We start from the raw sequence: 57,671 nt of genomic DNA on the forward strand, positions 1-57,671 counted from the left end.
AATAAACCGGAGATTATCGCAAATGACATATTTTAAATTCAAATCGTGGACACCCCTAAAACCGCCAAAACCAGCGCCTGCATTAGCTTTGCTGGCTTTACTTACCAATTTAACCGGACACTAGTGATATTCATTATCAAGCTAATGATGTTGTATTCGATAAACTTTGGTATGACCTCAAATTCATGATCAATCGCAAAACATTGCCAGGCAAGACCCGAGGTTTCTCCCTGATAGAGCTGTTAATCGCCATGGTGATCCTGTCGATCCTGACTGCTATTGCCTATCCCAGCTTTCAGCGCATTATCATCCGCACAAAACTGAACGCAGACAGTACCTTGTTTTCGCAAGATCTGGCGTTTATGAAAGGCAAGGCCAAAACCAGGACGGGCAGCACGATTACGATGTGCCCCAGCTCCGATGGAGCAAGCTGTACCGGGGGCGCCTGGGCGGCGGGACGGATTATCTTTTTTGACGAAAATGCGGATGGTATTGTGACTGTGGGCAAGGATGAACTATTGGAGGTCCGTGCTGCTTCGGGCGGAACCTCAGTCATTACCGTGACTGGTTTTAATACCGGGGCGAATATTCAATACAAATCTACAGGTGAAGCCCGTTATTCGGGAGTGGTTAAGCTGTGTGACAGCAAGCTTCCCGGGAATTTTGGTATTTCCCAATCAGTACTTGTCACGGGCATGGTGCATAAAACTACCAGTGTCACCTGTCCTTAGGATAATGATATGAGATCGCAAAAGAAAATTGTCTTGAAGCGCATGGTCGGCGCCTCTTTGCTGGAGGTATTGGTCGCCATATTGATATTGTCTTTGGCGGCGCTGGCAAATGCAGGTTTACAGATTTCTGGTATACGTGCCAATTCCAGTGCCAAGTACCGCTCCATTGCAGCAGCGCATATCAATGATATGGCCGATCGTATGCGTGCCAATCGTTCTGGGTTGAGTTATTTTAATTTGGTCAAGGGGATACCCTCATCGGATCCTCAATCTGGTTGTTCTGCTGTATCTACCCCATGCAATGCTGCTGAAATGGCGCAGCATGATTTTTATGAATGGACTACAGCGCTGTCAAACGCCATACCCGATGGCAAAGCAGCTATTTGTCTTGATACTCAGACAGGTCCAACGAATCCTGCTACTGATACCTACACTTCTCCTACGTGTAGTGGCACAGGGACAACATACAGCATCAAAGTCTGGTGGGATGATTCACACGGTGAAAAAATTCCGCAAATTTTTACGACAAATTTTCAGCCATGAAAATCTATTCATCAATCCTGTATCGTCAAAAAGGTTTGTCTATTGTCGAGCTGATGATCGCTCTGACCTTGGGCATGATTATCACCGTTGTAGCTGGTTCCATTTTCGCATCCGGTTCCAAGGGTTACTTTGTTCAACAGGAACAATCACAAATTCAGGAGTCTGGCAGAACCGCTGTGGATGTGTTGAGCAGAACCGTGCGTACCACCAGTGATTTTGGATGTCGTTCTGACTGGACGGTCACCAAGATTGCCGGATTTGTGAACCGTATTAATACCAGTCCGCCGTATGCTTACAATTACGGCACCAATCCGCTTGATGCCCAGGTGGTTGGCTACGATGGAACCGGGTCTGGATGGTCTCCCAGCATTCCAAGTGATCTGCCTATACCAAGCAATGCTGACAAGAATAGCGATATTGTTACCTTGCGCGGTGTGACCGGCAGTCCCGCAGTCGTCATTGCGCCGTTCATGACTGCGGCGACGGACGCTGTTACCGTCAATACTGGCAACGGTTTTGCTGCCAATGATGCGCTGGTTATTTCTGATTGCATGATCTCCACAATTTTCCAGGTATCGGGTACACCTGATACGACTGGTACGCTGGTTCATGCTGCAGCCGGTAGTCCCGGTAACGTCAACAACACATTGGCAAAAGTCTATGCCAGCGGAGCGGAAGTCTATAAATTGGCTTCGACGACTTTTTATGTCGCACCCAGCCAGTTTAGTAGCAACCCTTCGCTGTGGCGCATAGTTGGTACCAACGCTGCGGAAGAGTTGGTCGAGAATGTGGAAAGACTCAAAGTTTATTATGGCATGGACCCGACCGTCGGTACGGATAATACCAAACGTGATTATTCACCGAACACCTATGTTCCTGCGAATGCTACCGGTATCGATATGAGTAAAGTGATCAGCATCAGGTTTAGCATGTTAATCCGCTCGCCCAATGACAATGTAACGAAAGCCTATCAAACCTATACTTTTGATGGCACCGCCACCACTGCGACAGACTATCGTTTGCGCACTGTGTTCTCTTCAACGATTAGCCTGCGAAACAGAGTTTTGTAATGAACAAAAATAATAACTCCCAAGCTGTGACCAGCATGAAGCGCCCCCGTTCACCGATACTGGCACATCAAAAAGGAGTCTCTCTGGCCGTGGTACTGGTGATGGTGGGCTTGTTGGCCATTATCGGTATCAGTGCCATGCAGATGAATGTGTTGCAAGAAAAAGGAGCAGGTAATTTCCGCGACCAGGACCTGGCGTTTCAAACAGCCGAATCGGCCTTGCGTGATGCTGAACTGTATGTGGATACCAATCTGACGCCGACTTCTGGTTTCTCGACCGCTTGTACCGGTGGCCTGTGCTTGCCCTCTGCAACTTCCACCCCGGTTTGGCTGGACACGACGCTGGATGTCTGGAATCACACCAATCTGACACTGCCTTACTCACAGACAGTGCAAAACGTTGCCAAGCAACCTCGCTATATCATCGAAATGATGGCTGAAAACATCCCGAATATTGCAGGTGGTCCGCTGGATGTGGGGGGGCCACCGCCACCAACGCAAGCAACTTATCGAATTACTGTGAAAGCCTGGGGCGGTTCTGATTCTGCACAGGTGACCTTGCAAACCGTTTATCTGAAGTGATGGAGTGATCATGAGAGTTCTTCGTAAGACCCAATTCGTGAAATTGCCTGCCACAGCAATCTTCGCCAGCGTATTGACACTGCTGAGTTCTGGTACTGCAAGTGCAGCAGCACTGGTACTGTCACAGACGCCTTTGTTTGTGACTAACTCCGTCTTGCCAAACGTGTTGGTGGTTTTGGATAATTCAGAATCCATGGACGGTACCATGGCAGGCAAGCTGATTGCAGGTGATGATGCAACGACGCGTTCAAATATTGCTCGCACAGTTATGCGCGATACCATTACCAATTACCGTAATGCGTTTAACTGGGGTTTGATGTCTTTTGACATCACCAGCACTAATTTTTATGTGACGTATGCCTACTATCTGGGTAGTACGACAGGCATGACATTTACTGATGGCTGCTCTGGTAGTCCTTTGAAAACAAGCGGTGGTCAGCCTTGTGTGGTTAATCCGACTCCGTTCACCGGTGGTGCCTATGTGACCTATGACACATCAGGTGATGACGCTACGATTAATGACGTGCTGTACACCGGCTCTCCGAGTACTTCTCAGTGCGCAACCACGACGATCACTGGTTTGACTTACTGTAAGGCGATGTGGGCATTGACTGGTGGGGCGGGTACAACTTACACATTCTATGGTAACCATACGGCCACCAATTCCTGGGCCGCGAGTAGCTTCTCCGGTTGCCCGCTTGGTACCTGCAGCCCAATCAGCCTCAGTGAAACGGATGCTGGCTACATACCATCCAATCCTCCCATTACCCGTCAATTGTATTTGCCTCGTGCCTGGGGCTATGGTGGTACCAATTCAGGCAAAGGCAAATTGAACGAAGCAGTAATGGCTGATACCACAGCCCATTACAATAACCTGATATCTTATCTGGCAACCGAAACTGCTACTACCAGCACCACAGAAATTAAAAACGCATCGACTTTTACGCCCCTGCCAGGTGCGATGGGGTCAGTGAAAACATATTTTGCTGGTGCTTCAACACCAGTTAAATACAATTGCCAGAAAAATTTTACGATGCTGGTAACCGATGGTATGGCGACGGCTGACACGTCCGGCAATCAATATTCTGCCGCTGACAGGGCATCGGGCAAGCCTTTGAGTGATACGGTTGCGGCGATTACTGCCCTGCGTACAACGGCCGTACCATCATTTGGTACGCAAGATATCCAGACCTATGTTGTTGGCCTGGGTGATACGGTACAAAACCCTACCGCAGTTGCTGCGTTGAATTCTATGGCCTCTGCTGGTGGCACTGGGACAGCTTATCTGGCTTCGGATGCTACCGCTTTTAATAATGCAATACAGTCGATCGCTGGCAATATAACGAACCAGGTTGGTTCAGCTTCCGCAGTGTCCTTGAATTCTACCCAGATCAATAGCGGCTCTGCGCTGTTCCAGGGTAAGTTCAGTAGTATTGACTGGACTGGCCAATTATTGTCTTACCCTATTACCTCAACAGGCACCTTGGGGTCATTGTCCTGGGATGCAGCGCAAAAATTGAATGCGCAGAACTGGAATACTGGCCGTGTCATCCTGACCAATAATCTGTTGACTACGAATGCAACCGGACGCGGTGTCGCGTTCCGCTGGCCAAGCAACCCGGCCAGCCCCAGCGCAACGACTGAAATCAATGTCAATCAGATTTTGGCATTGAATAAAAATTCAGCCGGTACTGCTGATGCTCAGGGACAGTTGCGCCTGCAATACCTGCGCGGTGACAAGTCGAACGAGGGCGCTGCACCCATGTTCAGAAAACGTACGGTAAGTGTATTGGGTGATATCGTCGATTCCAACTCCGTGTATGTAGCCAAACCACCTTATACCTATCCAGACAGTCTGGAGTCGGCCAAATATGTGACTTTTGCGCTCAACAATGCTGCTCGGACCCCTATGGTGTATGTTGGTGCCAATGACGGTATGTTGCATGGTTTCAGTGCTGTAGATGGAACTGAGAAAATCGCCTACATCCCTACCCAGGTCTATTCCAACTTGTCCAAGTTGACTGACCCGGCTTATGCGCACCGCTTCTTTGTGGATGGCTCACCGACAGTCGGCGACGTATTTTACGCTGGTGCATGGCATTCAGTGCTGGTCGGCAGTTTGCGTGGTGGTGGCCAGGGTATTTTTGCCCTGGACGTAACCAATCCATCCACTTTTACTGAAGCCAATGCCGCCACTACCGTCTTGTGGGAATTCAATGACGCAGATGACGGTACTGAATATGACCTGGGTTATACCTATACCCAACCGATGATCGTCAAGATGGCGAATGGTAAATGGGCTGCGGTATTTGGTAATGGCTACAACAATACGACCGCTGACGGTAAAGCCAGTGCCACGGGCGCTGCTGCCATCTACATTGTGGATATCCAGACTGGTGCCCTGATCAAGAAGCTGTACACGGTGACAGGTAGTGCAAGTACGCCAAACGGTATAGCCAGCGTTACACCAGTGGACGTCAACGGTGACAACATTGTTGATTACATCTACGGTGGTGATTTGCTGGGTAATGTGTGGAAATTTGATGTAACCAGTACCAGTGCTGCTTCCTGGGGACCATCCCTGGGTACCACTGCAGCACCATTGCCATTGTTCACCGCCAAAGATGCTACCGGTAAGATTCAACCTATCACCGGCAAAGTCACGGTCGGTCGTAACCCTGTTTCTGGTTACATGGTGTATTTTGGAACAGGGCAATACCTGGCTGCCACTGATTTGACAGATACCTCGCCACAAAGTTTTTATGCCATATGGGACAATAATGCAGCAGTAAGCGGGCGCAGCGTGTTGTTAGCACAAACTATCAATACCACCACGACATCGGGGGCGGGCAGTACTTTCCGTACCAGTTCCCAAAATGGTGTTGCTTCTACCATGTTTGTTACGCCATTGAATAAAAAAGGCTGGTATGTCGATCTGCCTACTTCCGGTGAACGTCAGGTGACAGATCCTTTGTTGAATGACAGTAATATCGTGTTCTCTACATTGATTCCAAGTACCGACCCCTGTGCTTCGGGCGGTAGTGGCTGGATCATGGAATTGGATGCGGTAACGGGCAACATGATCACCGATCCGATTTTCCCAACCGTATCTGCGACGACGTTCTCGTCGACAGATGTGTCTACTGCGGGCGTCAAGACTGCGGCCATTCCATCGACACCCCGTGTGATCAATAAACAGGGTGTGTCTTATGGGAATAATACTGGTTCAGGTACAGGTAGTTCTTTCGCCACTGAGAAAAAATTGACCAGTCAATCTGACGGTAGTATCAATAATCTGACTGAGAAATCGTCTATTACGCAAAAACGTATCATGTGGCGTCAAGTCCAGTAATGACAGGAGTAATGAATATGAAACAGCACTATTTGATAGTTGGTTTTGTGGCGTCTGTGCTGGGTAGCCAGGCCTATGCCAGCATTACACCGCAGGACATGGCGGCGCAAAAACAAAGTACAGGCACGGCCCCATCGTATGTGCAGAACGTCGATACATCAAAACGTACTGTGACAATAGACCAGACTACCTATACGGTGTCACCGTCGGTGGTGGTGCATGAAGGCAAGAAGACCACGACCATGACCAGTATAAAAAAAGGAACGCGTATTAAAGTTGCGTCTGAGAAAAAAGTTGGGCAGGCTAACAACGTGATTACTGAAATTTGGGTAATGCAACAGCCTAGCGGAAAATAATGGAGCCACTGATGAAAAGAAATGCCGGTTTTACCCTGGTTGAGGTAATGATTGCCGTTGTCGTCATCGCTATTATTACGGGTGTCGCTGTGACCAACTATCGATCCAGCATGCAGAATAGCCGGCGCTCAACGGCGCAAGCCGATCTGATGTCCTTGGCCCAGTTTATGGAAAGGACGCATACAGAAGCGATGTCTTATATGCCGGGGGCAACTCCCGCGGCACCGACCTTGCCTTTCACCGTGTCGCCGCAATCGGGTACCACTTACTATACGATCACCTTGCAAGCGATCACCAGCAAATCGTACACTTTACGCGCCACACCTACGGGTACGCAAGCCAGTAACGGGATTTTAGAGGTTGATTCAACCGGTGCCAAGCGTTGGGACAAGAATAATGATGGCAGTTTTACGGCAGATGAGAGTACCTGGAAGTAATACCTGACAACATTTCCGGTTTTATCGGAATATCAGCAAAAACGCCGCCTGCAAGCGGCGTTTTTGCTTTTTCCTTGACTTTAATCTTGGTCAGCATTAGCACAATTTATTTGTTAATAGACAAGAGCGAAGAAAGTGATTACATTTAAGACTCGGATCCAGATGCAGATTCAGATGCAGGTTCGTTATAATCCATCTCGTCCAACAGCGAATTACCACCTATTAATGAGGGAGTATTCATGTCCGCCACACCCAAAAAATTCCGATTGATCACCCGCAGCGATTTTGATGGACTGGTTTGTGCGGTCTTGCTCAAGCATCTGGATTTGATCGACGACATCTTGTTTGTTCATCCCAAAGACATGCAGGATGGCAAGATTGCTGTCACGGATAACGATATCAGTACCAATTTACCATATGTCGAAGGCGTTCATCTGGCATTTGATCATCATTTATCCGAAACCCTGCGCAATGCCAGCACGACAAGAAACAATCACGTGATTGAACCGGACACCCCTTCTGCGGCACGCGTAGTCTATAACTATTATGGTGGTCTGAAGTCTTTTCCCGCGTCCTGGGACGACATGATGGCTGCAGTAGACAAGGGTGATTCCGCGCGTTTCAACAAGGATGAAGTATTGCATCCCAAGCGTTGGGATTTGTTGAATTTTTTGATGGATGCGCGTACCGGCCTCGGGCGTTTTCGTGATTTCAGAATCTCTAACTACAATCTGATGATGGAATTGATTGTGCTGTGCAAGACCCAGAGCATAGACGAAATCATGCTGAACCCTGATGTGAAAGAACGGGTGGATTTGTATTTTGAGCATGAAGAGAAATGCAAGGAGCAGATACAGCGCTGTGCCACGGTACACAAAAATCTGGTAGTGCTGGACTTGCGCAATGAAACCACCATCTACGCAGGCAACCGTTTTTTGATTTATGCCCTGTTCCCGGAAACCAATATTTCGATTCACATATTGTGGGGGTTGAAAAATCAGAATACCGTGTTTGCAACCGGTAAGTCGATTTTGAACCGCACATCCAAAACCAATATCGGTCCTTTAATGCTGGAATTTGGTGGCGGTGGTCATGAAAATGCCGGTACCTGCCAGGTGGAAAACGACAAGGCTGCACCAACACTGGCAAGCCTGATCAGCAGAATTAATCAGGATGGCTAGCCAGGAAAATGAAGCCGTTTATTTTCTACTGTGACCACACGCAGGGAAGGCAGCCTAACCAAGCCGCCTTCCGCTTTGCGCAAATTCTCAGGTACCCAAAGGTGTCGCCTGTATGCTGATGCTCTTATAGTAAATATGGCTGGTGGATTCAAAGCCGGAATCAAAACCGAACAATAGCCACAGGCTGCCGCTGGCATCGGCCCTGACATTCAACGCGGTCTGATTGGCTAGCTTTTTCTCCATATACGGAGCGCGTCCACAGTCGGTGCTGGCATTACCTATGGTCCCCAGGACCAGGGCTGATTTACCCGAGCCGCTTTGGCCACCACGGTCGATGTTCATCACATATTCATCCCCTTTCTGTATGGTCAGCGGTTCAATGGACGCGGCACCGGCAAATAGCCAGACACTGTCGCCCGGTGAGCCACCAACGCCAAAACAGCCGCTGGCGACATTGCTCACGATGGTGGTTTGAAAACGCAATGCATACTCGGTATTTGGCGCAAAGCCGCTATACTTTTTCTTGATATAGGTAAACAGGTCATCACTGCGGTTGGTAGCAAATGCATACAGACCCTTGCCGGACAAGGGGGCGGGCAGGGGGCGATATTCAGTGACCATATCCGTAGGCTTGGTTGCCACCGAAAAATCTGAAGTACCGGATGTCCAGCCCGTTGGTTCACTATTGAAATCGATATTGATCTGCACCGGTGTGGGCGCAGGTACATAATTGCTGCTACCCCCACAGGCACTGAGCAAGGCAGTGGCAAGCAGAAAAGAGATCAGCCCTGGGCGAAGTTTCATACTTTATCCTTTTAAATTGACTGCGTGATTCGGTACTTACTTGGGTAAATACATAAGTACGTGATTTGCCCGAGAGCATAGCGAGCTGTCCGTCGTAAATCAGCCCCGAAATGTCGGTTATTTGTCGTAAATTTGTAAGCAGCCCGGTAGACTGAATTGTCTGAAAATTGTAAGTTGGCCGCATTTTGCCTGGCATTTCTCGCAATTTTGAGGCGAGCTCTACTACAATGCCGGCAAAGGAGAGATGCTATGTTTCGTGTAATGCTGGTGGAAGACGATGCCAAGCTTGCCAATCTGATCGCCGAATATCTGGGCGAATATGAATTTACCGTTGACCTTGTCAGCCGGGGTGATATGGCGCTATCCCATTTTCAACAGACTTTGCCCGACCTGGTGGTTCTCGACCTGATGCTGCCAGGGTTGGATGGCATGGTCGTCTGCCGACAACTGCGTGCTGTCAGTGCTGTGCCCATCCTGATACTGACGGCTCGCGAAGATGCCTTTGATGAAGTATCCGGGCTGGAGCAGGGGGCAGATGACTACGTCAACAAGCCGGTACAGCCGCGCATCTTGCTGGCCCGCCTGCGTGCTTTGTTGCGACGGATCAAGGAAATGCCGCTTGATGACAGTGAGGATCTGGTATTTGGCGCCTTCCGGATGTGCCGGCGTGATCGTAGCGTGTTCTGGCGCGCGCAGAATGTGATACTCAACAGTGCAGAATACAAGTTGTTGCTGGTCCTGGCCGAAGCCGCTGGCAAAGTCTTGTCGCGCAACGATATACTGATACAGATGCGGGGTATAGAATTCGATGGACTGGATCGCAGCATCGACAATAAAATCTCTCGCCTGCGTCGCAAATTTGATGATACCCATGCCGATAAAATCAAGACCGTCTGGGGAGAGGGTTATCTGTTCAGCCCATCAGCCTGGGAATAGGCCATGAATCGCCTGTTCCTGCGCTTTTCCATCCTGGTAATGCTGTCCATCAGTGTCGCCACCATTGCTGTCTACGTCGTGATCCGTAGCTTCTTTGGTGATCCGTTGGAAGAAGTTGCACAGCAACAGGCCGCAGGACAAGTCTTTTTACTCACGCAGTATGTCGATCAGGCTGGCCCTGACGAATGGCTGGTGCGTTTGAATAAAATCCGCGAAATTACCCACAGCAAGCTGGAATTGATTTCCCTGCAAAGCGCGCTGCTACAGGTCGCTGCAGAAAAAAAAGCACAATTCATGCGCGGTGAAGTGGTGATCGATATTGCGGGTAAATCCTTTTACCGTCGCGTTGACTTGCACGGGCAGCGTTACATAGGCAGCGATGAAGAAGTCTTGCATGCGCAAGAATTGCCCATCGATGTGATACCCGTGATACGGACTGAAGTCCTGCGTTACATTATTGTCGCATTCTGTCTGCTGATACCGATTGCTATCTGGTCCAGTGCCCACTGGCGCGGCTTGCAGGCACTGGAAAAAGTGGCTGACGAATTTGGTGAAGGACATCTGAAAATCCGTGCACAGACCCGTGAAAGCGACAGCATCCACCCCCTTGCCCAACGCATGAACCAGATGGCAGCACGTATAGAAGGGCTGCTGGATGCGCAGAAAAATTTGCTACATTCGGTCTCGCATGAATTGCGTACACCCATCGCCCGCCTGGAATTTGGGTTGGAACTGCTGCGCAATGCAGCCAGCGATCCCAAACTGGAAACCCGTGCCGCCGCCATGGAAGCCGACCTGCTTGAATTGAATGCGCTGGTAACCGAGTTATTGAGTCTCAGCAAACTCGACCAGCAACCCGCATTGAAACTGGGCGAATTCGTCGTCGCAGATTGTCTGCGGGCTTGCCTGGACGGCTTGCAACATGAATTGTCAGGTTTTAAGCTTGATACCTTGTTTCCGGATGAGGTGGGCTGCATGACAGGTGACCAGCGCTTATTGGCCAGGGCCGTCAGTAATTTGCTTAGAAATGCCGGCAAATACGCCAGTGGGCATATCGCCCTGACACTCACAAAAAATGACGATGGGGATATTGTCATCATGCTCGATGATGATGGCCCTGGCATACCTGCACAAGAGCGTGAGCAAATTTTCAACGCTTTCTACCGGCTGGACCGCAGTCGTGATAGGGCAACCGGTGGCTTTGGTCTTGGCCTGGCGATCACCCACAAAGCCATACAGGCGCATGGTGGCCGCATTACCGTAGAGGACAGCCCCCTGGGTGGCGCCAGATTCGTGGTGTGCCTTCCCGCCGCCCCGGAAGCCGCCGCAGGGACTACCTGAACTTCATTGCAAGAACTGGACATGCGCCCCAGCTTCCCAGGCATGCTGGTCCTGCAATCTTCGTCACTGCGCTTTGCTTGGGCCATCTTACCCAAGCCCCATTACAAATTCATGACATTTGCGCGACAACTCGCGGACGACTTGTTTTCTCACTGTCACTATCATTCTCGCATGGTGTTTTTTTATCGGTAGCTTCAGGAACAAGCGAGAAGGGCGAATGAGTAGCAGAGCATTAATTACAGGTATTACAGGACAGGACGGTGCCTATCTGGCAGAACTGCTATTGCGTAAGGGATATACGGTATTTGGCAGTTATCGCCGCACCAGTTCGGTCAATTTTTGGCGTATGGAAGAACTGGGTATCCGCCACCACCCCAATTTGCACCTGGTGGAATATGACCTGACCGACCTGAGTAGCAGCATACGTCTGCTGCAAAATACCAATGTGACGGAAGTTTATAATCTGGCGGCACAAAGCTTTGTCGGCGTGTCATTTGAACAGCCAGTCACTACCATGGCCATCACGGGCATGGGAGTCTTGAATTTGCTGGAAGCCATACGCATCGTCAATAAAAAGATCCGTTTTTATCAGGCATCGACTTCTGAAATGTTTGGTAAGGTGCAAGCTATTCCCCAGGTGGAAACCACGGCGTTTTATCCGCGCAGCCCCTACGGTGTAGCCAAGTTATATGCTCACTGGATGACCATCAATTATCGTGAATCCTACGATATTTTCGCCAGCAGTGGCATTTTGTTCAACCATGAATCGCCTTTGCGTGGGCGTGAGTTTGTTACCCGCAAGATTACTGATGGCGTTGCAAAAATTCGCCTGGGTTTGCTGGATTGCCTGGAACTGGGAAATATGGATGCCAAGCGCGACTGGGGTTACGCCAAAGAATATGTCGAAGGCATGTGGCGCATGTTGCAGGCCGATATACCGGACACCTTTGTGCTGGCAAGTAATCGCACCGAGAGCGTACGTGATTTTGTTGAGCTGGCTTTCTGGGCGGCAGACCGCCAAGTGCACTGGCGTGGAACAGGTGAAGATGAAGTTGGCATTTGTCGTAAAACCGGCAAGACCCTGGTGAAAGTCAATCCCGCATTGTATCGCCCGGCCGAAGTCGAGTTGCTGATAGGTGATCCGCACAAAGCCAGAACGGTCCTGGGCTGGGAGACCACAACCACGTTGGAAGAGTTGTGCCAGATGATGGTAGAGGCTGATTTGCGCAGGAATACGACACGCAGCTCGTACTGAAGAGAAGCCTGTCAAGTGGTCTGGAGTTGGTGGGAATAGAGTACATGCAGTAACAGGCGAGCCGGGATTTGTAGAACGCATCTCAACCCTATTTATGAAATGAGTTCTCATGAAAGTCTTACATTTTTATCGCACTTATCATCCCGATACCTTTGGTGGGATAGAACAAGTCATACGGCAACTGGCCGTCGGTACCACGCGTCTCGGTGTCAGTAATGAAGTGCTTACCCTGACGCGCAGCAAAGGCCAGCTTGAGCTTGAATTGGAAGGGCATCAGGTGCACAGGGTCAGGCAGAATTTTGAAATTGCGTCGACTGGATTTTCATGGCAGGCACTCTCGCGTTTCATTGAACTGGCGAATAGTGCAGACATCATTCACTATCATTTTCCCTGGCCTTTTATGGATTTGATGCATCTCATCGGCAGAATCAGGAAACCCAGTATCGTGACCTATCATTCCGACATCGTCAGGCAGAAATTTTTACTGAAGGTCTACGGACCTTTGAAACACTGGTTCTTGAACGATGTGGACAGGATAGTGGCTACTTCGCCCAATTATTTGTCCACAAGCCCGATTCTGCATCGTTACCGCGACAAGACCGAGGTCATAACCTATGGCCTGGACAAGAGCATTTATCCTGAACCATCGCCTGCGGTGGTTGCCCATTGGCGCCAGCGTTTCGGTGAACGGTTTTTCCTGTTTGTAGGCATGCTGCGTTATTACAAGGGGCTGCATATTTTGCTGGAGGCCGTGGCGGATTCGGATATACCTGTGGTCATCGTTGGCAATGGCCCTGAAGAACAGGTGCTGAAGCAGCAGGCGCAGGAATTGAAACTGACGAATGTCCACTTCCTGGGGGCGTTGCCGGAAGAAGATAAAATCGCCTTGCTGAGTTTGTGTTATGGCCTGGTGTTTCCTTCTCATTTGCGTTCGGAAGCATTCGGCATTTCATTGCTGGAAGGCGCGATGTTCGCCAAGCCGATGATATCCAGCGAAATAGGTACCGGGACAAGCTATATTAACATCGCGGATGAAACAGGTCTGGTCGTACCACCGGATGATCCTCTGGCTTTGCGTGCCGCCATGACACAATTGTGGAACAACCCGCGTCAGGCCATGCAGATGGGGCAACTGGCACAACAAAGATATGAATCCGTGTTTACTGCAGACCTGATGGCAAAGAATTATGTGCGTCTGTATGTCGACGTGATCTCCGGTAATGCCACCATACCTTAGAACCTGATCACGCTCGTGCAGTAAGATCGTAAACAGGTTTTTAGTGGCATGGGATACTTTCCGCCAAGTTTTCCATGGCGTCATCCATCTTGGTCGCGATAAAAAGACAGACTGGGATTTCTACTGTGTTTACAATAGGCTGGCTATCCTAACTAAAAAATCATTCAGCATGAAATCTATTTCTTTCTTACTTTTATCCGGTGTCGCGCAGCTTGTTTTCGCCCAGACTCCAGCGGCTACCATGCTGCCTGACGGTAGTTCCGACAACTATGTGGGGCTGGGGGTGATTTCTGAGCCCAGTTGTGAGCTGGGCGGCGAACAAACCACGCGTGTCATGCCTAACGTGCAAATGCAATGGAGTAATGGCCTGTTCTTGCGCAACGCTAATCTGGGCCTGCACATGAGCCCATTTGACCGTGTTGAATTTGGCCCTTTGCTGGCTTATCAGCGCGGTTGCAGCGCATCTGCCGCGCGCAAACTGGCAGGCTATGGTGATGTGGACGGCAGTTTTCAGGCGGGTGGTTTTTTAAATTATTACCCGCTGGCCAGATTGCGTTTGAGTTCCAAGTTCCTGCTGGGGAAAGTGGCAGACAAACAAAGCAATTACATCAATCTGGAAGCACGCAGTTACCACCAGTTGGCGTTGCATCATGGGATTGCCCTGTCTGCCGGTCTGGCCTGGAGCAGACGCTCTTATGATCAGTCTGGTGTCCGCTTTGACCCAGACCTGACGACATCTAGCGGTAATAGTTTGGCGACGCCTATGCTCAGTATGCAGAACCAGACAGATGCCAATGTCAGGAATGCTTATCTGGGCCTGAACTGGAACTGGGAATTCAGTCCGGCATGGATGTTGACCTCATATGTGACAACAACGCATCAGTTTGACAGTGGTAAAGACAGTCTGTGGCTGGGTAAGAGAAATTATGTGACCGTGTATTCTGGTCTGGCTTATCGATATTAATCAGTTTTAAAACGTATGATCATTGCTTATTCCTCACTCTTTGCAACGCTGTTCCTGGTATCAGGGATAGCGTCTGCGCAGCTGCCAGGCGCGGAAGCAAGCCATAAGCCAGCGGCACAGGAACAGGTGAAAAAGCCGGATGCTGAATGGGTCAGCTATCGCAATATCTACAAGCTGATGATACGTTTTGAAAAATACGGCAAGCCAAAAAATCTCATACAAAATCATTTTCAGATACTGACCAGGCAGGGTAATTATGCGCCGGACGATCTGGAACTGACACTGGTCAGCAAGAGCATGCGCCTTGGCTTGCCACTTGATGCAGCAGGCCGTGCCAATTTTCCCTTGTTGAAGTCGGCTTATGACGAAAATGCAGAATTGGTCGTCAATCATGCGCCCGAACAGTTGATGTTCCAGTCCAGGATTTCCATCATTCCCAGAGCAGACGGTGTCTATGAAATCGCAGAATTGCGTGCGGCTTGCGAGCAGGCATGGTCCTACCTGAAAAACGAGGACGATGCCACGGTAGCTGGCAAAAAATGTACAGGGATTAAATTTGCTTATGGGCGCAATATTACCCAGGCGCAGATACGGTTCAGGAATGGAACACAGCAGACGATTGCGCTGCCGGTACAAGATGGCAATCCATTTTTAAATGAATTGCCCAAGATAAATAAAATTGCCCACATCCGTTTTACTGATGTGGCTGACAAGGGGCAAGTACTGACTCAGCATGCCCCCGTCATCATCACGCCTATGTTTGAATAAAACTGTCTGATAGAGCCACAGCCAGCCTCTGGCTAAGCTTTGCAGCGCGACAGTTTCATCCAGCTTACCAGCGGTGCCAGTGTCTGCCACCACCACCCCAGTAAGGGCCACTGTCAATGACGATGGGCGGCGCTCTGACGACCACGGACGGACCTTCCACATAGCCATGTGCTGGTAATACAACACAACCGGACAAATTCAATGTGGCTGCCAGCAATGCCAGCATGGCCAGACGATGAATGCGCATGATGTTCTCCTTTGTGATCTCTTATGCATACAATGCGCGACCGCGCCTGGCGTTGACCGCCAGAATGTAAGTCTATGTTTCCTTTGTTTCGAAATCACTTTAGACGGACGTGGTCTGGCGACAGATCAGGCTTTGCCAAAGACGCAACAGATGCATCAGATGCATCAGATGCATCAGGCAATCGCTCAAGAAGTTGACGCAAGGCCTTGTTGCGATGCGGAACTTTGCCTGGTGTGGTATGGTCCAAGGCTCACCATTTACCACTATTGCAACAATAATATCTATATGCAAAGCAAGAATATTTCTTTACGTCCAACTATCCTGTCCCTCGCAATCATGGCTGCATTCAGCCAGCCAGCAATGGCGCAGCAAGCCAGTCCAGTAAAAGCAGGATCGGCAGAAGCGGTAGAAAAAACAGAAAAAACCGATCCAAAAATACAAAAGGTCGAAGTGCAGGGGGCCCGCAATTATGACGAGCGTCGTCAGGATACCGCCACCAAAATAGTCGTGACACAGGAAGATATCGTGCGTTACGGTGATACCACCGTCAGTGAAGTCATGAAGCGTCTGCCAGGCGTGACCATGGGCGGCGTACAGGGACGTGGTGGGGACATCCGCATGCGTGGGCTGGGTGCAGGGTATACCCAGATCATGTTGAATGGTGAACCCAGCCCGCCCGGCTTTTCCCTGGATTCCCTGTCGCCCGACATGATAGAAAGGATAGAAATCATTCGTGCTGCGACAGCCGAACTGAGCACCCAGTCTATCGCGGGCTCCATCAATATCGTCCTGAAGAAAAGTGTGCAGACGGCACAAAAGGAATTGAAAGCAGGTTTGTTTGAAGACGGTGGCAAATTTGGTGAAAATCTGAGTTATCAGGTTTCAGATAAATCCGGACGCATGTCTTATGCCTTGTCCGGTAACTTGAATCGTGGCCAGTATGAACGCCCCAGCTATTCAGATGAAGTCGGTACTGATGCCAATGGTAAGCCCAATTTGCTGCGTCATACCGACAGCCTCGGTTGGGGAACTTTCACCAATGTGGGATTTTCACCAAGGGTGAACTGGAATTTGGAAAACGGCGATACCGTGACGACGCAGAGTTTTATCAATGCGACTCGTTTTGTTGGCCATAATCGTGATTCATCGACTGGTACCCCGGCGACGTATGCAAGCGATAACCAGGAAATTCAGTCAGACGCTACCATGTTTCGTACCAACCTGAACTGGATACACAAGCTGGCAGACAGTGCCAAACTGGATTTCAAGCTGGGGGGCAACTACAACAAGCGTACGTCTGATGTGGGGCTGTTGGGTTATAACATTGGCAACGTGCAGATACTGGAACGCAAATCGACTTCTGGCGGTACAGACAAGGGCATCACCATGAGTGGCAAGTACAGTGCACCCTTTGTCGAAAATCATTCCTTTGTATTTGGCTGGGACGGTGCTTACAGTAAGCGCGGCGAGACCCGTGAGCAAACTGATATAGTTACTGACCCTGACAAAAAACTGGTTGCAATTCCTCCCCTTAATGAAAATTTTACTGCCGATGTGACACGCCTGGCTCTGTTCGCCCAGGATGAGTGGAATGTGACCAAGCAATGGTCGGTCTATGGCGGTTTGCGCTGGGAAGGACTGGACACCCGCAGTCAGGGTAATACTTATAGCGAAGTACATAATAAATCCAGCGTCTGGAGCCCGATATTGCAGACGCTGTATAAGCTGCCGGACAGCAAAAACGACCAGGTCAGGCTGGGGATTACCCGTACCTACAAGGCACCTGATACCGGTCGCCTGATTCCGCGCCGCTCCTACTCTAATAATAACAGTGCCACCAGTCCTGATTACATGGGCAACCCTAACCTGAAGCCGGAACTGGCCTGGGGTCTGGATATGGCGTATGAACATTACCTGCCAGGCGGCGGCATGCTCAGTGCCAGTGTGTTCATGCGCAGGATCGACGATATTACTCGTACAGATGTGTCTAAAGATGTCGATGGAAAATATGTTGCCAAGCCGGTCAATAGTGGACAGGCCACCACAAAAGGCATAGAACTGGAAGCCAAATTCCCATTGAAGTCCGTGATGGCGGATGCACCAGCAATTGATTTCAGGGCCAACCTGTCGTTTAACTGGTCTGACCTTAGTACAGTGCCAGGCCCGAATAATCGCCTCGATTCACAGACACCTGTCAGCGCCAACTTGGGTATCGATTACAAGTTCGACAAGCTACCTTTGACTATAGGCGGTAATGCCAGCTTCCAGGACGGCGGACCGGTGCGTATTTCGGTTGCGCAAAGCAGTTATTCCGTGCCCAAGCGTGTACTGGATATGTATGCCTTGTGGAAGTTTGATGCAAAAACCAATTTGCGTGTGTCATTAGGTAATGCCCTGCACCAGGACAATATCAATGCCAGCATTTATAGTGACAGCAATGGTACCGTGCGCCAGACAAATACGACACCAACCACGGTGACCGCACGTCTGATGTTTGAGCACAAATTCTGAATGCAGTAGAGATGCGCTGCTCTGCTTGAGCAAAAAAACATGGGCACTGATAGTGCCCATGTTTTTTACCGCTGCTGGATAAGGAATAGTTCAGGCGGTAGCAAGTTGTAGCCAGTTGTAGCAAATAAGCTGAGTTTATTTGCCAAGCTTGGCGCGGCAATTCAATGGCAGGTTGACTGCCGGAATCGTGGTTCTGTCTACTCCCTTGACCGTCATCTTGTCCGGCACCGGTGCTGCCGCACAGACCCAGGCGACCGGCACCACAGGGGCATCTTCAACTACCGCAGGGCGCAGGCTGAGGATTTTCCCTCTGAGTGCGGAATGCGCATTATTGCCGAAGGTGATATGGATCGCGCCATCCTTGATGGCAACAGAGCTCACCAGGTTGCTGACGATCTTGTCATCCATGGGCAAGCCTGCGGCGGCATTGTTGGCCGGGAATTTCTGTTCTGCCAGCCAGGCGGCGGCAACGGGTTTTTTAGCAATATCAGCCAGAGGAATAGCAGCTTCTATCTGTTCCCTCACGATCTTGTATAAATACGATGGAATGGCCAGGGCTGCCAGTGTGGCGATCACCACAATCACCAGCATCATTTCCAAAAGAGTAAAGCCGCGTTGTTTTTTCATGGAATTTGCTTCAATAATGTGTTTAGAACGTGTTTACGATCTGTAGCGAGCGGGCGTCAGCGGGGTGAAGAGCAGCGCAAAAAGCGGAATGTACTTAAGTACATGAGCATTTTGAGCAGCGCATGAGCCCCGATCACGCTCGCGCAGTAAGATCGTAAACAGGTTCTTAGAGGCTGTTGCTAAATGAAGATGACAGACAAATCGCCCGGTTCAAGTTAATTTTGCAACAGTCGCTTAGAAATATAGCGGATAAGCGCGCTATCTCACAATCTAAATATTGCTATCCGGGTCAATTACTGCCTGAATTTTGCCTGATCTGGCCTGTTGCAGGCTGGATTGAGTGATATTCTCCTGTGAATTCTGGTCGCTTTCGCCGATAATGCGGGCAAGTCTGCACTTAATACTCGCACTTCATATTCCCCGCATTGATACATGTTGAATGATCCGATTTCCCTGTTCGGGCTCCAAACCAATTTGTTGGAGCTGTCATCCTTTGTCCTGTCCATCATCACCGTTGTCTTGAATATACGGCAGTTGCACTGGGCCTGGCTGTTTTCCATTCTCTCTTCCGCTTTATATGCGGTGGTATTTTTTGACGCCAAATTGTATGGCGATATGGGTTTGCAGTTTGTGTTTATTGGTGTATCCATCTGGGGATGGCTGTTATGGCTGCGCGGTGATGGGCAGTCTGCTGCATTGCCCGTGACCAGGCTCAACAACCATGACCGATGGCAGGCGCTTGCGGCCTGCCTGCTGGCATTTGTGGCATTGGCTGGCTTTCTCAAATACTGCACTGATACCGATGTGCCGTATGCCGATGGTTTGCTGACTGCCGGCAGTTTGCTCGGACAAGTCTTGCTGAGCCGGAAAAAAATCGAAAACTGGCATGTCTGGATCATCGTCGATGTCCTGTATGTAGCCTTGTATATCTATAAAGGCCTGACGCTGACTGCCGTTCTGTATGGCATTTTCGTGCTGATGGCGATCATGGGCCTGCGCGCCTGGAGTAAAACATGTCCACAGTGACCCGTGTTGTGATTCTGGGGGCAGAATCGTCCGGCAAATCCATTCTGGCAGAGGCGCTGGCGGCGCATTACCAGACCGTATGGGTGCCTGAATACTTACGTGAATTTGTCGAGCAAGAGCAGCGTGTGCCAAGACAAGAGGAACAGATACTGATCGCCCGCACACAACTGCAGCGCGAAGCCGAACTGACAGCGAAAGCGCAAGACTGGCTGTTTTGCGATACCGGCCCCTGCATGACCGCCATTTATAGCCGCCATTATTTTGGCGATGCTGGTGCCGAACTGGATGCGCTGGATCTGGGCCATCAGTATGACTTTACCATCGTGACCGCCCCGGATTTTCCGTGGATGCCGGATGGCCTGCAACGCGAATCGGCTGCCGTGCGCCAGTTGATTCATGAAGAAGTGTTGAACGTGCTGGATGACCGGGATATTCCATTCCTGTTGGTGGAGGGCAGCACCGCACAAAGACTGGAGCAGGTGCAGTTTGCTCTGTCGTTTTTAATGATGTAGCTCGTCAGACGGCTTTAACAGTCACCAATAAAAAAGCACTGTCTTTTAAAGAGCAGTGCTTTTTTAACGCGCTGAAAAGCCGGTGAGGCTTAACTACTTTCCATCAGGCTCTTCAAATGATCGGCACGTGCAGGGTGGCGTAGTTTTTTCATAGCCTTGGATTCAATTTGGCGTATGCGCTCGCGCGTGACTTCAAATTGCTTGCCCACTTCTTCCAGCGTAAATTCAGTACTGGTTTCCAGGCCAAAGCGCATGCGCAAGACCTTGGCTTCGCGCGGGCTGAGTGAATCCAGGGCTTCCTTCAGTTTTTCCTGTACCGATGCCTGCATGGCTGCGGCCATCGGCGACAGAGTCATGCTGTCTTCAATGAAATCACCCAGTTGCGAATCCCCATCGTCACCGATAGGGACATCGAGCGACACCGGTTCTTTGGCAATCTTCAGGATTTCACGTACCTTGTTTTCTGGCAGGCCCATTTTTTCGGCGATCGCTGCCGGTTCAGGTTCCAGCCCGCTGGTTTGCAGCAACTGGCGTTTGACGCGGTTCATTTTGTTGATGGTCTCTATCATATGCACCGGCACACGTATGGTACGTGCCTGATCGGCAATAGCGCGTGCAATTGCCTGCCTGATCCACCAGGTCGCATAGGTAGAGAACTTATAGCCACGACGGTATTCAAATTTATCAACGGCTTTTAACAGACCGATATTGCCTTCCTGGATCAAGTCCAGGAATTGCAGGCCACGGTTGACGTATTTTTTGGCGATGGAAATGACCAGGCGCAAGTTGGCCTCGGTCATGGCAGCCTTGGCTTCGCTGGAACGTTTTTCACCCGCCACCATCTGCTTGTTGATCTCGCGCAGGTCACTCAAAGGCAGGCGAACATTCTGTTCCAGATCGATCAGTCGTTGTTGCAACTCGCGCGCAGCGTGGATATTCCTGCCGAGGATGGCGGCATAACTGGATGTGCCATTGATTTCATGGTTCAACCATTCAGGATTGCAGGCGTTCTGACGGAAATGCTCAACAAAATAGACGCGGGGCATACCGCATTTGTTGACCATTAATTCCAGCATCTGCTTTTCTGTCTGGCGCAGGGTCTTCATTTGCTTGCGCAAGGTGTCGCACAGTTTTTCTGCGGTTTTGACGCTGAAGCGCATGCCTTGCAATTCACGCGTGATAGCTTGCTGCGCCTGCCGATAGGCAGGTGACTGATAGCCATCTGCCGCACGGGCTGCCTGCATTTGCTCAAAGCGCATGCCGACGACCGCAAATTTTTGCAACACGGTGGTTTTGAGCTGCTGCAATTGTTCATCGCTGATGCCGTTGGCGTTGTCGGCTACTGCATCTTCGTCGTCATCCAGCTCGTCCAGCTCATCGGCATCGCTGAGTTCTATCGCCAGTGCATCTGTGGCATCGGGGTCCAGCATGCCGTCTATGATGTCATCGACACGGATTTCGTCTTTGGATATCTTGTCAGCGATATCCAGGATTTCCTGTATCGTGCCGGGGCAGGCAGAGATCGCCTGCACCATGTCTTTCAAGCCATCTTCTATGCGCTTGGCAATCTCGATTTCACCTGAACGTGTCAACAACTCTACGCCACCCATTTCGCGCATATACATGCGTACCGGGTCAGTAGTGCGACCAAAATCGGAATCCACAGTGGCCAATGCTGCTGCCGCGGCTGCTTCAGCTTCGTCTTCGCTGACATTGGTGGCGACATTATCGCTCAGCAGCAGCATCGCCGCATCGGGGGCAGTGTCGTATACCGCGATACCCATGTCATTCAGGGTGCTGATGACGCCCTGTATCATTTCAGCGTCAGCAACATCGTCTGGCAAGTGATCATTGATTTCAGCATGGGTCAGGTAGCTGCGGTCTTTACCCAGGTTGATCAGTTTGGTCAGTTGCTTGCGATATTGGTCTAGCTGTTCTTCGCTGTTGGCGGTACTGGCAATACCGGTAGAACCGCCTGCGCCAGATTTCTTGGCCTTGGCACGTGCCGCACGTTTCATTTCTGCGGATTCTGCTGCATTCAACGCCAGGATTTCATCGTTTTCGAAATTGAATTCGGATGACTTGCGGCCACGTTTTGCCGGTTCCCGCATCGCAGGCAAGATATAAGCCGAGGTATCAATATCCGCCATACTGCTGACGGCGGGCGCGGCGACGCTTACAGAAGCAGCTAGAGGCACAATGACAGGTGCGGCAGCAGATATAGCTGCTGCCTGGAATGATGGCTCTGGTGACACTGGCGACACTGGTTTCAGTGTCACTACCGGTGCTGGTGGTGCCAGCTTGCCCGAACCTATGCGTGCCTCACGTTTAATGACTGCCGGTGCAGTTGTCTGCTGGTCTGCCAGTAGCAATTTCTTGGCCAGTTTAGGTGCGGTCTTGCGAATAACCACCACACGTGGTTTTGCGGCATCTGTATCGGCAGTTTCTGGTTTGCTGTCTGTGACGATGCTTTCTTCACGCGCCTGCGTTACCTGGGCATTGTTTGGCATGCCTTCATCTGCCTGATCGTTGCTGTCGCCAGCAAGCAAAGCAGGGCTGTCATTGTCAGCAGGTGTGACTGTTTCTGCCGTGTCGGCCGCGCCCGTATCGGTGCCTGTCATTTGCAGGCGCGAGCGGCGCTTGGTGATGACCGTTACCGGTGCAGAAACCAATGTCGGTATCTCTTCAGTGATATCGGTGACTGGCACAACCATCTGTACTGTCGTTGTGCGCGAAATAGTCGGCGCATTGCGGTTCAGTTGCAGTGATGGTTTTTTACCTAATGTGAGCGTGGATCCTGTTTTTGTTGCTGGAGAAATGGTTGAGTCAGTTGAGCTGTTTTTCATGTAACAAATTCGAATACGACAACAAATGCTTGTCAAAAGTGTTTGGCAATAGCAAGGCGAAAAAGCTGCAGGCGATCGTCAATAACAGTCAGTAACAGATCAACGGCAGGCGCGGCGCGGATGAAAAAGCCCGCTGATTAAATGAAGCTTAAGTGAAGATTAAGTGAATTAAAGCGGGCCAATCTCATCTTGCTGAATCTGAGTCTCAAATCGAGACGAAAGGGCAGAATTATCCTCGGCTTGAGCCTTCTTGACAAGCAAGACTTTGCTTTTCTACGCAGAAAGTTTCGGGTGGCAGGCTAAGTGATCGCTTATCTATCAATGTCGGGTGCCAGAAACAGATATTGTGCCGCTGTCTTTATTATTTATCCTGATTTTTTCCATGACATGGCAAATTCTGCTTGACTTGGTCAGTAAAACTGAAGGCAGTTTGATCTGCATCACGGTCCGGGCGGGTCTTGAGAAATAATCCGGGCAAGCTGATAAGCTATGCTCTTTGCCTCTTTTTTGTCTGCGTTGATGATAGTGACTACTCGCAATTTTTCTTCCTACTGCAGAAACATCCTTTTTTCAGCCATATTGCTTGTGCCGGTTTTTGCTGTGGCACAAAATATTCCGGATACCCTGGCCCAGCGCCTGAAGGCATGTACTGCCTGTCACGGTGCTGAAGGGAGGGCTGGCACGGATGGTTTTTACCCCAGGATAGCGGGTAAGCCAGCAGGGTATCTTTATAATCAATTGCTTAATTTTCGTGATGGCAAGCGCGGGTATCCTGCCATGCGTTACATGGTCGCCCATATGTCGGACGCCTACCTGAAAGAAATTGCGGAATATTTTTCAAATCAGCATCCCCCCTATTCTGCGCCGCAGGCAACTGATGCACCGGCATCCGCGCTGGAGCAAGGCCGGCAATTGGTGTTGAATGGCGATAAATCACGTGATTTGCCTGCCTGTATTGCCTGCCATGGCGACAAACTAACCGGTCTGGCACCATATGTTCCGGGTTTGCTGGGTTTACCCCGGGATTACCTGATTGCGCAACTGGGTGCCTGGCAAACCGTCAGTCGCAAGGCGCATGCGCCAGACTGCATGCAGCAAGTGGCAGCCAAACTGCAGCCCCAGGATATTTCCGCGATTGCTGCCTGGCTGGCGGCGCAACATGTGCCAACAGACGCAATAGCATTGACATCTACTGATGCCGGTGGACGTCAGTTCCCGCTGTCTTGCGGCAGTATTCCTCGCTAAATCCAGATACGACAGAACCACATGAAAAGATTTTTATTGATTTTGCTGGCGCTGGTGTCGGTGAGTTTGCTGGGTGCTGCCAGTGTGGCGGCATATGGTTATTATGTGGTGGATGATCGTCAGGCAGCGCTTGCGCAGGCGCATGTTCCCAATGCCGCGAACGCTGCTGAGTTGGTCGTTCGCGGAGCATACCTGGTACGTGCCGGTAACTGCATGTCTTGCCACACTGCACGTGGTGGTGCCGCCTTTGCCGGTGGCAGGGTACTGCAGACCGAATTTGGTGATTTCATCGCGCCGAATATCACCCCCGATGTGAAAACCGGTATTGGTAACTGGAGCGCAGAAGATTTCTGGCAGGCTTTGCACAATGGCAAAGGACGCGACGGGCGCATGCTGTATCCGGCTTTTCCCTATACCAACTACAGTAAGGTGACGCGTGCGGATGCTGATGCCATGTACGCCTATTTCCAATCCATCCCCAAGGTAGAGCGCCCCAACCAGCCGCATGAGTTGCGCTTTCCTTACGATCAACGGGCTTTGCTTGCATTCTGGCGTGCCGCCTATTTCCGTCCCACTGTCTACCGGCAGGATGCACAGCAAAGCCCTGAATGGAACCGTGGCGCCTATCTGGTGAATGGCCTTGGCCATTGCAGTGCCTGCCATAGCAGCCGCAATATGCTGGGGGCGAATGCCGGTACGGCTGATTTGTCTGGTGGCGAACTGGCACTCACCAGTTGGTATGCGCCTTCTCTGGCAAACGGTAAGGAAATCAATCTGGCGCAATGGCAGGCGCCGCAATTGCTGGCTTTGCTGAAAAACGGCATCAACGCAGATACTGCAGTATCCGGCCCCATGGCGGAAGTGGTGTCGGCCAGCCTGCAACATTTGTCGGACCAGGATATGAGCGCAATGGTGACATACCTGCGTGCCACACCAGCGGTGAAGGCCGAAGAAAAAGATATATTTGATCGTGCACTGTCTGCGCAAAACATCAGCCAGGAAACCATGGATGGCGTCATGAAATCTGGCGCTGCACTGTACAAGACCCATTGCATGGATTGCCATGGTCCCAGCGGTGCAGGGGTGCCATCCATTTACCCGGCACTGAAAGGCAACCCCGCGATACAGACACAACTGGTGGCTAATCCTGTGCGCTTGATTTTGGCGGGCGGTTTTCCACCCGTGACCAGGGGTAACCCCCGTCCTTATGGCATGCCGCCATTTGGCCAGGTCTTATCTGACAATGAAGTGGCACTGGTATTGAGTTATGTGCGCAATGCCTGGGGTAATCAGGCATCAGTGGTGACGGCGTCCGAAGTCAATCGTTATCGTACCGCAACGCTGGATTGAGGCTTGCTTATTAGTCTTGTTGAGCGCGGTGGCTCGTGCCCTTGTTTTATGTGACGAACACCAATTGCTAACAATGCATGCCTCTCAACTGGAGAAAAGCACTGTCTGAAGCACCGGCAGTGCCCCGGAAAGTCGAAGCCAAAGCCAGGCACAAATAGACCCGAGTTTTCACAATGAGAGTGATTTTTCTGTGACAGCCGCATTTGGTAATGCGGCTGTCATTTCTGCTGGCTATGCTTCCTCCTTGCATATCAACAATAAATTGTTTATATTGTTTACATGTTTTTAAATATGGAGGTTGAAATGGTAACTGCAACGAGCAAAAAAACGAATCCCGTAGTGGCAGCAAGTACGCCCAAAAAGGCGGCTGTGAAGAAGAGTCCAGTCGCTGCAGTAAAAAAAGCAGTGGTAGCCAAGCCTGTAGGCGTGGCAAAACCCGTGCCCAAGGCCAAGCCTGCAGCGGTAGCCAAACCAGTACCAGCTCCCAAGGTCGTGAAAGCCGCAGAAGCCAAAGTGCTTGCTCAGGTTACCAAGCTGCTGACCGTTCCTGTAGAGAAAGTGAAAAAACCTAAACTGGTACGTGACAGCTTCACGATGCCGGAAAGTGAATACGCTGCACTGGGTGCAGTCAAAAAAGCCTGCCTGAAGGCCGGTGTGGAAGTGAAGAAAAGTCAGCTGTTGCGCATAGGCGTGGCATTGCTGAGCAAAACCGATGTGCCAGCGCTGAAGAAACTGATTGCCGGACTGGCCCCCCTGAAGGCCGGACGCCCAAAGAAAGAAAAGTAAGCACAGATCTATTACTGTCTTGCCTTTAAGAAATCCCCGGGAAACCTTGGTTTGCCCGGGGATTGTTGTTTTTTTACCTGTCATCAAACCGACATCTGGCTGTCATCTTGCTGAAGTAATCCTTGATTATCCTTCGTTCGTCGAATCAACGAACAACATGACAAGGACGATGAATGCGATTACTTACGATACCCGCGGATGCTAATCCAAGTTTTTCCAAACTCAATCTGAGCCTTGCTACAACGCCAGAAGAAGTCACCGAAGTGCAACGCCTGCGTTACAAGGTATTTATCGAAAGCATGGGCTTGTCGGCCCTGTCCAACCCGGACGGGCTGGATAAAGATGAATTTGATGACTACTGTGATCATTTGATAGTACGTGACTCCAAGAGCCTGAAAGTAGTTGGCACCTATCGCGTCATGGGACCAAATGCGGCCCGTCAGATGGGGCGCTATTATTCGGAAACAGAATTTGATCTGTCACGCCTGCACAACATCCGCGGCAGCGTGGCAGAAGCTGGTCGTGCCTGCATCCACCCGGATTACCGCAGTGGTGCTGTCATCATGCTGTTGTGGGCTGGCCTGGCTGCTTACATGCGCCGTGAGCGTTGCTCGCACCTCATAGGTTGCGCCAGCATCAGCCTGACCGATGGTGGCCAGAATGCCGCAGCGATTTATCGTGGTTTGACTGCCGGTGATTTTGCTCCGCTTGATTACCGCGTCACGCCGCACGTGCCTTTCCCGCTGGATGAAATCGACAGCAGCGCAACTGAAGCCCGCATCCCACCTTTGCTGAAAGGATATTTGCGTGCCGGTGCCTGGGTTTGCGGTGATCCGGCCTGGGACCCTGATTTTCACAGTGCCGACCTGTTCGTCATGCTGCCATTGGCGAATCTGGACAACCGGTATGCACGTCACTACGGAACAGGGGAGTAGCCATCATGAAAGCAGCCGATCAGTTCCTGAACAGTAAATTGTACAAGTCCGGTAAAAAAGAAACCCAGCGTTTCCGCACCATCTGGATTTCTGATTTGCATTTGGGAACCAGCGGCTGTCAGGCGGCCAAGCTGCTCGAATTCCTGCGCGCTACCGATTCCGAAACCCTGTATCTGGTGGGTGACATCATTGATGGCTGGCAGTTGAAGCGCCGCTGGTACTGGGATCAAACCCACAATAATGTGGTGCAGACCGTATTGAAAAAAGCCAAGAAAGGCACGAATGTTATCTTCGTGCCTGGCAACCATGATGAATCCATACGCCAGTTCATCGACCTCGATTTTGGCGGCATTAAAATCCGTGACGAACTTGTGCATACCACCGCTGCAGGCAAGCGCATGCTGGTGCTGCACGGTGATCGCTTTGATGGTGTGATTGCCTGCGCCAAATGGCTGGCCTATGTGGGTGACAGCATGTACACAGTCATCCTGAAATTCAATCAGGTTTTCAATAACTGGCGCGCACGTGCAGGCATGCCTTACTGGTCGTTGTCACAATACCTGAAACAAAAGGTCAAGAACGCCGTCAGCTATATCACGCAATTTGAAGATGCACTGGCGGATGAAGCGCGTCGCAAAGGCCTGGATGGCATTATCTGTGGCCACATCCACAAGCCAGAAATCCGCGATATCGGCGGCATCCTGTATTGCAATGATGGTGACTGGGTAGAAAGCCTGTCGGCCCTGGTAGAAGATGCGCAGGGCGTGTTAAAACTGGTGACCTGGCATGACATCATCCATCCGGAACCTGCTGCGCTTGAAACCATGGCTGAGGCAGAACATGAAGCGGAACTGGAAGCTGTTGGCACTTAAATCAACAGCCTCTTAATTCGGTGTGGCGGGCTTAAGCCACAACCACAGGCGTAATCCAAACTGGTTGCACACCAGGCCGCCAAGCACCAGCAAGCCAGCGCAGATTTTCCACCACAGCAGCGGTTCATCCAGTATCACGGATGCACTCAGCATGCCAACCACCGGTACCAGCAGGGTGAAAGGCGCTACGGTGGCGGCAGGATATTTGCGCATCAGCCAGGACCAGATGCCAAATCCCAGCAAGGTATTGGGATAGGATTGATAAATAATCGCTGCGACCGATGTCCAGTTCAAGTGTGCATAGGCGGTTTGCCAGGCATCGCTGCCTTCCAGCAGCAAGGATGCAATCATCAACGGCGGACTGGCAATCGCCGAACCCCACACCACCATCGCCAGCGGATTGACGACGCCAATTTTCTTGGTGACGATATTGGCGATGCTCCAGCAAATGCTGCCAGCCACAACCAACAGGAAACCCAGCATGGTAGCCTGGGCTTCGATATGCATGGCAACCAGTGCCATGCCCGACAGGGCAACCAGTGCACCCAGTACCTGCATCAGTTGCGGTTTTTTTTCACCCAGCATCAATACGGCCAGACCCATGGTGAAAAAAGCCTGCAACTGCATCACCAGTGATGCCAGGCCAGCCGGGAACCCAAGCTTCATGCCACAAAACAGCAGGGTGAACTGGAAGGCGAACTGGAACATGCCGTAAGCAATAATCCATTTCCAGGAAGTCTGCGGACGCGGAATGAAAAAAATCAGCGGGAAGGCGGCAAAGACAAACCGGGATGCTGTAAACAACACGGGCGGCAAACCTTGCAGGCCGATCTTGATGACCACAAAATTCACGCCCCAGGTAATGACAGCAATCATGGCGGCGAGAATGTGTACGGGTTTCATCGAGGGGAAATAGTGATGGCAGACCGGTATACTAACAGCTAGCCTGTATTGTTGCTGGCTACCCGGGAAGCTGCGTGAGCTGGCATGCAGCAGCTGTCAGGTTTCAGTTATTTGACGACCAGGTCGGGTGACATGATCGCTTTCAGGTAAGTTTGCGTGACGCTGTTTTCACGCTGTCTTTGTGTGAGCCACCAGACGTTGCCTTTGCGCACGCTGTATTCTTGCAAAGGATGGCCGAGCAGTTCTGCCGCTACCTGACCCAGGTAGGGCTGGTGGCCGACGATCAGTACAGGCTCGCGGCCATTCGGCCAGTTTGCCGCACTTAATACGTCGGCAACGCTGGCGCTTGGTCCCAGCTCTGGCATGATTTTGGATTTTCTACCGCAGGCAATCAACGCTTCTGCTGTGTCTCTGGTACGGATGGTAGGGCTGACCAGGATTTTGCAGGTCTCTGGCAACGTGCTGTCAAGCCAGTAGGCAATCTTGCCTGCCTGTTTTAAACCCTTGCCAGTCAGCTTCCTGAATTCATCAGTGATGTCTGCTGTTTCAGGTTCGGCTTCCGCATGCCGCCAGAGAATTAAATCCATCGTTAGCTATCCGTATCCGATACCGAACCCAGACTGTGCATCAAATGTTGCTGGGCGCAGAAACGCAATTGTTTGGCGCGTACTTTCTTGCGTTCATAACGACCTTCAGAATCCAGCGTCCAGGCGTTCATATTGTCTTTCAGGTAGGGTTCCAGGCCTTCTGATATCACGCGTTTTTTCAGGGATTTTTCGAGCACCGGGAAAGCCACTTCAATGCGACGGAACAGATTGCGGTTCATCCAGTCGGCACTGGCCAGGTGCACATTATGCGCGAGGTCATTGCGGAAGTAATAAATCCGGCTATGTTCAAGGAAGCGGCCAATAATCGAACGTACGCGTATATTTTCTGACAGCCCCGGCACGCCAGGGCGCAAGGCGCAGGCACCACGTATGATCAAATCAATTTTCACGCCATCAGACGAAGCCGCATACAGGGCGCGAATCACCGATTCATCCAGCAGGGCATTCATTTTTGCAATGATGCGCGCCGGGCGGCCTTCGCGCGCTATCCGCGCTTCATTGCGGATGGCCTTGATGATCTGTGGCTGCAATGCAAAAGGGGCCAGCCACAGGTAATCGAGTTTCTTGGGCTTGGTCAGGCCGGTCAAGTGAATGAAGACTTCATTCACTTCTGCTGCCATTTCAGGATGGGCCGTCAACAAACCAAAGTCAGTATAAAAACGGGTAGTGGAAGGGTGGTAGTTGCCCGTACCCAGATGGGCATAGTGACGCAACAGGCCACCTTCTTCACGTCGTATCACCAGCGCCAGTTTGGCATGGGTCTTCAGGCCGACCACACCATACACGACCTGGGCACCGGCGCGTTGCAACTTGTCTGCCCAGTTGATATTGGCTTCTTCATCAAAGCGTGCCATCAGCTCGACAATGACTGTGACTTCCTTGCCCAGCCTGGCTGCCGTGATCAGGGATTCCATCAAATCAGAATTCATGCCGGTACGATAAATTGTCTGCTTGATGGCAACCACACTGGGGTCCAGCGACGCAGAGCGGATGAAATCAATCACGGTCTGGAAAGGCTGGAAGGGGTGATGCAATAAAATATCTTGCTTGCGCAACAGGGTGAATATGTCTGCATGCGCATATTTCACGATGGCTTTGGCTGAGAACGGTGGGAAGCGCAGATTTGCCTGCTTCACATGGTCAACCAGTTCGCCCAGCCTGACCATATTCACCGGGCCATCGACCGGATACAGACGGTCGGTGTCGAGAGAGAACTGCTCCAGCAGGAAGCGCGACAGGTTTTCAGGACAGTTTTTGGCGACTTCCAGGCGCACGGCGGCACCAAACTGGCGGGTTTGCAATTCGCCTTGCAGTGCCTGACGCAGATTCTTGACTTCTTCTTCATCCACCCACAGATCGCTGTCACGGGTCACGCGAAATTGTGAGTAATATAAGACTTCACGTCCATTGAACAAGTCTTCAATGTGCGAGTGAATAACGGATGACAGCAGGCAAAATGCCATGCCATTGTTCGACAGTTCATCAGGCAGACGTATGATGCGCGGCAAGACGCGGGGTGCCTTGACGATGGCAATGGCAGTACCACGACCAAAAGCATCCTTGCCGGCCAGTGAGACGATGAAATTCAAACTCTTGTTGACCACCTGCGGGAAAGGGTGGGCCGGATCCAGACCTATCGGCGTCAACAACGGGCGCACTTCACGTTCAAAATAGGCTTTGACCCAGGCACGCTGCGCTTCATTGCGTTCTGAGTGACGCAGCAGGTGTATGCCTTTCTTGGATAACTGCGGCAGGATTTCCTGGTTCAGTAGCTCATATTGCCTTTGTGCTAATTGATGACATTCCTTGCTGATTCTTTCCAGCATGGCTTGAAAGCCCGGATGTTGTACCAGTTCACCATCTATGGTGTTCTGGGCCAGCAGGCTGGCTACCCTGACTTCAAAGAATTCATCCAGGTTGCTGCCGACGATGCACAAGTATTTCAGGCGTTCAAGCAATGGGATGCTGCGGTCTTCAGCCTGTGCCAGCACGCGCCAGTTAAAAGCGATTTGTGACATTTCGCGGTCAAGGAAGATGACTGAACGTGACAGTTCCGCAGGCACTTCCTTGGCAGGCTTGGCTGTTTTGACAAGTTTTGGTGCTTTGGCCAGCTTCTCGGCAGGCTTGTTTTCTGCAATGGCTTCCTGTTTCATTTCTTCTGACGCTGTCGTTGAAGAGGGGACTACCTGGTTGGGCATAGTGTTTCGCATGTCATAAAAGCCATCATATATATACACACTGATATTTTAGTTGGCTTGCATGACAAGTTTATGACATATAAATGGTGAAAAACATAATTATTTCATGTGCTTTGTAATACGTCATAATCTTGTCATATTTGGCTTGTACAGTGCGCCTCGTAGTACTAAATACCTGTTATTTAACTCTGAGGTGAACATGCAAATCAAACGTGTTGTCAAAACTCTCATCGCTGCAATCGGCGTTGCTGTCACATTCGGCGCTGCCCAAGCTGCCGATATTACCGGCGCTGGCGCGACTTTCCCTTATCCAATCTATGCCAAATGGGCTGAAGCCTATAAAAAATCCAGCGGCAACGGTTTGAATTACCAGTCTATCGGTTCTGGTGGTGGTATCAAGCAGATCAAAGCAAAAACTGTGGATTTTGGCGCATCTGACATGCCATTGAAAGCAGAAGAGCTGGATGCTGAAGGCCTGACACAGTTCCCTGCCATTATCGGTGGTGTGGTTCCTGTTGTGAATCTGGACGGTATCGCTCCAGGCAAAATGAAAATGACAGGTGACGTATTGGCCGCCATTTACATGGGTAAAATCACCAAATGGAATGCACCTGAAATCGCAGCCATCAACCCAGGTTTGAAATTGCCTGCAGAAGATATCACTGTCGTGCACCGTTCTGACGGTTCCGGCACGACCTTCCTGTGGACTGACTACCTGAGCAAAGTCAATGCTGAATTCAAAACAGCTGTCGGTTCTTCCACTGCCGTTAAATGGCCAGTTGGTGTCGGCGGCAAAGGCAATGAAGGCGTTGCTTCCAGTGTCAAGCAAATCAGAAATTCCATCGGCTATGTTGAATATGCCTACGTCAAGAAAAACAAGATGGCTTACACCTTGTTGAAAAATGCAGATGGTCAGTTTGCAGAACCTGATGATGAAAACTTCAAAGCTGCTGCTGCCGGTGCTGACTGGAGCAAAGCGCCAGGCATGTACCTGGTACTGACTAACCAGCCTGGCAAAATCACCTGGCCTATCACTGGTGCTTCTTTCATCCTGATGCACAAAGCACAGGCTGATGCTGAAAAAGGCAAAGAAGTATTGAAATTCTTTGACTGGGCATTAAAAAATGGTGGAGCCATGGCTGCTGAGCTGGATTACGTGTCCCTGCCCGCACCGGTTGTGAAATTGATCGAAGACGGCTGGAAAGCAAAAATCAAAGATGCTTCCGGCAAGGCGCTGTGGTAATAAAAAGCTTTAACCTGTTCAGAACTTGAACTAAACAGAATAAGGTAATCCGGGACTGCCCGGATTACCTTCCGGTGGAAAAGACACCCATGACTACCCAAATGTCCTCCGTCAACATGACTGCACCAACTGCAATCCCACCCACAGCCAATATGGCACAGCAGCAGTCGAATCAGGTTGATTCGGTAAAAATGGCTGCAGTGATGCGCCGTCAGCGCTGGCAAGATTTCTTTTTTCATAAACTGACCTTCACTTTCGCCGCTCTCGTGCTGGTCGTGCTGGTCGGTATCATAGTTTCCCTGTTTTTGCGCTCCATTCCGGCGATGAAGGAATTCGGTCTGCCCTTCATCTGGACGATAGAGTGGGACCCTGTCAATGACAAGTTTGGCGGCATGATCGCCATCGTCGGCACACTGGTGACATCAATCATTGCATTGGTGATTGCTTTCCCTGTCAGTTTTGGTATCGCCTTGTTTCTGACAGAAATTTGCCCGAACTGGCTCAAGCGCCCTTTAGGTACGGCGATTGAATTGCTGGCTGGCGTGCCCAGTATTATTTATGGCATGTGGGGTTTGTTTGTATTTGCTCCATTGTTTTCTCAATATGTGCAGCCGGTGTTGGCTGCAACGCTGGGCAAATTGCCGCTCATCGGTATTTTGTTCTCTGGCCCCATGATAGGTATGGGCATGCTCTCCGCCGGGATAGTTCTGGCGATCATGATCATCCCGTTCATCTCTTCAGTCATGCGTGACGTGTTTGAAGTGGTGCCGCCGGTATTGAAAGAATCTGCTTACGGCCTTGGTTGCACCAAGTGGGAAGTGGTACGCAAGATCGTGCTGCCATACACAAAGATAGGTGTAGTCGGCGGCGTCATGCTGGGCTTGGGGCGTGCACTGGGTGAAACCATGGCGATTACTTTCATGATCGGTAATTCACATCACTTGTCCTGGTCACTGTTTGCAGCCGGGAATAGTATCGCTTCGACTCTGGCGAATGAATTTGCGGAAGCAGAAACAGTCTTGCACACATCTTCATTATTCTTGCTTGGCCTGATTTTGTTTGTCATCACTTTCATTGTATTGTCTGCTGCCAAACTGATGTTGCTGGGCCTGTCCAGAAAAGAAGGAGCCAAATAATGGAAAACTCAACAATGCAATCTGCCAGCAACCCGGTGTATCGCCGTCGTTTGCTCATGCACAAACTGGGGATAGGCTTGTCGTCATTTGCCATGGCGCTGGGTATATTCTTCCTGATGTGGATATTGTATACCTTGATGACAAAAGGATTGAGTGCCGTCAGCATCGCCATGTTTACAGAGTCGACACCTGCGCCCGGTAGTGATGGCGGCGGTTTGATGAATGCGATCTTTGGTAGTTTTGTGATGGTTGTCAGTGCTGCCCTGATCTCTACACCTATCGGTATCCTGGCCGGTATTTACCTGGCAGAGTACGGTGATAAAAGCTGGTTTGGTTTCGTTACGCGCTTTGTGACCGACATCATGTTGTCTGCCCCGTCTATCGTGATTGGTTTGTTTGTGTATGCGATCTATGTTGCTAACGTCAAGCATTTCTCTGGCTGGGCTGGCAGTATCGCCATCTCATTGATTGCCATTCCAGTGGTTGTCCGTACTACCGATAATATGCTGGGCCTGGTACCGGCCAGTTTGCGCGAAGCTGCATTTGCACTCGGCGCACCACGCTGGAAAGTGGCTTTGCTGATACGTTTGCGCGCTGTCAAAGCGGGCGTAGTGACTGGTATCTTGCTGGCGGTTGCACGTATTTCCGGGGAAACCGCGCCTTTGCTGTACACCGCCCTGAGCAATCAGTTCTTCAATGCCGACATGAACAAGCCCATGGCTAACCTGCCGATGGTGATTTATCAGTTTGCCATGAGCCCCTACGACAACTGGCGTGAGCTGGCCTGGGGTGGTGCCTTGCTGATTACTTTCAGCGTTCTCGGTTTGAATATTTTGTCGCGCACTTTGTTTAACCAAAAAACACAGCATTAATACTGGCCTCGATATGACTACTACTCAAGACTCTACTCAGAAAAAAGCGATCGAAATCGGCGGGCTGAATTTCTACTACGGCGCAACCCGTAGCCTGCGCGATATCAATCTGAATATCTATGACAAGAAAGTAACTGCCTTTATCGGCCCGTCCGGCTGTGGTAAATCCACTTTGTTACGTACGCTGAACCGTATGTACGATCTGTATCCTGGCCAGCGTGCAGAAGGCAATATCATTTATAACGGCAAGAATATCCTGGATGCTGATCAGGATATCAATTTGCTGCGCGCCCGCGTTGGCATGGTGTTCCAGAAGCCTACACCTTTCCCTATGTCGGTCTACGACAATATCGCCTTTGGTGTGCGTCTGTATGAAAACCTGTCCAAAGGTGAGATGGATGAGCGCGTTGAATGGGCACTGAAAAAGGCCGCTATCTGGACTGAAGTCAAAGACAAACTCAACAAGAGCGGCTTGAGCCTGTCTGGTGGTCAGCAGCAGCGGCTGTGTATCGCCCGTGGTGTATCCGTCAGGCCGGAAGTGTTGCTGCTGGATGAACCAACATCCGCACTGGATCCGATTTCTACGGTGAAAATCGAAGAACTGATCAATGAGCTGAAAGAAGAGTACACCATCGCCATCGTTACCCATAATATGCAACAGGCGGCGCGTTGTTCTGACTATACCGCCTACATGTATCTGGGCGAACTGGTCGAATTCGGTGAGACAGATCATATCTTCATGAACCCGGTGAAGAAAGAGACACAAGACTATATAACTGGCCGTTTCGGCTAAGAAAACGACAGCCTGCCTTGTTTGTCGGCCCGTATTGCATGCGGGTCAGACACAAGGCGGCAGAGTGGTGTTTTAATTATTGCAATTGCGAATTCAGGAGAAACCTGTGACAGGCGAACATTCTTCAAAACAATATGATATGGATCTGGAGACAATACGCTCCAAGGTCTTGTTGATGGGCGGCCTGGTGGAAAGCCATTTCCATGATGCGATGTCCTGCTTCCGTACAGGTAATGCTGAACAGGCAGAAGCAGTGATACAGTCTGACCTTGAAGTCAACCGGCTGGAAGTCAGCCTGGACGATATGTGCAGCCACCTTATCGTCAAACGCCAGCCCGCCGCGAATGACCTGCGTACCGTCATGGCGACTGGTAAAGTGATTACCGATCTTGAACGCATCGGCGATGAGTCGACTAAAATTGCACGTATTTCCAGGGATGCTGCAACCAGCAAACGTGGTGCACCAATGTTCAGCGGCTATGAAACCGTGCGCGTACTGGCCAGCAGTGTGGCAGACATGCTGCATCAGGCGCTGGATGCCTTTGCCCGTCAGGACGGTGCCAAGGCGGTGCAGTTGATTGCGCAGGATGCGATTATTGACAATGATTTCCGCTCCATCATGCGTAATCTGATTACTTTCATGATGGAAGACCCATCTACGATATCATCTTCCCTGAATGCCCTGTGGGTAGCGAAGGCGATAGAACGTATCGGCGATCACGCCAAGAATATTGCCGAACATACGATTTATATCGTTGAAGGCAAGGACATTCGTCATTCCGACTATGTGGCTAGCAAGCAGGAACAACAGAATTAATTATTGATAATGGCTACAGACACAACAATACTCATTGTGGAAGATGAGCCGGCAATCGTGGAACTGGTGAGTTTTTCACTGCGGGCCGCTGGCTGGAACACTTTTGCGGTCAACTCTACAGCAGAAGCCTGGGATTATTTGCAGCGCCGTACTCCGCAACTGATTTTACTGGACTGGATGTTGCCAGATCAGAGCGGCTTGCGACTTTTGTCCAAGATACGTTCTGACCGTCAGTTCAATGAAATCCCGGTTATCATGCTGACGGCGAAAAGCATGGAAGAAGACAAGATTGCCGGCCTCGATCATGGTGCCGACGATTACGTAACCAAGCCTTTTTCACCACGTGAACTGACTGCCAGGATCAAGGCGCTGTTGCGTCGCAAGAGCCCTGAGCATGCACAAACTGCCCTGACTGCCGGGCCGGTCGTGCTTGATCCGGTCAGTTGCACAGTCAAGATTGAAGACAGCAAGGTGGATATTGGCCATGCAGAATACAAACTGCTGAAATTCTTCATGGCTCATCCTGAACGGGTTTTCTCGCGCAGCCAGTTGCTCGACAAGGTCTGGGGTGATCATGTCGTCATTGAAGAAAGGACCGTTGACGTGCATGTTCTGCGTCTGCGCAAGGTCTTGAAAAATGCCGAATCCCTGATCAAGACAGTGCGTAGCGTAGGCTATATGCTGTCTGAAAAATAAGAGCGGCCTACCTGGCATAGGCTGTCAGTCTGAGCACCATTTATGCGAATCACATCAGTTCATCGTGTAGGGTTAGCAGCAAGCCATGTTGCTGCCACCCCGCATCTGACTGCATCATCGCTTGCCTCAGTGACTTTGCTTGCTGCCGTTCATGGCAAGGATGTTGAGAAAACACACCATTCTTTTTCAGATAGAGTAAGCTTGATAATGTATCAAGTTCGGTATCAAGCTCAGTATCAAGCTCAGTATCAAGCTCAGTATCAAGTTAAACAAGCTTGGGCATGCCGGACAGGTGCCGGAAACAAGCCGACAATAAGCCGACTATCGGTATAACTTGGTGCAAGTAGCCATCTATCATTCCAAGCAATATTCAGGATCATTCATGTCACCACGCCTCATTTTCTGGATTTCTGCGTTTGTGCGTATTTTAGTCGTATTGATAGGAACTGCCTTCGCTGCCTATCTGTGGGGAGCGATTACCGGCCTGTTGATAGGCATGGCAGGGCTGATTGGCCTGTTTTGTATCCAGCTGTTTTATCTGCAGCGACTGGCAGACTGGCTGGATCATCCCAGCAGTTCGCGCTTGCCGGATGGCTGGGGTGCCTGGACTGATATTTTTTCACGCTTGTACAAACTGCGTCGTGGCGATGAAAAAAACCAGGCTGAGCTGGCAGAATGGCTGGCGCGTTTTCGCCAGGCCATGACCCTGTTGCCAGACGGTGTGGTGATCATGGATGATGTGCTGTTCCTCGAATGGTGTAACCCTGCAGCGGAAAGTCATCTGGGCCTGAGCCTGGCGCAAGACAAGGGCATGCGCGTCACCAATCTGGTACGCAGCCCGGAATTTATGGATTACATCATCCTGGGACGCTACGAGACGCCCTTGACGCTGTCCTTTCGTGACCGCAAGCTGATTGCACATATCATCCCGTTTGAAAACCGCCGTCAGATCCTGGTGACCCACGATGTCACCGAGTCTGAACGCATAGACATGATGCGGCGTGACTTTATCGCCAATGCCTCGCATGAATTGCGCACACCTTTGACCGTCATCAACGGCTTTCTGGAAATTGCATCAATGCAGGCTGATCTGGATAACCAGACCCGCAATATGCATTTGAAACTGATGACAGAGCAGGGCGAACGCATGCAGCGCCTGGTCGAAGACATGCTGACCCTGACCAGGCTGGAATCGGTCGATTACCCACCGCGCCCCGAACGTATCAACATGCTGGGTTTGCTGGAGCAGATATTGCAGGAAGCGCATGCCCTGTCCGCTGGCAAGCACACGATTACCCTGGAATGCACCGGGCCGGACATACGTGGCAGCAATGACGAAATCCGCAGTGCGCTAACCAATCTGGTGACGAATGCAATCCGGTATACGCCAGAAAACGGTCATATCAAAATCAGCTGGATAGATACCGCGCAGGGGCCGAAATTTGCGGTACAGGATGACGGCATAGGTATCAGCGCCGAACATATCTCACGCCTGACAGAGCGCTTTTACCGCGTCGATAAAAGTCGTTCACGCGAAACCCAGGGCACCGGCCTGGGCCTGGCGATCGTCAAGCACGTGCTGCTGCGGCACAAAGCAAACCTGCTGATCGAATCCACACCGGATGTCGGCAGCAAGTTCTGCGTGCAATTTCCTGGTACGGCGGTCAGCACATGAATCTCTTTATTGCTTTTGGATGTGCCGGACAATGACGTGGGATGGGATTTTGTTAATGCCCGATCCTTATCTGTTGTTGTCCATAGCTTGTAGCACGGGCATATATACAGTGCCAGAATACAATCTGGCATTGATAGAATTACCGGCTTGCAGGATTATTTTTTCTTGCTTTCTTCGTAGGCCTGGAGCATGTCGGACACCAGCACGCCATCTATCCGCATGCCAGTGAAATCACAGGCTTCCATCGTTACATTGACGAAAGAGATATCCCTGAAGCGGCAGGCTTCCATATCCACGCTATGGAATGAACTGGCACGCAACTGAACCTGATCAAAATTTGAATTGGCCAAATCCACATTATGGAAATTCCGGCCCTGCAATAATTTATTGTCTTCCATGGCGTGCCTTGTCATGTGGATGGAGATCATTCTGGGGATCAGATTACCCATCGCAAGCTGCAATGGGTAATCCTGGTCGTTTAGTGCAGCAATGCCCTGGTTCTTTCCTTCAGCCATTCCAGCGCCGCACCGCTGACGCGGGCCGACAGGCGTTGCAGGACTGTAGCATGGTAGTCATTGAGCCACTTGATTTCATCTGCACGCAGCAAGCTGATGGTGATGCAGCGTGTGTCTATGGGGCAGAGCGTCAGGGTTTCAAATTCCAGGTATTCACCAAATTCGGTTTGCATGGCTGGCACGTTCAAGAGCAGGTTTTCTATCCTGACACCCCATTTGCCGGGGCGGTAAATACCTGGCTCATTGGATGTGATCATGCCGGGTTCCATCGCCATATGGGCTTCTGCTATGGTTCCGGAAATATTTTGCGGGCCTTCGTGCACATTCAGAAAATAGCCGACGCCATGGCCGGTGCCATGGCCATAGTTGATGCCGTCGGCCCAGATGGGGGCGCGGGCGACAGTATCGAGCATGGGTGACAGGGTGCCGCGCGGATAGCGCATTTGCGAGAGATTGATCATGCCCTTCAACACCAGGGTGAAGTCACGCTTTTGTGCGTCGGATACCTGGCCTATAGGCATGACACGGGTAATGTCAGTCGTGCCATTCAGGTATTGGCCACCAGAATCGATAAGCAGCAAACCATCGCCTTCAATCACCGAATGCGATTCTTTGGTGGCGCGATAATGTGGCATGGCACCGTTGGCATTGAAGCCGGCAATGGTACTGAAGCTGGGCGAGACAAAGTGTGGCTGGCGTGCGCGGGCAGCGCAGATTTCTTCATCAATAGTCAGCTCGGTGATGCCTTGCTTGCCAAGTGCACCTTCCAGCCAGCTAAAGAATTCACACAGGGCAGCACCATCCTGTTCCATGGCTTCACGCACGTATTGTGCTTCTTGTGCAGTCTTGCGCGATTTGGCAAAGACCGAGGGATTGATGGCCTCTACCACGCGCACAGTGGCTGGTATGGTCTGGCGGAAACCAAACGTGATACGGCGCGGGTCTATCATGATGCTGCTGCCCGCAGGCAGGGCAGACAGGGCGGTTGCCGCATTGCCGTAGTCAGACAGGCTGACACCATCTTGCGCCAGTGTCGTTGCCAGTTCGGCCGGTACTTTACCGTTGGATACAAACAGTGTTGCTTCATTCTGACTGATCAGGGCATGGCCGACAAACACCGGGTTATAGCTGACGTCAGAGCCGCGCAGATTGAAAATCCAGGCCAGGTCATCCACGGTGGATACAAAATGCCAGTCGGCGTTCATACTGCGCATCTGTTCACGCAGCATGGTCAGTTTGTCGGCACGCGATACCACGGCATACGGCGCTGCATGTTCATAAATCGGCGCTTGCGGCAAGCTTGGGCGTTGATCCCAGACCTGTTGTAAAAGATCTGTGCCGGTATCGAGTTGTATGTCTTTGGCCTTCAAAGCTTGTTCCAGTGCCCTGGCGGTTGCCAGCCCCAGGACCATGCCATCCACCCCGGCGGTCTGTCCTGTTTGCAGATTTTCTGCCAGCCAGTCTATGTAGAGCGTGGCAGCTGCAGAGGCGATTTTCATCATCTTGATACCGGTCGGTGCCAGTTCTGTTTCTGCCGAACTCCAGTAGCGGCTATCGACCCATAAGCCGGCAAAATCGGCGGTGACTATCAGCGTACCTACCGAGCCGGTAAAGCCGGAAAAATAAGTGCGCCCCTGCCAGCGGTCAGGCAGGTATTCCGACAGATGGGGGTCTGATGAGGGAACGATATACGCATCCAGCCCCTGCGCCTTCATGGCAGCGCGTAATTGCACCAGACGTGCGGGAATCGGGGAAGTGACGGCAGAAGGGCTAATGGGGCTGTTCATGGATGGATTTCCAAATCAGGATAGACAGGGGTGCTAGCAGTGTATGCAGTTTAAGCAATTTAATAAGCAACAGCCATGGCAGTTGCGCAACAAGCAATGCCAGACAGGCGGCAGGCAATGGCCTGCAATAAATTAAAACAAGGAAGAGTATACCTAAAATAGTTCAGATGCGAGAGCCTATGCCGATTTCGCTAGTTACGCAGAAAACGCCGCATGACGTAAGGGGCAGGTTCATTAGGGTTGGCGTGGGAATATTCAAGCTCGGGCGCCAATTCAAATTCATAGGCTGCGTACACGTCCAGCAGGCGTGGCTGGTCACTGCGTACCCCCAGTCGTAATTCTTCTATGCCGGCAATCTGGGCAGCGTGGATGACGGCTTCCAGCAAGTGTTGTGACAGGGCTTCGCCACGAAAAGCGGGCAGCACACCCATGCGCAACATTTCCCAGCAATTGCTTTCTGTGTCTACCGGCAACCAGCGCACCGAACCCACAGGTTCTTCATCGACAAGCAGTACAAAACCGCCACCCTGCATCAAATCATGGTTGACCCGTTCACTGTTTTCATGATGACCGGTGGAGCTGCCCGCGACCTTTTCGGACCAGCAAGTGCGGGTCAGATGCGCGATCAGTTGCGCATCTTCAAAGGTGGCTTCACGGACGACGATATGCATAATCAAAACGAAGCACAGGCAGGTATTAACGAACGCGCATGCCTGGCTGGGCACCAGGCCATGCTTCCAGTATGTACAAGCCAGGGTTGGCTTTTTCATCGGCTGCCGAAGCGGCCAGTACCATGCCTTCAGATAGGCCGAACTTCATCTTGCGCGGTGCCAGGTTGGCCACCATGACGGTGAATTTACCTATCAATTGTTCTGGCTGGTAAGCTGACTTGATGCCCGAAAACACATTGCGGGTGCGGCCTTCGCCGACATCCAGGGTCAGGCGCAAGAGCTTGTCCGAACCTTCTACATGTTCACAATTGACGATCTTGGCAATGCGCAAATCCACTTTGGCAAAGTCATCAATCTTGATTTCTTCGGCCAATGCTTCGATGTCGCTTGCTGCCGTATCATCAGCCGCGCTTGCCTGGGCAGGAACCGCAGCAGGGGCATCAAACAAGTCATCAAAAATCTTGATGTCCACCCTTTGCATCAGGTGAGTATAAGGATTGATCTTGTGATGGTGCGGCAACGGTGTCGCTACATCTGCCCATTGCAGTGGGGTGATATTCAATTGCGTTTCTACCTGTGCTGCCAGTTGCGGCAAGACCGGTTTCAGGAAGATGGTCAGGATGCGGAAGGCTTCCAGCAAGCGGCTGCAGACTTCCTGCAATTTGGCATCGTTCTCTGGCTTTTTCGCCAGTTCCCAGGGTTTGTTGGAATCGACATAGGCATTCACCAGATCAGCCTGTTCCATGGCAGCACGCAGGGCCTTGCCATATTCGCGTGCTTCAAACAGAGCCTGGATTTCTGGCGCGACCTTGCGCAGATTATTCAGGAAGGCATCATCCGCCGTCGCCCAGTCAGTCGCGATAACGCCATCGAAACGCTTGGTGATGAAACCCGCAGCGCGGCTGGCGATGTTGATGTATTTGCCGATCAGGTCAGAATTGACGCGCGCAACGAAGTCATCCGGATTCATATCCAGATCTTCCACCTTGGCATTCAGCTTGGCGGCGAAGTAATAACGCAGCCATTCCGGATTCATGCCAATTTCCAGGTAACGCAGCGGTGAAATGCCGGTGCCACGTGACTTCGACATTTTTTCGCCGGAGACAGTCACAAAACCGTGCGCATACACATTGTCTGGTGTCTTATAACCAGAAAACTTCAGCATTGCAGGCCAGAACAAAGTATGGAAGTAGGTGATGTCTTTGCCGATGAAATGGATTTGCTCTGTCGTCGGGTCAGCCATGAAAGCATCGTAATCACGACCGGTCTTGCCGAAGTAATTCTTCAGCGACGCCAGGTAACCGACAGGTGCATCCAGCCAGACATAGAAATATTTGCCCGGCTGATCAGGAATTTCGATACCGAAGTAAGGTGCATCGCGGCTGATATCCCAGTCGCCCAGACCGCCTTCGCCTTCCAGCCATTCCTTGCATTTATTCGCCACCTCGGATTGCAGGCGATTGTCTTTCAAGGCCCAGCCACGCAGGAATTCCACGCATTTTTCATCTGACAATTTGAAGAAGAAATGCTCAGACGATTTCATGATCGGTGTGGCACCGGTCAGGACAGAGTAGGGGTTCTTCAAATCAGTCGGCGCATACACGGCGCTACAGACTTCACAGGAATCACCATACTGATCCTTGGCACCACATTTTGGGCATTCACCCTTGATGTAACGGTCAGGCAGGAACATGTTTTTGACTGGGTCAAAGAACTGTTCTATGGTTTTGCTGGTGATGAAGCCGGCAGATTTCAGCTTGCGATAAATATCTTGCGACAACTGATGGTTTTCTTCGCCATCGGTTGAATGCCAGTTATCAAACTGAATATGGAAACCATCGAGGTATTGTTTGCGTCCAGCCGCGATCTGCGCCACAAAAGCCTGTGGTGTGATGCCGGCTTTTTCAGCCGCAATCATGATAGGTGCACCGTGTGCATCATCCGCGCCGACGAAATGTACCTCGTTACCCGACATTCGCTGATGCCTTACCCAGATGTCAGCCTGGATATACTCCATGATGTGACCAAGGTGGAAAGGCGCATTCGCGTACGGCAGGGCAGTGGTAACAAACAGCTTACGGGTCATGGTTGATGCACTTTTTATGAACGGACAAGGGCATTATTCTAACAGCGAAAGCCTGAATTGAAGCCGCTTTGCCCTTGCCGCAGGCATGGGGGTGGTGTTTTTATGTGTTTTTGCTAACTTTGTAGCTTGTTGCGACCGGTTCAGACCACCCAGGCACCATTGCTGTACACCACTTCTTCGTCCAGCCGCACGGCTTCAGTAACCGCAAACACGTCCACATGGTGCCTGCCTTCGCCGCGTTTGATATGCGGTTTCGCATAACTGCCATGCTTGGTCCCCAATGACAAATGCACGCCGCACATGCGTTCATAGGTGCCGATATCGCGTACGCTACGGTCTTTGGAAAAGGCACGGTTCATGCCGAAACCCAGTTCTCGAACCCAGACGACATCATCATCTTTACGGATATTCGCCAGCACCAGATCAAATTCAGGCGTGGAATTGAGGGTATCAACGACCTGGCCCTTTTCCACGACGAGGGTAATCGGCTGTGACGGGCGGTTGACGGTAAAGCTGGTATCGCCAAAGGCAAATATCCGCACTTGACCATACACATCTTCCAGCGCGACGGATTCGGTAAACACTTCACCGATAGGGAATTGCCCGCCTATATTTTTCATCTCGCGATAATCACCAACATTCAGTTTGGCTGGTTCAAAGCGGCCGCTGAAGATCAACTCAGCCCCGCCACTATCAACGACGCCAGCACTGGCATTGTCGATTTTTTGTTTGAGCGCGTTACCGGTGTCCCGATAGTAGCTGGCATCGTAGGCCAGCGACTCTATGTAATACAGGGCTTCATCGCCTTCCATACGTGCCAGATGGGGATGTTCGATGACTTTCAAGCCGCGCTTGAATAATTCAACACGCAACCTGTAGGCTTCAAGGCGAAAATTGGTGGACTGCACCAGCACTGCGAGATCAGACGCCTGTAAGGCATTCAAGGTCACCAAAATGAGTTCAGGTGTTTCGACATCAAAATCTATAAAGCGCGCATCGGGCAGGCAAGCGCGATAGGCGCTGGTCAGTGCCACTGCCAAAGGGCAGTGTTTGTCATACACAACCACGGCCTGATGTGTATCCGTATGTTCAAACGCCAGTCGCAGGATGTCGCGCAAATGTTGTTCTGCCAAGGCTACGGCTGTCGCAGGCAATATCTCCATGGCGTTTTCTGTGCTTGTGACTGGATTACTGGTGGAGAGGATCATGATTTTGCCTGTGCCTGCTATCAAGAGAGCAGGCAGCTTATTTGTGTATGAGCGCTTTAGCTGAGGGTGCTATTTTAACTTCTAACACCCGGGTATGGATTTGATTTAGCCCAGTTTTCAAGGCATTATGAGTAATTTTATGAAAATTAAGTGTATATAAATCCACACAAAATTCCTAAATTAGTAGTGTTCAACAATAAATGATCAGCAAATGCCTAGACGGTATATTGCTCATCAAATGATACATTTAGAGGGAGATGAATATGATTGCCAGGCAGTTTTTAAGGTGGGTATTGGGCTTTGTTGTGACCTTTGTTGTGGCCTGTGTTGTCGCATTTTTTAGCCAATCTGCTTACGCGCAAAATGCAGCGGCTGATGCGGAAGTCAAAGCGGCATTTGACGAGGCAAAAAAAGTGATGCGGCAGGGCCCTGCAGAAATCAAAATGATAGACCAGGCTGTATTGAACCTGCCTGCAGGTCAGGTATTCATTCCCATGCCTGAGGCCGGGCGCATCATGCGTGCCATGGGCAATTCTTCCGACCCCAGCTTGCTTGGTGCCATCTTCCCGGAAGAAGGACATTGGATGATCGTCGCACGTTACCAAAAATCAGGCTATATCAAAGATGATGATGCCAGGGACTGGAATGCCGACGATTTGCTGAAAAGTTTGAAGGATGGTACTGAAGAGGGGAATAAGGACCGCCGTCAACGCGGTATCCGGGAATTGGAACTGGTTGGTTGGGCCGAAAAACCCAATTATGAAGCCCCAACGCACAGGCTGGTATGGTCAGCGATCACCAAGGGTAAGCAGGACGGCAACGATAAGCAGGGTGTCAATTACAATACCTATGCACTGGGTCGCGAAGGTTATATCAGCATGAATCTGGTGACAGCCTTGAACGAATTACCGCAACAAAAATCCATAGCAAAAAATTTGCTGGGACAACTTCAGTTTTTAGATGGCAAGCGCTATAGCGACTTTAATTCCAGTACCGATAAAGTGGCTGAATATGGACTGGCAGCGCTGGTTGCCGGTGTCGCAGTGAAGAAATTGGGTTTGCTTGCCATTATTGCTGCTTTTTTCGCCAAGTCCATCAAATTGGTACTGGTTGCAGTGGTAGGCTTGGGTGCCTTGGTAGGTAAGCTGTTTGGACGCAATAAGGCCTGAGTTCCGGCACAGTTTCAACATGCGACAAAAAAGAGGATGAAGTAAGACATGATCAAATTGCTGTTTCTGCTGTTTTCTGGTGCCAAGTTTGCCAAGTTGTTGACTTCGGGGGGCACCATGATTATTTCCATCTTTTTTTACGCCTGGATATTCGGCTGGTGGTATGCAGTGGGATTTGTCTTGCTCATGTTTGTACATGAAATGGGACATTTCATTGCGGCACGCCAGCGTGGGCTGGATGTGGGCTTGCCTACCTTTATCCCATTTCTGGGGGCCTGGGTCGAATTGAAAGACCTGCCGCACGATGCCGAAACCGAGGCCTATATTGGCCTCGGCGGTCCCTTGGCAGGAACGGTCGCATCCCTGCTGTGTTATTTTCTGGCGCGTAATTTCGATAGTGATTTATTGATGGCAGTATCGTATTCAGGCTTCTTTTTGAATTTGTTTAATATGATACCGATGTTACCATTTGATGGCGGGCGTATTGCCGCAGTGCTGACACCACGCATCTGGTTTGTCGGCGTCCCTGTCTTGCTGGCGCTGTTTTTCTACCGTCCCAGCCCTATGCTGATCATCATCGGTTTCATGGCATGGCCGCAATTATGGCGGGCCTGGAAATATGACCCTGAGGCGGAAGAAAACAAGATTTACTACAATATGTCTGCCCAGGTGCGCTTCACCTATGCAGCTTACTACCTGATCTTGCTGGCCTTTCTCGCCGTCATGACGAATGATGTTCATGAGATGGTGCAGGTAGCGCGCCAGGCGAAGGGTATTTAATTTTTTGTGTAGAGCCGCCGTCGGCATCGGACTGACATTGTTGGCCTGATGTCTGCTCGTTGCCACATCCTTCATCTTTTTTAGCGGCGCTGCTTGCTTGCCTTCTGCAATTACCGGGGCGAATTCACATTCATCCTGGGTTCTCCCTCCGTATCTCAGTGGCGACAGTTTGTTGCGTTGATATTGCTTCCACGCCTTCAAGCAAGAAAATAATCATTGTAATGATTAATCAGGAAATCATTCCATTTTTGACTCTATTTCATAGCTGAAGCCAGCAGAAATGCGTTTAGCTGATAAGTTGTATTGCCAGCAGTTTTGCTTGACGCGCCCCACTGATAGCGCTACCATTTTAGCGTCAGTACAGAGAGCATCGGTTGTAATTTTTCCTTGTTGAAAAAAGCTTGGCCGCTGCATTGCGTGTGTCAGTGCAAGAGTTTGCTTTTCCGGTTTGACCGGGCAAATTTCTGGAAGCTTGAGCAAATAACTTGCATGAAAGGCCGATACCGGCGTCATGCTTAGTACGGGCGATTTCCCGGATTTTAATCATTTATGTGGGTGTATTCCATGCAAACTGAACGATCATTACGACCACTTTTCAGTGGCTTATTATTTCTGCTAGCAGGCCTGTCTGTGGGCTTGTGCTCAGATGCTGCAATGGCGGCACAGGCAGTCGCTGCACCTGCCCGCAGTACCTATGACTTCAATCCTGGCTGGAAATTATTTGTTGGTGATGCTTCCGGTGCGGCGAATCCTGCATTTGATGACGCCAGTTGGAAAACGGTCACTCTGCCACATGCCTGGAATGAAGACGACGCCTTCAAAAAGGATATCGTGGACCTGTCCACCGGTATTGCCTGGTATCGCAAGCGCTTCAGTTTGCCGGCGGGTGCCGTGTCCGGCAAGGTGTTTCTCGAATTTGAAGGGGTGCGCCAGGCGGCAGAAGTTTTTGTGAATGGCAAATCGGTTGCCTTGCATGAAAATGGCGTCATGGCCTTTGGCGTGGATATCAGTGAAGTCGTGACTGCGGGTGAAAACACGATTGCCGTGCGCACCGACAATGCCTGGGAATACCGCGAAAAAGCCACCAACCAGCGCTATCAATGGTCCAGCAATAATTTCAATGCGAATTATGGTGGCATCCCCAAGAATATCCGCCTGCATCTGAGCGGTCGTCTGTACCAGACCCTGCCGCTGTATTCCAATCTGGGTACGACGGGCACTTATGTGTATGCGCAAGATTTTGATGTGGCTGGCAAGGCAGCCACGATTACTGCCGAATCCCAGGTCAGGAATGAAACGGCAGCCGCCAGCAGCGTTGTTTATGAAGTCGATATCACTGATCTGGATGGCAAGAAGGTCGCCACATTTGCCAGCCCGGCACAAACCATCGCCGCTGGCCAGACAGCGATAGTGAAAGCCAATGCAAGGGTAGCCAAGCTGAATTTCTGGAGCTGGGGTTATGGTTATTTATACGACGTCAGTACGACCCTGAAAGTGGATGGCCGCGCGGTGGATACCGTCCATACCCGCACCGGGTTTCGCAAGACTGAATTTGCGAATGGCATGATCAAATTGAATGACCGTGTGCTGCAAATGCATGGCTACGCACAACGCACCTCGAATGAATGGCCGGCTGTCGGCATGTCGGTGCCACCCTGGTTAAGCGACTACAGCAACCGGCTGATGGTGGAAAGCAATGGCAACCTGGTGCGCTGGATGCATGTGACACCATGGAAGCAGGATGTGGAATCTGCTGACCGGGTAGGCTTGATACAAGCCATGCCAGCAGGTGATTCTGAAGCCGATGTCGATGGCCGTCGCTGGGAACAAAGGGTATTGCTGATGCGGGATGCCGTCATTTATAACCGCAACAACCCCAGTATCCTGTTCTATGAATCTGGCAACAAGGGTATCAGTGAAGCCCATATGCGCGAGATGAAAGCCATACGTGATCAATATGATCCACATGGCGGACGCGCCGCTGGCAGCCGGGAAATGCTGAATAGCCAGGTATCCGAATACGGTGGTGAAATGCTCTACATTAACAAGAGCGCCAAACTGCCGTTCTGGGCGATGGAATATTCGCGTGATGAAGGCTTGCGCAAATACTGGGATAACTATACTGCGCCGTATCACAAGGATGGCGATGGCCCCCTGCATAAGGGGCAGGATGCCAGTATCTATAACCGCAACCAGGATTCCCACGCCATAGAAGATGTGCAGCGCTGGTATGACTATTGGCGCGAACGTCCGGGTACCGGCAAACGGGTCAGCAGCGGCGGCGTCAACATCGTTTTTTCGGATACCAATACCCATCACCGTGGTGCAGAAAATTATCGCCGCAGTGGCGAGGTGGATGCCATGCGCATACCCAAAGACGGCTTTTATGCGCATCAGGTCATCTGGGATGGCTGGGTGGATGTAGAGCAGCCACGCATACATATTATCGGCCACTGGAATTACACGCCAGCGACGAGCAAACCGGTGACGGTGGTGTCCAGTGCAGATGCAGTGGAGCTGTTCCTGAATGGCAAATCCCTGGGCAAGGGAGAACAGAGTGCGCGCTTCCTGTTCAGCTTCAAGGATGTGAACTGGCAGGCCGGTGAATTGCGTGCTGTCGGCTATGCTGCAGACGGCAAGAAGCTTTGTGAAACAGTGCTGAAAACAGCGGGTGAGCCAGCCGCCTTGCGCCTGAATGTCAAGTCTGCACCAGGCGGCTGGCGCGCAGACGGGGCCGATCTGGCACTGGTAGAAGTCGAAGTCGTTGATGCAAACGGCCAGCGCAATCCTACCGCCTTGAACCTGGTTGATTTCAAACTGGATGGCCCGGCAGAATGGCGTGGCGGTATTGCCCAGGGTGAGAATAATTACATCTTGTCCCCCAGCCTGCCGGTGGAGGGTGGTGTCAATCGCGTCCTGTTGCGCAGCACGACCAAGGCAGGGAAAATACACCTGACAGCCACCGCTGCCGGCTTGAAATCAGCGAGTCTGGACATCAGCTCAAAACCGGTGAAAGTGGATGCTGGTCTGGGCACGCAACTGGCCAGTGCACAATTGCCTTCGTATCTGGGACGGGGCCCGACACCTTCCACGGCTTCATTCAAACCCTCTCGCCTGGCGATAGATATTGCAGCGGTAACAGCGGGCAGCAATGTCGATGCCGCAGCCAAGTCTTATGATGACGATGAAATCACCGCCTGGCATAGCAGCAGCGTACCAGGTGAAGCATGGATAGCGTATGAACTGGCGCGTCCTGCCACCTTGACTGAAGCTGTTTTCAAATTCACAGGCTGGCGTGAGCGCAGTTACCCGATACGCATCAGCGTCGATGGCAAGCTGGTGTATGAAGGATTGACACCCAAGAGCCTGGGTTATGTCACTCTGCCTTTGAAACCTGTGCAGGGACGTGTCGTCAAAGTGGAATTGACAGGCATGGCCTCAGACAGTGACAAGGCATTCGCCATGCAGGAAGTTGCGAACCAGAATAATACGGATACCGGTGCCAAGGTGGTTGCCAAGGCTGCGCTGTCGATTATCGAGGTCGAATTTTATGAGGCGCTACTGAAGTAGCCGCATTTGATAACAATGGCGGATAGCAGTAGTGGACAGTTGCAGCTGATCTGATGGCTCAAGCAGAATCAGATCAGGTGCTGTCCCGCTCTATGATGGAAAACCCGATATCGCGTATCGGGTCGCTGATCACTTTTCCTTCGGCGCGCTGAATAATGAAATCTGCAGCGATGGCACCGATGGCGCTGCCATCAATTCTTACCGTTGTCAGTGCCGGGTTCAGGTCGCATGAAAAACTCAGGTCACCCAGCCCGATCACGGCCAGTTTTTCAGGCACGGCAATACCCATGGCCTGTGCTTCGGTCAAGACACCCAGCGCCAGCATGTCTGAGCTGCAAAATATAGCATCAATGTTGGGATGATCCTGCAGCAGGCTGCGCAAGCCACTGCGCCCGCTACCCAGCGTAGTGGGTGCCGGTACGATACAGGTAGGAACTTCCGGGCTGTCCGCATCCAACATTCCCAGGCTTAGTGCAGTGTCAGAAAACGCCTTGTTGCGGCGTACTGCGCGGTCATCATTGGCGCTGATGGTGGCAACCTTGCGGCGTCCGCGTGCATGGAGAAATTCGGCGACTGCAACGCCGATTTTTTCATGCGAAAAACCAACCAGCATATCGATGGGCGTCGATGTCAGATCCCAGGTTTCGACCACAGGTATGCCGCTGACCTGCAGGCGCCGTTTGGCCAGTGCAGATCGCATGATGCCGGTCAAGACGACGCCATCCGGCCTGCGCCCGATAATCGCTTCCAGCAAGGCATCTTCGCGCGAATTTTCATAGCCGGATTGCCCCAGCATGAGCTGGTATCCGGAAGCGGCCAGGCTGGCTGTCAAAGACTGCACCATCTCCAGAAAAACCGCACCGGTGATGGTGGGGACCACGGCTGCGACCAGCTTGCTCTTGGTGGAAGCCAGGCCACCGGCCAGTAAATTGGGTACATAACCGGTTTTTTCCACGGCATCTCTCACCCTTTGCAGAACGGCAGGTGAGACCAGGTCGGGCGATTTCAATGCGCGTGACGCGGTGATGGGGGCGACGTCGGCGATCCTGGCGACATCGCTCAGCGTCAGGCCCCCGCTTTTGCGGCGGCTGCGAACAGGGCTGGGGCCAGGACTGGTGACTGGTGCTTCAGCAGCAGGCAGGGGAGTAACAGGTTTTTTTTCCATAGCCTGATTTTATCACTGACCTGCTGCCGTGCTTCAAAAAACGGGTTTGTTCACCATCAGGAAATAGACGCCGACCATGGCAATGAAGGCAGGATAACCCAGCCATTCCCAATATCTGGAATAACGCCAGAACATATCGGGCAGGCTGCTGTTATTGGCATCGGCAATTTCCAGCATGGCTTTCATGCGTATTTGCAGCCACACCACGGGCAACCAGCAGGCACCGGCAAACAGATACAGGACAAAAGACCACACGATCCACGGTGTACTTAAAGGCCAGCCTGCCATATGCACCATGGCAAAGCCGGTCAGGGGCTGGATAATCACGGCTGGCGTGGTAAAGCACCAGTCAGCCAATACCACCAGGCGTGCAACCACCACTTGCGCCTTGAATTGTCTGCTGCGATTGGTAAAGAACATATAAAAGGCTGAACCAAAACCAGTACCAACCAACAAAACAGAAGACAGGATATGCAGGGTTTTGAGTAAGAGATAGGTGTTCATTGTGAGTCTCTTTGATGAGCAAATAAAAAAGCGAGCAAGGCCAGGATGGGCAGGTTTTTCAATACCGGTCCAAATGGATGTAAATAATATTCAGGCGAATAGAGCGCGATGACGCAACTGTAGCCGACGATCAGGGCAATTTGCATTAACCACAAAATGCGTCTTGGCCAGAACAGCGTCGCCAGACCCAGGCATAAATCCAGGCTGGACGCTGCCATCAGCATGAACATGGCAGGCGCACCACTAAGACCCAAAGGCTGCAACAAGGCCAGACTGCCTGCAACTGGATATATGCCGAACGACAGCGCAGCGGTGACAAACCAGACCAGCGCCAGGATATAGCGAAACAGTGGCAAACTCCAGCCGGCAATTGCTGTACTGGCCAGCATATTTGCTGGTATACCGGCAAACCAGTTTTCATGCGATTGGGCCGACCTGTGCAGATGCGCTGCAAATGGCTGCGCGTCTGCGACATTGTCTTGCTCCAGCATATTCAAACTGTCTGGTGCCAGCGTCTTTTGCGGCAAGAGTGTCGCCAGGCGCGCAGTCACTCGCATCACAGACATGGGGATGGAGAACATGGTTTGCGCTGGCATACCCATGGCCTGCCGATAAATTTCCAGCATGCGCCGGTAAGACATGGCTTGCGGGCCAACTGCATTCAATACCTGATTCGAACGGTTTTCATTCGCCAGCCAGATATTGATGGCGCTGCACAAGTCGTCCATATGGACAGGTTGCACTTGCTGTTCACCACGGCCAGGCAAACCCAGTACAGGCAAGCTGGCCAGCATGCGGAAGAATTGGCTACTGCCGCCATCCACACCAACCACCAGGGAAGGGCGCAAGACCAGATAAGTCAGGCCGCTATCCATCAACATGCTGTCGGCAGCGCGTTTGCTTCGCATATATCCAGTCATGATTTCTGGGTGCTCTGCTTCTTGTCTGCCACCCAGTGCCGAGATTTGCACAACCGATTTCACGCCACATTTGGCTGCCGCCCTGAACAGGGCTATTGGTGCATCACGATGTACGGCATCAAAGCGCAATTCTGCAGTTTCATTCAGTATGCCCACCGCATTGATAATGACATCGACTTGCCCCAGCTGAAGCAGGCGTGTTTGCCAGATGGCAGTATCGGTATCACGTGCAAAATCGATGGCAATTTCAACGGGGCCAGTACCAGTTTCAGGCTTTGGACGACGCACGCCTTGGCAGACTTCATGTCCTGCCTTTTGCAAGGCCAGTCTGATATGGCGACCGACAAAACCTTGCGCACCGCAGATAAGAATTTTCATGATCTCGTTTTATTTAAATGTGCATTGACCGCTTTTACAAGCCCTGGTGCGTTTTTCGGCCCGTTTGGCAGCAATGCGTATGATGGCATCCCCCAGTATCGCAGATACATGATGGCGATTGCTCGCAAAATGTATATAAACCCAATTGCAGACGGGTTTTAGCAAAGGCAAGTTCATCGCTGCCGTCAGCCAACCCAGGCCTGCCGCCTTGTATGCCAGATGGATGGTTTCCACCCCGGTCACGATGCTGCCATCGGACCTGATACCATGGATGGCACGCATGATTTCGCGGAGTGTCAGGCCATATTTACTGGCATCAAAACCGGGGGCTGATGCATCGATAAAAATCAATCTGTTCAGATGATCGCGTTCACGCAGGTTCGCCATTTCCAGGTTGCAGATGGGGCAGGATGCGTCATACAGCAGGGTTAATGGATAGTCGTTCATAGGGATGTTTTTTGGAGTTTTCGGTGGTTTGATTTTTATTTCTGACGTTTCTGTCATAACAGAAATTTATCTTCAAAAAAAATGCCAAGGCATTTTTTCTTTGTGCTTCGTTTTTACAACTTTTCTACAACTTTCCTACAATTTTTCAACTATCTTGGCGATGCTTACTTCTCATCCCCACGTACAAATTTTTGTACTGCTGCCCCCATCTTCAACAGCTTCATCAGGGTATTCGGTTCCAGTCGCAACATTTCATCTGTCCAGGTGGTAACCGTCTTCATCAGGGCCAGGGTTTCGGCGATGCGTAGTTGCGTTGCCTTGTCTTCCTTATCCAGATCCGGGCTGTCCAGGCATTGTTGCAGGGTCGTGATGGTGGGGTTGAATTCCCTTTCCTTACGCTCACGTACGACGGTGCGAAACAATTCCCAGACATCCAGTGAAGTTTCATAATGCGCCCGGCGGTCACCCATGACATGGGCCAGTTTCACTAACTTCCAGTTTTGCAGCTCTTTCAGCGAATTCGATACATTTGATCTTGCCACCCCCAGCGTGTCAGCAATTTCTTCAGCCTGCATGGGGCAACCCACGATATACAGCAGGGCATGAATCTGGCTGACCGTGCGATTGACACCCCATAAGGTGCCCATTTCGCCCCAGTGCAGGATAAATTTTTGTTTGACGGGTGTAAGTTCCATGAACACAGTGTAGTTAATTCTTTTATTTCAGTCAAGACAGAAATGAAAGAATATTGAAAATGCCTGCTCACAGCGCTTTGGCTGTGCAATACCTTTACGGGGGTGGGGGCACTTCAACGGCGAAGGAGTGCCGTTCGTGTCTGCGCCGGGGTCTTCATTCCAGAACTGATCTGCCACACGCCCGCACAGGCGGGGTGTGGCACGGAGTGTTCAAGTACCTGTTTTCGACTTGCGCGTCAGGAAAACCAGTGCTGCTGCCAGCATGGAAGCAGCTGCCAGTCCATACAGGCCACCCTGGATGGAGCCGGTTCTTTGTTCCAGGAAGCCGAAGGTGGCAGGTGCCACGAATCCACCCAGGTTACCCAGCGAATTGATCAGTGCGATCACTGCAGCGGCAATGCGGCTGTCCAGGTAGGCTTGTGGTATCGGCCAGAAAAGCGATGATGCCGCCTTGAAGCCAATGCCGGCAAAGCAGATCGCGACAAATGCAAACACCGGGCCACCCACGGTGGATGCCAGCATGCCACAGGCAGCGATAGTCAAGGCAATGGCCACCCACATCTGCTGATGCCTGAAGCGCAGGGCCAGTGCGGCAAACATATACATGGCAGCAATCGAAATCAGCCAGGGTATGGAGTTGAACAGGCCAACCTGGAAATCACTGAAGTGCCCCATCTTTTTGATGATGCTGGGTAGCCAGAAAGTGGCACCGTAGATCGTCAACTGGATCGCAAAATAGATGAAGCAGAACAAGGCAATACGGCTGTCGCGCAACAGGCTGAACGAACTGACATGCCCGGGCTTGCTGGCATCGCGCTCTTTTTGTTCGGCAGCGATGACGGTGGTAAGTTCGTTCCGCTCTTCGTCAGTCAGCCATTTGGCGTCACGCGGATGAGAATCCAGGCAAAACCAGACAACGAAGCAGAGTGCGATGGATGCCAGACCCTCAATCATAAACATCCATTGCCAGCCATGGAAACCACCGCCTTCAATCTGCAACAGCGCGCCTGACAGCGGGCCAGACAGTACCGATGCCAGCGCCGAACCACTGAGGAAAATTGCCATTGCCTTGCCGCGTTCACGGTTTGGCAGCCATTGCGTGAAATAGTAGACTGCACCCGGAAAGAAGCCCGCTTCGGCCACCCCAAGCAGGAAGCGCATCACATAGAACGAGGTTTCACCCTGCACAAAAGCCATGCCAGTGGCAACCACGCCCCAACTCGCCATGATGCGCGTCAGCCAGGCTTTAGCACCGAAGCGCTGTTGCAGGATATTGGAAGGCACTTCAAACAGGGCATAAGCCAGGAAAAAGATACCGGCACCAAAGCCAAAAGCGGCGGCACCGATGCCCAGGTCTTTTTCCAGATGGCTGCGCACAAAACCAATGTTGACGCGGTCGATGTAATTGGCGATGAACATCACCACAAACAGTGGCAGGATGCGCCATTTTACTTTGCTGACTGCGCTATCCAGTAAACTGGAAGCGGGCACGGCCATAGTAGCCGTTGTTGATGCTACGGTATGCATACTACTGTCTCCTAGATGTTATTGGGACCTACGCAAAATCCCCCCAGCTGCGTTGCAGCGCCTAACCGTACATTCGTACTGTCTTCGTCGCTACGCCTTGCTGGGACGATTTTGCGTAAGTCCCAAGTGTTTTTTTATCTGACCAGGCAAGGCATTTTATTATTGAATTTCCAGCCCGGAATCAGATATTGCATGGCAACCGCATCGTCACGTGCCCCCAGGCCCATGCCCAGGTAGAGTTGATGTGCCGCTTCTACGGCATCCAGATCAAGCTCTATGCCCAGGCCGGGCTTGTCTGGCACCTGCACCATGCCTCCCTTGATTTGCAAGGGGTTTTTGGTCAGGAACTGTCCGTCCTGCCAGATCCAGTGGGTATCAATTGCCGTGATTTTGCCAGGTGCTGCGGCAGCCACATGGGTGAACATGGCAAGCGAGATATCGAAGTGATTATTCGAATGCGAACCCCAGGTCAGGTCCCATTCATGACACATCTGCGCCACTCGTACCGAGCCTTGCATGGTCCAGAAATGTGGGTCCGCCAGTGGGATATCAACCGACTGCAGGGCAATCGCGTGGCGCATTTCACGCCAGTCCGTGGCGATCATGTTGGTGGCTGTCAGCAAGCCGGTGGCACGGCGAAATTCTGCCATCACCTCACGCCCTGAATAGCCATTCTCTGCACCACAAGGGTCTTCTGCATAGGCCAGCACATCATGCTTGTCGCGGCACAGGCGGATGGCGTCTTTCAGCAGCCAGCCACCGTTCGGGTCCAGTGTGATACGTGCATCAGGAAAG

52 protein-coding genes (1 of these 52 running past the window's edge) are annotated in these 57,671 nt (G+C 51.3%); 32 read left to right on the forward strand and 20 right to left on the reverse strand.

The window, feature by feature from the left end:
- The first annotated feature begins 185 nt into the window (after positions 1-185).
- The 8 genes from ACO0K9_RS14315 to ACO0K9_RS14350 all read left to right on the forward strand — a co-directional run bounded on the left by ACO0K9_RS14315 (position 186) and on the right by ACO0K9_RS14350 (position 8,251).
- Positions 186-731 (forward strand): pilus assembly FimT family protein, encoded by a 546-nt coding sequence (locus ACO0K9_RS14315; RefSeq protein WP_422986009.1) that lies wholly within the window; start codon positions 186-188, stop codon positions 729-731.
- 9 nt (positions 732-740) lie between these two features.
- Positions 741-1,274, forward strand: a complete 534-nt coding sequence (pilV, locus tag ACO0K9_RS14320) for a type IV pilus modification protein PilV (RefSeq protein WP_422986011.1) — start codon at positions 741-743, stop codon at positions 1,272-1,274.
- Positions 1,271-2,344, forward strand: a complete 1,074-nt coding sequence (locus ACO0K9_RS14325; RefSeq protein ID WP_422986013.1) for a PilW family protein — start codon at positions 1,271-1,273, stop codon at positions 2,342-2,344. Before pilV ends, ACO0K9_RS14325 begins: the two co-directional genes overlap by 4 nt.
- Entirely contained in the window at positions 2,344-2,925 is a 582-nt protein-coding gene (locus tag ACO0K9_RS14330; protein ID WP_422986015.1) for a pilus assembly PilX family protein, read from the forward strand. The genes ACO0K9_RS14325 and ACO0K9_RS14330 overlap by 1 nt, the downstream gene beginning before the upstream one ends.
- Before the next feature lie 10 nt (positions 2,926-2,935).
- The gene (locus tag ACO0K9_RS14335) at positions 2,936-6,277 is read left to right on the forward strand and encodes a pilus assembly protein (RefSeq protein WP_422986017.1); all 3,342 of its coding nucleotides are present in this window, start codon (positions 2,936-2,938) and stop codon (positions 6,275-6,277) included.
- A 17-nt stretch (positions 6,278-6,294) separates the two neighbouring features.
- Complete coding sequence (locus ACO0K9_RS14340; RefSeq protein WP_422986019.1) at positions 6,295-6,633, forward strand: hypothetical protein; 339 nt, start codon at positions 6,295-6,297, stop codon at positions 6,631-6,633.
- Between the two features lie 11 nt (positions 6,634-6,644).
- The gene (locus ACO0K9_RS14345; protein WP_422986021.1) at positions 6,645-7,070 is read left to right on the forward strand and encodes a type IV pilin protein; all 426 of its coding nucleotides are present in this window, start codon (positions 6,645-6,647) and stop codon (positions 7,068-7,070) included.
- Positions 7,071-7,309: 239 nt separating this feature from the next.
- Complete coding sequence (locus ACO0K9_RS14350; RefSeq protein ID WP_422986023.1) at positions 7,310-8,251, forward strand: exopolyphosphatase; 942 nt, start codon at positions 7,310-7,312, stop codon at positions 8,249-8,251.
- A gap of 87 nt (positions 8,252-8,338) precedes the next feature.
- Here the strand turns inward: ACO0K9_RS14350 and ACO0K9_RS14355 are convergent, their stop codons facing one another.
- Entirely contained in the window at positions 8,339-9,055 is a 717-nt protein-coding gene (locus ACO0K9_RS14355; RefSeq protein WP_422986025.1) for a hypothetical protein, read from the reverse strand.
- Positions 9,056-9,304: 249 nt separating this feature from the next.
- Here ACO0K9_RS14355 and ACO0K9_RS14360 point away from each other — a divergent pair, with 249 nt between their 5' ends.
- The 6 genes from ACO0K9_RS14360 to ACO0K9_RS14385 all read left to right on the forward strand — a co-directional run bounded on the left by ACO0K9_RS14360 (position 9,305) and on the right by ACO0K9_RS14385 (position 15,556).
- Positions 9,305-9,991 carry a response regulator gene (locus ACO0K9_RS14360; RefSeq protein WP_422986027.1) on the forward strand — a complete coding sequence of 229 codons (687 nt, stop codon included), beginning with the start codon at positions 9,305-9,307 and terminating at the stop codon, positions 9,989-9,991.
- A 3-nt stretch (positions 9,992-9,994) separates the two neighbouring features.
- Entirely contained in the window at positions 9,995-11,332 is a 1,338-nt protein-coding gene (locus ACO0K9_RS14365; RefSeq protein ID WP_422986029.1) for an ATP-binding protein, read from the forward strand.
- A 217-nt stretch (positions 11,333-11,549) separates the two neighbouring features.
- Complete coding sequence (gmd, locus tag ACO0K9_RS14370) at positions 11,550-12,587, forward strand: GDP-mannose 4,6-dehydratase (RefSeq protein WP_422986031.1); 1,038 nt, start codon at positions 11,550-11,552, stop codon at positions 12,585-12,587.
- Positions 12,588-12,696: 109 nt separating this feature from the next.
- The gene (locus ACO0K9_RS14375) at positions 12,697-13,824 is read left to right on the forward strand and encodes a glycosyltransferase family 4 protein (RefSeq protein WP_422986033.1); all 1,128 of its coding nucleotides are present in this window, start codon (positions 12,697-12,699) and stop codon (positions 13,822-13,824) included.
- A gap of 169 nt (positions 13,825-13,993) precedes the next feature.
- Entirely contained in the window at positions 13,994-14,788 is a 795-nt protein-coding gene (locus tag ACO0K9_RS14380) for a MipA/OmpV family protein (protein WP_422986035.1), read from the forward strand.
- Between the two features lie 15 nt (positions 14,789-14,803).
- The gene (locus ACO0K9_RS14385; protein WP_422986037.1) at positions 14,804-15,556 is read left to right on the forward strand and encodes a hypothetical protein; all 753 of its coding nucleotides are present in this window, start codon (positions 14,804-14,806) and stop codon (positions 15,554-15,556) included.
- 64 nt (positions 15,557-15,620) lie between these two features.
- Here ACO0K9_RS14385 and ACO0K9_RS14390 read toward each other — a convergent pair whose 3' ends face one another.
- Positions 15,621-15,803, reverse strand: a complete 183-nt coding sequence (locus ACO0K9_RS14390) for a hypothetical protein (RefSeq protein ID WP_422986039.1) — start codon at positions 15,801-15,803, stop codon at positions 15,621-15,623.
- A gap of 336 nt (positions 15,804-16,139) precedes the next feature.
- On the opposite strand from ACO0K9_RS14390, the gene ACO0K9_RS14395 reads away from it, so the two are divergent.
- On the forward strand, positions 16,140-18,314 hold the full coding sequence (locus ACO0K9_RS14395) for a TonB-dependent receptor plug domain-containing protein (RefSeq protein WP_422986040.1): 2,175 nt from the start codon (positions 16,140-16,142) through the stop codon (positions 18,312-18,314).
- Between the two features lie 135 nt (positions 18,315-18,449).
- Here ACO0K9_RS14395 and ACO0K9_RS14400 read toward each other — a convergent pair whose 3' ends face one another.
- A complete protein-coding gene (locus ACO0K9_RS14400; RefSeq protein ID WP_422986042.1) occupies positions 18,450-18,941 on the reverse strand; it encodes a pilin in 492 nt (163 codons plus the stop codon).
- 435 nt (positions 18,942-19,376) lie between these two features.
- On the opposite strand from ACO0K9_RS14400, the gene pnuC reads away from it, so the two are divergent.
- Together pnuC and ACO0K9_RS14410 are read left to right on the forward strand one after the other, a co-directional pair.
- A complete protein-coding gene (pnuC, locus tag ACO0K9_RS14405) occupies positions 19,377-19,967 on the forward strand; it encodes a nicotinamide riboside transporter PnuC (RefSeq protein ID WP_422986333.1) in 591 nt (196 codons plus the stop codon).
- Positions 19,955-20,479, forward strand: coding sequence for an AAA family ATPase (locus tag ACO0K9_RS14410; protein WP_422986044.1), 525 nt, complete (start codon positions 19,955-19,957; stop codon positions 20,477-20,479). Before pnuC ends, ACO0K9_RS14410 begins: the two co-directional genes overlap by 13 nt.
- 89 nt (positions 20,480-20,568) lie before the next feature.
- Here the strand turns inward: ACO0K9_RS14410 and rpoD are convergent, their stop codons facing one another.
- Positions 20,569-23,325: an RNA polymerase sigma factor RpoD gene (rpoD, locus tag ACO0K9_RS14415; RefSeq protein ID WP_422986046.1), complete on the reverse strand. Its 2,757-nt coding sequence runs from the start codon at positions 23,323-23,325 to the stop codon at positions 20,569-20,571.
- A gap of 600 nt (positions 23,326-23,925) precedes the next feature.
- On the opposite strand from rpoD, the gene ACO0K9_RS14420 reads away from it, so the two are divergent.
- From ACO0K9_RS14420 to ACO0K9_RS14440, 5 genes are all read left to right on the forward strand, one after another.
- On the forward strand, positions 23,926-24,570 hold the full coding sequence (locus tag ACO0K9_RS14420) for a c-type cytochrome (protein WP_422986048.1): 645 nt from the start codon (positions 23,926-23,928) through the stop codon (positions 24,568-24,570).
- A 21-nt stretch (positions 24,571-24,591) separates the two neighbouring features.
- Entirely contained in the window at positions 24,592-25,920 is a 1,329-nt protein-coding gene (locus ACO0K9_RS14425; protein ID WP_422986050.1) for a c-type cytochrome, read from the forward strand.
- A 303-nt stretch (positions 25,921-26,223) separates the two neighbouring features.
- Positions 26,224-26,706: a hypothetical protein gene (locus ACO0K9_RS14430; protein ID WP_422986052.1), complete on the forward strand. Its 483-nt coding sequence runs from the start codon at positions 26,224-26,226 to the stop codon at positions 26,704-26,706.
- A gap of 173 nt (positions 26,707-26,879) precedes the next feature.
- A complete protein-coding gene (locus ACO0K9_RS14435) occupies positions 26,880-27,641 on the forward strand; it encodes a GNAT family N-acetyltransferase (protein WP_422986054.1) in 762 nt (253 codons plus the stop codon).
- Positions 27,642-27,646: 5 nt separating this feature from the next.
- Positions 27,647-28,513, forward strand: a complete 867-nt coding sequence (locus ACO0K9_RS14440) for a UDP-2,3-diacylglucosamine diphosphatase (protein ID WP_422986056.1) — start codon at positions 27,647-27,649, stop codon at positions 28,511-28,513.
- Positions 28,514-28,525: 12 nt separating this feature from the next.
- Here ACO0K9_RS14440 and ACO0K9_RS14445 read toward each other — a convergent pair whose 3' ends face one another.
- The 3 genes from ACO0K9_RS14445 to ppk1 form a co-directional block, all read right to left on the reverse strand.
- Complete coding sequence (locus ACO0K9_RS14445) at positions 28,526-29,416, reverse strand: EamA family transporter (protein ID WP_422986058.1); 891 nt, start codon at positions 29,414-29,416, stop codon at positions 28,526-28,528.
- Between the two features lie 107 nt (positions 29,417-29,523).
- Complete coding sequence (gene sixA, locus ACO0K9_RS14450) at positions 29,524-30,003, reverse strand: phosphohistidine phosphatase SixA (protein ID WP_422986060.1); 480 nt, start codon at positions 30,001-30,003, stop codon at positions 29,524-29,526.
- 2 nt (positions 30,004-30,005) lie between these two features.
- On the reverse strand, positions 30,006-32,177 hold the full coding sequence (ppk1, locus tag ACO0K9_RS14455) for a polyphosphate kinase 1 (RefSeq protein WP_422986335.1): 2,172 nt from the start codon (positions 32,175-32,177) through the stop codon (positions 30,006-30,008).
- 244 nt (positions 32,178-32,421) lie between these two features.
- Here ppk1 and pstS point away from each other — a divergent pair, with 244 nt between their 5' ends.
- The 7 genes from pstS to phoR all read left to right on the forward strand — a co-directional run bounded on the left by pstS (position 32,422) and on the right by phoR (position 39,454).
- Positions 32,422-33,465, forward strand: coding sequence for a phosphate ABC transporter substrate-binding protein PstS (gene pstS, locus ACO0K9_RS14460; protein ID WP_422986062.1), 1,044 nt, complete (start codon positions 32,422-32,424; stop codon positions 33,463-33,465).
- A 152-nt stretch (positions 33,466-33,617) separates the two neighbouring features.
- Positions 33,618-34,601 (forward strand): phosphate ABC transporter permease subunit PstC, encoded by a 984-nt coding sequence (gene pstC, locus ACO0K9_RS14465; RefSeq protein WP_422986337.1) that lies wholly within the window; start codon positions 33,618-33,620, stop codon positions 34,599-34,601.
- The gene (gene pstA / locus ACO0K9_RS14470) at positions 34,601-35,473 is read left to right on the forward strand and encodes a phosphate ABC transporter permease PstA (RefSeq protein ID WP_422986064.1); all 873 of its coding nucleotides are present in this window, start codon (positions 34,601-34,603) and stop codon (positions 35,471-35,473) included. The genes pstC and pstA overlap by 1 nt, the downstream gene beginning before the upstream one ends.
- 13 nt (positions 35,474-35,486) lie before the next feature.
- Complete coding sequence (gene pstB, locus ACO0K9_RS14475; RefSeq protein WP_422986066.1) at positions 35,487-36,266, forward strand: phosphate ABC transporter ATP-binding protein PstB; 780 nt, start codon at positions 35,487-35,489, stop codon at positions 36,264-36,266.
- Between the two features lie 106 nt (positions 36,267-36,372).
- Positions 36,373-37,083 carry a phosphate signaling complex protein PhoU gene (phoU, locus tag ACO0K9_RS14480; RefSeq protein ID WP_422986068.1) on the forward strand — a complete coding sequence of 237 codons (711 nt, stop codon included), beginning with the start codon at positions 36,373-36,375 and terminating at the stop codon, positions 37,081-37,083.
- Positions 37,084-37,092: 9 nt separating this feature from the next.
- Positions 37,093-37,779, forward strand: a complete 687-nt coding sequence (phoB, locus tag ACO0K9_RS14485; protein WP_241457019.1) for a phosphate regulon transcriptional regulator PhoB — start codon at positions 37,093-37,095, stop codon at positions 37,777-37,779.
- A gap of 382 nt (positions 37,780-38,161) precedes the next feature.
- Positions 38,162-39,454: a phosphate regulon sensor histidine kinase PhoR gene (gene phoR / locus ACO0K9_RS14490; protein WP_422986070.1), complete on the forward strand. Its 1,293-nt coding sequence runs from the start codon at positions 38,162-38,164 to the stop codon at positions 39,452-39,454.
- 155 nt (positions 39,455-39,609) lie between these two features.
- Here the strand turns inward: phoR and ACO0K9_RS14495 are convergent, their stop codons facing one another.
- The 5 genes from ACO0K9_RS14495 to ACO0K9_RS14515 form a co-directional block, all read right to left on the reverse strand.
- Positions 39,610-39,969, reverse strand: a complete 360-nt coding sequence (locus tag ACO0K9_RS14495) for a pentapeptide repeat-containing protein (protein ID WP_422986072.1) — start codon at positions 39,967-39,969, stop codon at positions 39,610-39,612.
- Positions 39,933-41,756: an aminopeptidase P family protein gene (locus tag ACO0K9_RS14500; RefSeq protein ID WP_422986074.1), complete on the reverse strand. Its 1,824-nt coding sequence runs from the start codon at positions 41,754-41,756 to the stop codon at positions 39,933-39,935. The genes ACO0K9_RS14495 and ACO0K9_RS14500 overlap by 37 nt, the downstream gene beginning before the upstream one ends.
- A gap of 191 nt (positions 41,757-41,947) precedes the next feature.
- A complete protein-coding gene (locus tag ACO0K9_RS14505) occupies positions 41,948-42,427 on the reverse strand; it encodes a GNAT family N-acetyltransferase (RefSeq protein WP_422986076.1) in 480 nt (159 codons plus the stop codon).
- A gap of 25 nt (positions 42,428-42,452) precedes the next feature.
- Positions 42,453-44,513, reverse strand: coding sequence for a methionine--tRNA ligase (metG, locus tag ACO0K9_RS14510; protein WP_422986078.1), 2,061 nt, complete (start codon positions 44,511-44,513; stop codon positions 42,453-42,455).
- Positions 44,514-44,653: 140 nt separating this feature from the next.
- Positions 44,654-45,721, reverse strand: coding sequence for a hypothetical protein (locus tag ACO0K9_RS14515; protein ID WP_422986080.1), 1,068 nt, complete (start codon positions 45,719-45,721; stop codon positions 44,654-44,656).
- 263 nt (positions 45,722-45,984) lie between these two features.
- Here ACO0K9_RS14515 and ACO0K9_RS14520 point away from each other — a divergent pair, with 263 nt between their 5' ends.
- Both ACO0K9_RS14520 and ACO0K9_RS14525 read left to right on the forward strand, forming a co-directional pair.
- The gene (locus ACO0K9_RS14520; RefSeq protein ID WP_422986082.1) at positions 45,985-46,890 is read left to right on the forward strand and encodes a DUF2167 domain-containing protein; all 906 of its coding nucleotides are present in this window, start codon (positions 45,985-45,987) and stop codon (positions 46,888-46,890) included.
- Between the two features lie 48 nt (positions 46,891-46,938).
- Positions 46,939-47,670, forward strand: coding sequence for a site-2 protease family protein (locus ACO0K9_RS14525; protein WP_422986084.1), 732 nt, complete (start codon positions 46,939-46,941; stop codon positions 47,668-47,670).
- Positions 47,671-47,907: 237 nt separating this feature from the next.
- On the opposite strand, the gene ACO0K9_RS14530 is transcribed toward ACO0K9_RS14525, so the two are convergent.
- Positions 47,908-48,183: a hypothetical protein gene (locus ACO0K9_RS14530; RefSeq protein ID WP_422986086.1), complete on the reverse strand. Its 276-nt coding sequence runs from the start codon at positions 48,181-48,183 to the stop codon at positions 47,908-47,910.
- A gap of 141 nt (positions 48,184-48,324) precedes the next feature.
- On the opposite strand from ACO0K9_RS14530, the gene ACO0K9_RS14535 reads away from it, so the two are divergent.
- Complete coding sequence (locus ACO0K9_RS14535) at positions 48,325-51,240, forward strand: DUF4982 domain-containing protein (protein WP_422986088.1); 2,916 nt, start codon at positions 48,325-48,327, stop codon at positions 51,238-51,240.
- Positions 51,241-51,313: 73 nt separating this feature from the next.
- On the opposite strand, the gene ACO0K9_RS14540 is transcribed toward ACO0K9_RS14535, so the two are convergent.
- The 7 genes from ACO0K9_RS14540 to gudD form a co-directional block, all read right to left on the reverse strand.
- Positions 51,314-52,405 carry a LacI family DNA-binding transcriptional regulator gene (locus ACO0K9_RS14540; protein WP_422986090.1) on the reverse strand — a complete coding sequence of 364 codons (1,092 nt, stop codon included), beginning with the start codon at positions 52,403-52,405 and terminating at the stop codon, positions 51,314-51,316.
- A 33-nt stretch (positions 52,406-52,438) separates the two neighbouring features.
- Positions 52,439-52,909: a DUF2269 family protein gene (locus tag ACO0K9_RS14545; protein ID WP_422986092.1), complete on the reverse strand. Its 471-nt coding sequence runs from the start codon at positions 52,907-52,909 to the stop codon at positions 52,439-52,441.
- On the reverse strand, positions 52,906-54,207 hold the full coding sequence (locus tag ACO0K9_RS14550) for an SDR family oxidoreductase (RefSeq protein WP_422986094.1): 1,302 nt from the start codon (positions 54,205-54,207) through the stop codon (positions 52,906-52,908). Before ACO0K9_RS14550 ends, ACO0K9_RS14545 begins: the two co-directional genes overlap by 4 nt.
- Positions 54,208-54,216: 9 nt before the next feature.
- On the reverse strand, positions 54,217-54,711 hold the full coding sequence (locus tag ACO0K9_RS14555; protein ID WP_422986096.1) for a thiol-disulfide oxidoreductase DCC family protein: 495 nt from the start codon (positions 54,709-54,711) through the stop codon (positions 54,217-54,219).
- A gap of 107 nt (positions 54,712-54,818) precedes the next feature.
- Positions 54,819-55,349, reverse strand: coding sequence for a GbsR/MarR family transcriptional regulator (locus ACO0K9_RS14560; protein WP_422986098.1), 531 nt, complete (start codon positions 55,347-55,349; stop codon positions 54,819-54,821).
- A 210-nt stretch (positions 55,350-55,559) separates the two neighbouring features.
- Positions 55,560-56,876, reverse strand: a complete 1,317-nt coding sequence (locus ACO0K9_RS14565; protein WP_422986100.1) for an MFS transporter — start codon at positions 56,874-56,876, stop codon at positions 55,560-55,562.
- Positions 56,877-57,010: 134 nt separating this feature from the next.
- On the reverse strand, positions 57,011-57,671 hold the 3' end of the coding sequence (gudD, locus tag ACO0K9_RS14570; protein ID WP_422986102.1) for a glucarate dehydratase. The gene runs 698 nt beyond the window's last position; the window shows 661 of its 1,359 coding nt (coding positions 699-1,359); its start codon lies off the right edge, out of view — the gene reads right to left on this strand; the stop codon is at positions 57,011-57,013.

The sequence above is a fragment of the Undibacterium sp. Ji50W genome (genome assembly GCF_049340445.1).
Lineage (GTDB): Bacteria > Pseudomonadota > Gammaproteobacteria > Burkholderiales > Burkholderiaceae_D > Undibacterium.

What these genes read in the sequence shown, in the direction of transcription:
- ACO0K9_RS14410 (WP_422986044.1), top strand. Translation starts at nt 19,955, where the DNA reads ATGTCCACAGTGACCCGTGTTGTGATTCTGGGGGCAGAATCGTCCGGC.
- metG (WP_422986078.1), bottom strand. Translation starts at nt 44,513, where the DNA reads ATGACCCGTAAGCTGTTTGTTACCACTGCCCTGCCGTACGCGAATGCG.
- ACO0K9_RS14555 (WP_422986096.1), bottom strand. Translation starts at nt 54,711, where the DNA reads ATGACAGAAACGTCAGAAATAAAAATCAAACCACCGAAAACTCCAAAA.
- ACO0K9_RS14430 (WP_422986052.1), top strand. Translation starts at nt 26,224, where the DNA reads ATGGTAACTGCAACGAGCAAAAAAACGAATCCCGTAGTGGCAGCAAGT.
- ACO0K9_RS14390 (WP_422986039.1), bottom strand. Translation starts at nt 15,803, where the DNA reads ATGCGCATTCATCGTCTGGCCATGCTGGCATTGCTGGCAGCCACATTG.
- pilV (WP_422986011.1), top strand. Translation starts at nt 741, where the DNA reads ATGAGATCGCAAAAGAAAATTGTCTTGAAGCGCATGGTCGGCGCCTCT.
- sixA (WP_422986060.1), bottom strand. Translation starts at nt 30,003, where the DNA reads ATGGATTTAATTCTCTGGCGGCATGCGGAAGCCGAACCTGAAACAGCA.
- ACO0K9_RS14550 (WP_422986094.1), bottom strand. Translation starts at nt 54,207, where the DNA reads ATGAAAATTCTTATCTGCGGTGCGCAAGGTTTTGTCGGTCGCCATATC.
- ACO0K9_RS14495 (WP_422986072.1), bottom strand. Translation starts at nt 39,969, where the DNA reads ATGGCTGAAGGAAAGAACCAGGGCATTGCTGCACTAAACGACCAGGAT.
- ACO0K9_RS14535 (WP_422986088.1), top strand. Translation starts at nt 48,325, where the DNA reads ATGGCGGCACAGGCAGTCGCTGCACCTGCCCGCAGTACCTATGACTTC.
- pstS (WP_422986062.1), top strand. Translation starts at nt 32,422, where the DNA reads ATGCAAATCAAACGTGTTGTCAAAACTCTCATCGCTGCAATCGGCGTT.
- ACO0K9_RS14560 (WP_422986098.1), bottom strand. Translation starts at nt 55,349, where the DNA reads ATGGAACTTACACCCGTCAAACAAAAATTTATCCTGCACTGGGGCGAA.
- ACO0K9_RS14340 (WP_422986019.1), top strand. Translation starts at nt 6,295, where the DNA reads ATGAAACAGCACTATTTGATAGTTGGTTTTGTGGCGTCTGTGCTGGGT.
- pstC (WP_422986337.1), top strand. Translation starts at nt 33,618, where the DNA reads ATGGCACAGCAGCAGTCGAATCAGGTTGATTCGGTAAAAATGGCTGCA.
- ACO0K9_RS14380 (WP_422986035.1), top strand. Translation starts at nt 13,994, where the DNA reads ATGAAATCTATTTCTTTCTTACTTTTATCCGGTGTCGCGCAGCTTGTT.
- ACO0K9_RS14400 (WP_422986042.1), bottom strand. Translation starts at nt 18,941, where the DNA reads ATGAAAAAACAACGCGGCTTTACTCTTTTGGAAATGATGCTGGTGATT.
- ACO0K9_RS14360 (WP_422986027.1), top strand. Translation starts at nt 9,305, where the DNA reads ATGTTTCGTGTAATGCTGGTGGAAGACGATGCCAAGCTTGCCAATCTG.
- gmd (WP_422986031.1), top strand. Translation starts at nt 11,550, where the DNA reads ATGAGTAGCAGAGCATTAATTACAGGTATTACAGGACAGGACGGTGCC.
- ACO0K9_RS14520 (WP_422986082.1), top strand. Translation starts at nt 45,985, where the DNA reads ATGATTGCCAGGCAGTTTTTAAGGTGGGTATTGGGCTTTGTTGTGACC.
- ACO0K9_RS14500 (WP_422986074.1), bottom strand. Translation starts at nt 41,756, where the DNA reads ATGAACAGCCCCATTAGCCCTTCTGCCGTCACTTCCCCGATTCCCGCA.
- ACO0K9_RS14335 (WP_422986017.1), top strand. Translation starts at nt 2,936, where the DNA reads ATGAGAGTTCTTCGTAAGACCCAATTCGTGAAATTGCCTGCCACAGCA.
- ACO0K9_RS14435 (WP_422986054.1), top strand. Translation starts at nt 26,880, where the DNA reads ATGCGATTACTTACGATACCCGCGGATGCTAATCCAAGTTTTTCCAAA.
- ACO0K9_RS14525 (WP_422986084.1), top strand. Translation starts at nt 46,939, where the DNA reads ATGATCAAATTGCTGTTTCTGCTGTTTTCTGGTGCCAAGTTTGCCAAG.
- ACO0K9_RS14365 (WP_422986029.1), top strand. Translation starts at nt 9,995, where the DNA reads ATGAATCGCCTGTTCCTGCGCTTTTCCATCCTGGTAATGCTGTCCATC.
- rpoD (WP_422986046.1), bottom strand. Translation starts at nt 23,325, where the DNA reads ATGAAAAACAGCTCAACTGACTCAACCATTTCTCCAGCAACAAAAACA.
- ACO0K9_RS14425 (WP_422986050.1), top strand. Translation starts at nt 24,592, where the DNA reads ATGAAAAGATTTTTATTGATTTTGCTGGCGCTGGTGTCGGTGAGTTTG.
- ACO0K9_RS14330 (WP_422986015.1), top strand. Translation starts at nt 2,344, where the DNA reads ATGAACAAAAATAATAACTCCCAAGCTGTGACCAGCATGAAGCGCCCC.
- ACO0K9_RS14325 (WP_422986013.1), top strand. Translation starts at nt 1,271, where the DNA reads ATGAAAATCTATTCATCAATCCTGTATCGTCAAAAAGGTTTGTCTATT.
- ACO0K9_RS14565 (WP_422986100.1), bottom strand. Translation starts at nt 56,876, where the DNA reads ATGCATACCGTAGCATCAACAACGGCTACTATGGCCGTGCCCGCTTCC.
- ACO0K9_RS14530 (WP_422986086.1), bottom strand. Translation starts at nt 48,183, where the DNA reads ATGACGCCGGTATCGGCCTTTCATGCAAGTTATTTGCTCAAGCTTCCA.
- ACO0K9_RS14385 (WP_422986037.1), top strand. Translation starts at nt 14,804, where the DNA reads ATGATCATTGCTTATTCCTCACTCTTTGCAACGCTGTTCCTGGTATCA.
- phoR (WP_422986070.1), top strand. Translation starts at nt 38,162, where the DNA reads ATGTCACCACGCCTCATTTTCTGGATTTCTGCGTTTGTGCGTATTTTA.
- ACO0K9_RS14375 (WP_422986033.1), top strand. Translation starts at nt 12,697, where the DNA reads ATGAAAGTCTTACATTTTTATCGCACTTATCATCCCGATACCTTTGGT.
- ACO0K9_RS14345 (WP_422986021.1), top strand. Translation starts at nt 6,645, where the DNA reads ATGAAAAGAAATGCCGGTTTTACCCTGGTTGAGGTAATGATTGCCGTT.
- ACO0K9_RS14350 (WP_422986023.1), top strand. Translation starts at nt 7,310, where the DNA reads ATGTCCGCCACACCCAAAAAATTCCGATTGATCACCCGCAGCGATTTT.
- ACO0K9_RS14545 (WP_422986092.1), bottom strand. Translation starts at nt 52,909, where the DNA reads ATGAACACCTATCTCTTACTCAAAACCCTGCATATCCTGTCTTCTGTT.
- ACO0K9_RS14505 (WP_422986076.1), bottom strand. Translation starts at nt 42,427, where the DNA reads ATGCATATCGTCGTCCGTGAAGCCACCTTTGAAGATGCGCAACTGATC.
- pstB (WP_422986066.1), top strand. Translation starts at nt 35,487, where the DNA reads ATGACTACTACTCAAGACTCTACTCAGAAAAAAGCGATCGAAATCGGC.
- ACO0K9_RS14440 (WP_422986056.1), top strand. Translation starts at nt 27,647, where the DNA reads ATGAAAGCAGCCGATCAGTTCCTGAACAGTAAATTGTACAAGTCCGGT.
- ACO0K9_RS14445 (WP_422986058.1), bottom strand. Translation starts at nt 29,416, where the DNA reads ATGAAACCCGTACACATTCTCGCCGCCATGATTGCTGTCATTACCTGG.
- ppk1 (WP_422986335.1), bottom strand. Translation starts at nt 32,177, where the DNA reads ATGAAACAGGAAGCCATTGCAGAAAACAAGCCTGCCGAGAAGCTGGCC.
- ACO0K9_RS14515 (WP_422986080.1), bottom strand. Translation starts at nt 45,721, where the DNA reads ATGATCCTCTCCACCAGTAATCCAGTCACAAGCACAGAAAACGCCATG.
- pstA (WP_422986064.1), top strand. Translation starts at nt 34,601, where the DNA reads ATGGAAAACTCAACAATGCAATCTGCCAGCAACCCGGTGTATCGCCGT.
- ACO0K9_RS14395 (WP_422986040.1), top strand. Translation starts at nt 16,140, where the DNA reads ATGGCTGCATTCAGCCAGCCAGCAATGGCGCAGCAAGCCAGTCCAGTA.
- phoB (WP_241457019.1), top strand. Translation starts at nt 37,093, where the DNA reads ATGGCTACAGACACAACAATACTCATTGTGGAAGATGAGCCGGCAATC.
- ACO0K9_RS14355 (WP_422986025.1), bottom strand. Translation starts at nt 9,055, where the DNA reads ATGAAACTTCGCCCAGGGCTGATCTCTTTTCTGCTTGCCACTGCCTTG.
- ACO0K9_RS14540 (WP_422986090.1), bottom strand. Translation starts at nt 52,405, where the DNA reads ATGGAAAAAAAACCTGTTACTCCCCTGCCTGCTGCTGAAGCACCAGTC.
- ACO0K9_RS14315 (WP_422986009.1), top strand. Translation starts at nt 186, where the DNA reads ATGATCAATCGCAAAACATTGCCAGGCAAGACCCGAGGTTTCTCCCTG.